Raw genomic sequence first — 57671 nt, forward strand, 5'->3', positions numbered from 1 at the left:
GAGGATTTTATTGATTTTTCCTATTTACCAACTCACACTGCCCATTGTTGGTTTTCTTTTCGGTCAATTTAAATTCTTTTGGACTTTTGAAAAAAAGTTTTTGAGCCGTCTGGGTTTAGGTTTTTTATTTAAAGAAAATAATTAAACATCAATTACAGCGGTTTCCTTCCTCTCTTTTTTTGAAGCATCCTCCTTTTGGATGAGATAGGTATAAATCCACATAATGGTAAACGTAGGGATAATATCTAAAGGAAGAATTTCTTCAAGAAAACTCACAATACCTGCAATTTTTCCGCTAGTACCTTTGTACATTTTTGTCATGATATAACCAGATATAGGAGCCCAAACTATATCTAAAAAGGGAATTGGAATTAGGCCAATGGTATCTAAAACAATACCGATTCCTAGTTTTTTATATTTTGTATTCATGCTTTTATTTGTTCAAAATTCTTGCCAAAAAATATTTATTTTGGTATAGAAAATTATAAGTTTGTTAAAAGTAACTATTCAAAATGAATTTTAAAGACTTCACAAAAAAAATTGAAGATTTACAGCAAATGAAATTAGGTGGTTTAGAAGCGCAATTTAGAATGGCTCCTCAACTTCGTTTACGATATAATAAAGACAAAATAATAGCAAATAATCCAAGGAGAGCCGCTGTTTTAGCGTTATTATATCCAAATATAAAAAATGAAACAACGCTACTTTTAACACAAAGAGCAATTTATAAGGGTACACATTCTGCACAAATTAGTTTTCCCGGTGGAAAAACGGAAAAAAGGGACCTTAATTTGCAAGAAACAGCTTTAAGAGAAACGTTTGAGGAAGTAGGCGTAGTGCCATCAACTATTGCCGTTATAAGAGAACTAACCGATGTGTACATTCCGCCTAGTAATTTTTTAGCAACTCCTTTTTTAGGGTTTGTTGATAAAAAACCTCAATTTATTTTAAACCATGAAGTAGCTACCATTATTGAAGTTTTAGTAAGTGATTTGTTGAATGAAAAGAATATTACTAGTGTGAATGTAAGCACGTCATACATGGAAAATTCGGAAGTTCCTTGTTTTAAAATTGATAATCACATTATTTGGGGGGCAACAGGTATGATGCTTTCCGAAATTAAAGAACTCTTAAAATAGTATGTTACTAAATTGTTTTGTAGTTTTGTTTGTTGTCAATTAAATTTAGTAAAAATGCCCTTATTTAAAAGGAACCCTTTTGGACATTACTTATTTATAAAAAAGTGGATTATTCGTTTTTTCGGAGTGGTATCTCATGGCAGGTATCGTAATTTTAATCAACTTCAGATCGAAGGATCACAAATATTAAGAGATTTACCAGATAGAAAAGTATTGTTCATTTCTAATCATCAAACTTATTTTGCGGATGTGGCTGCGATGTTTCATGTTTTTAATGCTGCTTTGAAAGGTAGAGATGATACTATTAAAAATATTGGCTATATATGGCAGCCCAAGTTGAATTTTTATTTTGTGGCTGCAGGAGAAACGATGCGTGCGGGTTTATTGCCAAAAATATTTGCCTATGCAGGGTCGGTTTCTATAGATCGAACTTGGAGAAGTGAAGGTAAAGATGTAAAGAGACAGGTGAAAAATACTGACATTTCGAATATTGGGAAAGCTATAGAAGATGGTTGGGTAATTACATTTCCGCAAGGAACCACAACACCATTTAAACCGATTCGAAGAGGAACGGCACATATTATAAAAACCTATAAGCCCATTGTTGTACCCATTGTTATTGATGGTTTTCGACGTTCTTTTGATAAAAAAGGTCTTCGGATTAAACGAAAAAATGTCTTACAGTCTATGGTAATTAAAGAACCTTTAGATATTGATTACGAAAATGATGAGATTGCTGATATTGTTACCAAAATCGAATATGCGATAGAACAACACCCTTCTTTCTTGAAAGTTTTGTCTGTTGAAGATTTAGAGGAATTACAGAAAGAGGAAGAAGAACTAAACAAACAAAGAACTTTTTGGAATTCTTAAAAATATACCGCCAAAGTATTGGTTAAAAAAGCATCCTATTTGGGATGCTTTTTTATTGATGTATGAATTGATTTATTTTCGGGTTTTTTTTCTAAATTTCAAAGCTAAAAATATCTCGTAAGCAAAACATGCCAAAATGATGACTAGTTTATTCGCTTTTATGCATAATGAAAAGAGAGAATAATGTTATTTCTTTTTGTAAACTCGCACCCAGTCCACAAACATATATTGCGGGAATTTAGTTGTTTTGTCAGGACGGCCAGCATAGGTGCCACCAACAGCAAGATTTAAAAGGATGTAAAACTCTTTATGAAATTCCGATAAGTGATCTGCTGTAATGGAGGTTGAAGCAAATTGTTTTCCGTCCACAAACCAAGTCATTTTTTCCGAGTCCCACTCCAACTCAAAAACATGAAAATTATCTGCAAATTTACCTTCTTTAAGTTTAAAGGGAACAGCTCCCATTTGTGCATGTTTATTATTAGAATCTGCGAAATGAATATTCGCTTCGATCATACCATCATCCTTAGAGCCATATAATTCTAAAATATCAATCTCTCCTGATTTTGGCCAAGGAGTATCACCACCAATTTCGTTTATATTAGCGCCAAGCATCCAAAAAGCAGGCCAAATACCTTTGCCTTCTGGAAGTTTTATGCGAGCTGATATTTTTCCGTATTTAAAAGATTGTTTATTTCCCGTATGCATTCTTGCAGAGGTATATTGATCCATGCCATGCACATCACTTTTATGCATTGCTTTAATGACCAAACAATTGTTTTCGATATACGCATTTTCATTGGAGCTCGTATAACGCTGCCATTCATCATTAAAATGTCCTGCCTTTAACACTTGAGCGGTCCAATTATTCTCATTGATTGCTTCAGCATCAAATTCATCAGACCAAGTTAATTCCCAACCGTCGCTTGGGTTATACTTTGTTTCTATTTTGGATAGGATATTTTCTTTTTTAGGTTCTGTGTTGTTTTTCACTTCTTTGTCTTTACAGGAGATTAAAATAATTGAACTTATCGATAGTATGATGAGTTTGTGTACTATTTTTTTCATGGTAATATTTTATTTTTGATATTAAATTTTCTTTAAAATTATATGGAATTCATTTTACTATTGAATCCAAACCGAAGTTAAACAAATTTATTTTTATTCCTTTATTATGGATCATAAAAAAGCCTCACAAGTTGTGAGGCTTTTTATTTAATAAGGTTGTAAAATAAAATGACTTATTGTTTTACTTTTTCTTTAAACTTATCGAATTTGTCAGTTTCTGGTTTTGGCCAGCTATTATTAGAGATGTCTACATCAGCAGTTTCCATATCTGGATCTACTTTAATACTTGTAATTTCTTGAGTAGAAGCGAACACTCTTTTTACAGAAGTATCATCTTTCATCCAAATTTGTGCAGGAAACGTTTGTTTTTCAGTGGTACCATCTGCATACGTTAATTCAACAATTAAAGGCATTACTAAACCTCCTGGTTTTTCAAACTCAACAGAATAAATATAACTTGGTACTTCCTTACCGTCAGCATATGTATCCATAGCTTTAGGATTAGCATCTTCTTTCTTATCAGTAATGTATACTAAATCACCTAAACCATCAAAATATTGTTTGTATTGCTCTTTTAACTTCGTTACTCTTTCATTAGGCTTATCCGTTAAATATAAAGGTTTTACTTCTTTAATACCGATATCTGTTACATCAGTTGTATAAAACCAACCTCTCCAGAACCAGTCTAAATCCATACCGGAAGCATCTTCCATAGATCTAAAGAAATCAGCAGGTGTTGGGTGTTTAAACATCCATCTTTGAGAATAGGTTCTAAATGCATGATCAAATAATTCTGGGCCCATAATTGTTTTTCTTAGCATATATAAACCAGCAGCTGGTTTAGAATAAGCATTTGGTCCAAATTGTTTTACGTAATCTCCTTGAGACATGATAGGAGAGATGTTAGATTGATCTCCACCCATATAACGTGTAATATTTTTTGCTGGATTTGATGCAAATAATTCTGGATCATATACTTCTTCTGCTAAAATTTCTACAAAAGAGTTTAAACCTTCATCCATCCAAGTCCATTGTCTTTCATCAGAATTTACAATCATAGGAAAAAAGTTGTGCCCAACTTCGTGAATGATTACACCTAGCATTCCTTTTTTAGTTCTATCAGAATACGTTCCATCAGGATTTGGTCTACCAAAGTTGAAACAAATCATAGGATACTCCATTCCTTGTCTTTCAGAATGTACAGAAACTGCTTTTGGATATGGGTAATCAAATGTTATTTTAGAGTACTCTACAAGTGTAGTAGCTACTGCCATTGTTGAGTGCTCTTCCCATAAAGGATTTCCTTCTTTTGGATATAAAGAAATTGCCATGACCGTTTTTCCGTTAATATTTGTAGCCATGGCATCCCAAATGTATTTTCTTGAGGATGCAAAAGCAAAATCACGAACTCTTTCTGCTTTAAATTTCCAAGTTTTTGTTTTTGTAGAACGCCCTTTTTCAGCTTTTTCAGCTTCTTCTTGCGTTACAATAATAACAGGCTTGTCAAAAGATTTTCTAGCTTGTTCTAAACGGTTCCGTTGTTTTTTTGATAAAACATCTTTTTCATTTTGCAAAGTACCAGTTGCTTCTACAATATGATCTGCAGGTACGGTTAAATTTACCTCATAGTCTCCGAATTCTAAAGCAAATTCACTACGTCCCCAGAACTGCATATTTTGCCAACCTTCTACATTATCATACACTGCCAATCTTGGAAAAAATTGAGCAATCGTATAGTTGTTATTTCCATCAGGAAAAGATTCTAATCCAGAACGACCACCATCTTTGTTGATGTCATTTATTTTGTAATTCCATTTAATTCTAAAGTTAAATGTTTCGCCTGGAGCAAGTGGTTTAGACAAGTTAATACGCATCATTGTACTGTTGATAAAATGCGATAAAGGCTTGCCATCTGTTTCTACAGCTTCTATATTAAAGCCAAATCCTTTAGACTCATTCATGTATGAGCTTTTAAAGCTATCTGGAGTAATGAAAGCAGCAGCAGCATTAGATGATATTAATGGCGTTTTTGAATCATCTGCTCTCATGTTTTGGTCTAACTGAACCCACAAATATTCTAAATAATCTTTAGAATTGTTGTGGTATGTAATTTTTTCATCACCATAAATTTTGTTGGTACTTTCTTCTAAACGAATGTCCATCACATAATCAACTTTTTGTTGCGTATATTGATGACCTGGTGCACCAGAAGCAGTGCGTTGATCGTTAGGTGTAGCCAAAACATCTTTCATTTGTCTGAATTTGTTTTGATCTGTGTGACCTTGTTGTGTTTTCTTTTTTTCTTTTGTTTCTTGGGCAAAACTCGCTGTTGCCACAAAAAATAAAGAAAATACTAATAAAGAAATTTTTCTCATTTGTTTTTAATTTGATTTAATTGATATAAAATTAGTTATAAGAATGTAAATGATTAAAGAATTTTAAAACTTTAACAAACCTTTATCATAAAAAAAGGCGATATCGATACATATTGCCTTTTTTACCTATTTTGAATAAAATTTAACCTTTTATTTTCTTTTTAAATTTATCAAATTTATTTGCTGTTTCTTGCGGAAAGCTATTATTTGAAGTATCTACATCTGCTGTTTCTAAATCTGGATCTATCATCATACTTTCTATTTCTTTTGATGAGGAAAATACTTTGGTAACCTCTTTATCATTGTATCTCCAAATTTGTGCAGGATATGTTTTCTTTTCTTTAGTGCCATCTTTATATTTAAATTCTACAATAATTGGCATCACTAAACCTCCTGGTTTGTTATAAGTAATTTCATAATGATATTTAGAGTTTTCATTTTTCTTGGCAAAACCTAATCCTTCAGAAGTGTCTTCAATAAATTCTACGGAATCTCCCACGGTCTTTGTTTGAAATTTCTTAACACCTTTTATACCAATGTCAGTAACATCTGTCGTGTAAAACCAACCTCTCCAAAACCAATCTAAATCTATCCCAGACGCGTCTTCCATCGTTCTAAAGAAATCTGCAGGAGTAGGGTGTTTAAACATCCATCTTTGCGAATAGGTTCTAAAAGCATGATCAAATAATTCATGACCCATAATAGTTTCTCTTAAAATCCATAAGGCAGTTGCTGGTTTACCATAAGCATTATTTCCAAAACTATGTACATTATCTCCTTTAGACATGATAGGTGCAATTTTAGATTGATCACCACTCATATAACCTACAATGTTTTTTGGTAAACCTCTTCTTAATGGATATCCTTCTTCATATTCCATCATAGCTAACATTTGTACGTATGAGTTTAAACCTTCATCCATCCAAGTCCATTGTCTTTCATCCGAGTTTACGATCATCGGAAAAAAGTTATGACCAACTTCGTGAATTGTAACTCCTATTGTTCTGTATTTTTGTCTATCAGAATATCCTCCATCGGGTAAATCTGGTCTTCCTGGATTAAAACATATTTGTGGATATTCCATACCCATTTGTCCATCTACAGAAATTGCTTTGTGATAAGGGTAATCAAACGTATATTTAGAATAGGTCTTTAAAGTTTGTACAACAGATCTCGTAGAATGATCTCCATACAAAGGGTTTGCCTCTTTAGAATATAAGGAATAAGCCATAACCGTTCTACCATTAATATCTACAGCCTGCGCATCCCAAATAAATTTTCTAGACGTTGCAAAAGCATAATCTCTTACGTTTTCTGCATAGAATTTCCATGTTTTTGTGCCTTTCGCTTTGGTTTTTTCAATTTTTTCAGCCTCTTTTTGAGTTCTAATAATAACAGGTTTGTCAAAAGTTTTTCTTGCTTTTTCTAGTCTGCTAAGCTCTTTTTTGGTAAGTACTTCGTTTTCATTTTGTAAAACTCCTGTGGCTCCTAACATATGGTCTTCCGGAACTGTTATGTTTACAGTAAAATCACCAAATTCTAAAGCAAATTCGCTTCGTCCCCAAAATTGATCATTTTGCCATCCTTCTACATTATCATACACACACAATCTTGGGTAAAATTGTGCTATTACATAATTATTATTTCCGTTTTCTGTAAAATGTTCATAACCAGATCTACCTCCTTGAGTTCTATGGTTGTTGATGTTATACCACCATTCTATACCAAAGGTAAACGTTTCTCCAGAGGCTAAAGGAATTGGTAAATCAATACGCATCATCGTTTGATTAATGGTATAAGCTAATTTACTTCCATCGGCGTTGGTTACACTCATAATATTAAAACCGCCATCGAAACGTTCTTCAGGGAAACTTCTTTCGAACCTACCTTTACTCATTTTTTCAGGAATTGAGTTGGTAGAGATATCTGGCGTTTTAGAATCTGCCGCTCGCATATTCTGGTCTAATTGTACCCATAAATAAGCTAATTCATCGGCTGAATTATTATGATATGTTATCGTTTCAGACCCTGTAATTTTAGTGTTATTATCATCTAAAGTGATGTCTATAACATAATCTACCTTTTGTTGCGTGTAATCTTTGCCAGGCGCACCCGAGGCAGTTCTTTCAGCATTTGGTGTTGGTAACTCTTGCTTTAATTGTTTAAACTTGTTTTGGTTGGTATGTCCTTCTTTTGCTATTTGAGCAAAAGAATTTGCAACAAAAACAAGTGAGAACAATAAAAATCCGATTTTTTTCATGAATGGTTAAATTTAATTATGAGTGATTATTGATATGCTAGTTTGGCAGAATTTTCATCTTTGGTTAATAAAACACTCTTGTGCTTTTTACCTACTTTAGATTTTATTAAATTCTGTTGTTTCGGAAAATGTTTGGTCAAGATATTATTTTGAATATTGATGTCATTGACGGCATCAATATTTTCTATTTCTAAGTAAAAATAAACAAGGTCACCATCGTATTCTTTGCCAATGTAATTAAATTTTTTCGGAATTTCGTTTACTTTAAAATCTAATTTTTCTCTTAAATATTTTTCAAAATAGATGTCGTTATTTTCTAGTTCTTTTTTTGTGGTGAGTTGTAAATCAATTGCGTAATCGCTATTTAAAGCCGTTTCTATATCATCCATAAAAACATTAATGATAATTTGAATTGATTTTGCTTCACTCTTGTAATTTATCTGTGTTAAGCTTAAATAATATTTATGAGCAGTAAAAGATAAAAGTGGAATGAATACCAGTAGTAAAAATGTTTTATTGAATTTCATATTATTGCTAAAATCAAATATGGAGCCAAATTACTCTTTTTTTATGATTTTCAGGTAAGGGATGCTTTCAGTTCTTAATATTTTTATGACTTCTAACAGTTTATCCTCTTTGTGTAGCGTTTCGATGTTTAAAGGATTACAGTATTCTAAAAAATGAAAATACCGATCAATGGGTATTTTTAATTCATCAAAAAAGAACTTTTCTCCCAATTCTGATAAAATTTTATAAGGAAACGCTTTCTTATATTCTAAATCTCTACGTAAAGCCCACAAACGTTCAGAACCTTTAAAAGGAATTACTGCAACGGCTCCGGCACCAATCATGGGCATAGCACCCGCCATGGTATTTACGATGGGCGGTCTTGCCTTGTCAATCGCATCTAACTCATAATCTTCTATGCTAAAGTCGATGTTAGAAAAATCCATGACTTTCCGTAACAATGAATCTTGTTTGTTTTTAGGGACATCTTTTGTGTCAATCCCCAATCTACCCATTAAATTGTGTCTTTTTAGCTCGAATTCTTTTAGGGTATATATCGCTAATTTTAAAACGACATCTATATTTCTTTGCTCTAAAATAGTATCTGTAACTACAATTTTTTTTGGAGCATATTGCACAGATGAAACGCTTAAGGTATCTCCTTTAGAAACAAATATTCTAAACAAGCCTTTTGAACTAGAAAAAGTACCCTGTTTTGTTTTAAAGTTAATGATGTTGGCGTTTTTAATTACGCCAATAGAATCTGTAACCCTTCCCGTAATTAATTTTCTTTTTTCTTGAGAAAAAAGAACGGTTGAAAAGGATAAAAGAAATATGAATATGATTAATTTTTTAAACATCTTTTTATTCTTTTTATACAAATTACAAATTTTTATTCTAAAAACTCAAAAAATGGAATTTAAACTTATGTTAAAATAAATATCTTTTAGATGCCTGTAAATAAATACTTGTATATTTTAATCTTTAGATAATTTAAAGTCAATTAATTAATAGGTTATTTGTTGTTAGTTAGAGCGCAATCGAGAATTATTCGATTATTGTAAACTTTTGTTAAATCAAAAAGGATTCCACATTTTAGCGGGTTTTAAAGAATTTAGATTTCATAAAAATGAATTATTTTTGAAGTATGAAAAAAATGATTATTGCAAGTACCTCAACAATTTATGGCAGCGAATATTTAGAATATTTATTGCCAACCTTAAAAGATTTTTTTAAGGATATAAAAACGATTCTTTTTATCCCGTATGCAAGACCTAGTGGAATTTCTTATGATGCTTATACACAAATGGTAAAAAACGCATTCGGCGCAATTCAGATGGATGTAAAAGGGATTCATCAATTTAAAAATTCGAAAGAGGCGATACAAAATGCGGAGGCTATTTTTACCGGAGGCGGAAACACTTTTGAGTTGGTAAATCAATTATATAAGAATGATGTTTTATCAACGTTAAAAAAAGTGATAGCGCAAGGAACACCTTATTTAGGAACCAGCGCAGGAAGTAATATTTGTGGCGTTAATATGATGAATACGAATGATATGCCAATTGTTTATCCGCCAAGTTTTACAACATTAGGCTGTATTCCTTTTAATATCAATGCGCATTATTTAGATCCTATTATAGGTTCTACACATAAAGGTGAAACCAGAGAAACAAGAATTAAAGAGTTTCATGTTTTTAATAACATTCCTGTTTTAGGATTGCGCGAAGGCTCTTGGTTAGAAGTTTTAGGGGATACAATTACTTTAAAAGGAAAATATACGGCAAGATTGTTTAAACAAAATCAAAAACCTGCTGAGTTAGCGAGTGGAGAACTTATTCGTTTTTAAGAAATTTACCCATAGAGGAGATTTTAGTTTGTTGAATATGCTTAGTTTTTAGCCACAGATTTGTTATATCTGTGGCTAAAAATAGTGTAAATCTTTATGAAATAATTTAATATGTTACGTAATCAACAATTTCTAAACCATAGCCAATCATACCAACTCTTTTGGTTTGTTGGGTATTAGTTACTAATTTTAATTTGCTGATATTTAAATCATGTAAAATTTGTGCTCCAATTCCAAAATCTCTTTGATCCATTCCTATTTCAGGAGCTTTTAACTCTCCTTTTTTCTGATTCTCCTTTAAGATAGACAATCTGCTTAAAAGATTTTTAGACTGATTTTGTTGATTGATAAATAAAATAGCACCTTTTCCTTCGTCATTAATCACCTGAAACATTTGGTCTAGTTTCTTGTCGGCATTGTTGGTAAGTGTTCCTAAAATATCATTATTTACTAATGTAGAATTAATACGAGTAAAAACACTTTCTTTATTGGTCCAAGAACCTTTTGTTAACGCAATATGAACTTGCTCGTTGGTTGTTTGTTGATAGGCTCTTAGTCTAAAAGTTCCAAAACGAGTTTCAATTTCAAAATCTTCTTTCTTTTCAATTAAAGAATCATGTTCCATTCTATAAGCAACCAAGTCTTCTATAGAAACAATTTTAATATTAAATTTATCTGCCACTTTTAAAAGTTGAGGTAAACGTGCCATCGTTCCATCTTCATTCATAATCTCAACAATAACACCAGCAGGCTGTAAACCCGCCAAACGGGCAAAATCTATGGCAGCCTCTGTGTGCCCAGTTCTACGTAAAACACCACCTTCTTTTCCTTTTAAAGGAAAAATATGTCCAGGTCTAGCTAAATCAAAAGGCTTAGTATCTTTATGGATGAGTGCTTGTATCGTTAAGGCTCTATCTGAGGCAGAAATACCCGTAGTTACTCCTTTTCCCCGTAAATCTACAGAAACGGTAAACCCAGTTTCCATAGGGTCTGTATTATTATTGACCATCATACCTAACTGCAATTCTTCACAACGTTTTTCCGTTAAAGGAGCGCAAATTAATCCACGACCATGTGTCGCCATAAAATTGATCATTTCTGGAGTTGTTTTCTCTGCTGCTGCTAAAAAATCACCTTCGTTTTCACGATTTTCATCATCTACCACAATAATTACTTTACCATTTCTAATATCATTAATGGCTTCTTCTATGGTGTTTAATTGTGTGGTTTTTTGCGGATTTAGTGTGGTCATAGGTTATCCCTTTTTTTGTAGTATTTTTTTAATAAATTGCTAATAGGTTGTAAAAAAGAATCAATATTAAATATTCCTTTGTCTTTTGTAGCTCTTCTAGTTAGTAAGATTGCTACGGGTATCATGAGAATTGCTGAAATCCAAGAACCTAAAAATGCAGAAATTGAGCTTTCTTCGGCTAAATTTTTACCAAAGGTATTTGTGAAAAAATAAATTACGTACACCGCAATTGCTAAAATCATAGGCATACCGAAGCCCCCTTTTCTAATAATGGAACCCAAAGGAGCGCCAATAAAAAATAAGATAATACAAGACAATGAAAATGCCATTCTATTGTAATATTCAGTATCGTAAAAATTTAAGACTTTTCTATGCCATTTAATAGAAGCTTTGCTGTTTTTAAGAGAGCTTACAACTCTACTTGTTTTTGTAATGGCGGCGTTTAAGATTGTGATTTTTTCTTGTAGTTCAAAATTATTTAGCGGAATACTGTCTAGTGTATTATTTTTTAATGAATCTGGATATTTATATAATTCTTTAGCCTGTGTACTGATAAATATATTTTTTGCTTTTAATTGCAAATCCTCATCATAGCTGCTTTTTAATTTAGGTATCGTGTCTTTAATTTCTTTTAAAGTAAACATCATCGGACTCCCTGTATTATTTATAGAATCTAGTTTTCCGTTATCGAGTGCATCGCCAATATCAATATTAAATTCGTACTCTTTAAAAGTGGCGCTAGAGGCTGCCATTTTTTTTCTTTTAAGTGTTGTTCTTGCAGATTTTACATGTTCTTCGTAATAATTGCCATCATATAAAATAAAGGTCATATATCTACTGCCTTCTTTACTTACAATTTTTCCGCTTTTTGCAGTAATAACTTTTTGATTTCCTCGATTTCCTTTTAAATCATAGATTAAAACTTTTTTTAAAAGATTCTCATCTTCGCCGTATTTTTCATCAAATTTAATCTGATATCCAGGAATGTCTGCATTAAAACTGCCAGGAACTAAAGCCATCGCAGGTTTTTTCTTTTTGATATTTAAGTATAGATTTTTTTGGTTTAATGTAGCGTATGGGAAAATATTATTTAAAAATAGGAAATTAAGACCACTTAAAGCGATTGCTAAAATTGCGATAGGTCTTACTAAACGTTGTAAAGAAATTCCGGCAGATTTTGCTGCAGCAAATTCATAATTTTCACCTAAATTACCTAAAGCCATAATAGATGATAACAAAACACCAATTGGTAGTGCTTGCGGAATGATCATTAAGGTCGTATAATATAAAAATTTTAAAATAAAAATAATACTAATTCCTTTGCCCGCAATGTTTTCGAATGCTTGCCATAAAGCTTGCATTACTAAAACAAAAAGTACGATTAGAAAAGTAGCTGTAAAAGGTACTAAGAAGCTCTTTAAAATGTATCTATCTAGAATTTTCATAAAAAGCAAAAGTAGCATCTTAAAAAATAAGATGCTACTAATTTTCTGTTAATTGAAATTATTAATCAATGGTGTAATTTTGACTTAAATATTTTTGCTTATCAAACTTAAAAAAGTTTTCTGATAATTCCTGATTACTTTTAAAAGCTGTAATAGTAAAACTAGTTTTAGATCCATTAGAGCCTGTTTGAATCAGTTTATAAATATGTTTTGTTTTTGAATCGATACCCAATTCTACTTTTACAATATCAGAATTGCTATCGATAGGGTTTAAAGTTACAAACTGAATTTTTCTACCATTCATGTTTTGTAATTTCCCCATTTCAAAATTATAACCTTCTTTATAAAAAGTTAATAATTTAGACGGATAAATAAAGCCATCATCACCTTCTAAATCTCCATCGGTAATAGAGATTTCTTTTTCATCAGTGTTAATAACATATAATTTTTTACCATCAAAAATAAATTTATTACCCAAATAGTTTAAACTGTATTTTTCTTCTTGCAAATTAATTTCACCTCTTATAGGTGGTTCGTCACCTTCTAAAATACCTGCGTCTTCGTTGCTTAAAGTTTGACTAAAACCTAAATACATGTTTTTATAGGCACTCATTTTTGTTGACACTTCATCTAGTAAAGATTTTGCCTCCTCAGAATTTTGAGAAAATGTAATACTGGTTAAAAATAAACTTAAAAATAAAAATGTTATTTTTTTCATGTTTGTTTGATTGTCTTTCTGTGTTTAATAGAAAGTTATTGTTGTTTTTCGTTTTCTAATAATTGCTCTAAGGCAATAAAATCTGCCACTAAAACTTGTCTTGCTTTACTACCTTCAAATCCGCCAACAATACCTGCTGCTTCTAATTGGTCAATTAATCTTCCGGCTCTATTATACCCTAATTTTAATTTTCTTTGTAATAAAGAGGCAGAACCCTGTTGCGCTATCACGATAATTTCTGCAGCTTCTTTAAACAATTTGTCTCTATCTGCAATATCAACATCAATACTTGTGCCATTTTCATCATCGATATATTCTGGCAATAAATAAGCATCTGCATAGGCTTTTTGAGAACCTATAAAATCCGTAATTTTTTCAACTTCAGGGGTGTCTACAAAAGCACACTGAATTCGTTTAATCTCATTTCCGTTGGTGTATAATAAATCTCCACGACCAATTAATTGATCGGCACCACCTGCGTCTAAAATAGTTCTAGAGTCTATTTTAGAAGTAACTCTAAAGGCAATTCTGGCAGGAAAATTCGCCTTAATAATTCCTGTAATTACATTAACAGAGGGTCTTTGTGTTGCTACTATTAAATGAATTCCTATGGCCCTTGCCAACTGCGCTAAACGAGCAATTGGCGTTTCTACTTCTTTACCTGCAGTCATAATTAGGTCGGCAAATTCATCAATCACCAAAACAATGTAAGGTAAAAATTGATGTCCATCATTCGGATTCAATTTGCGCTGCTTAAATTTTACATTATATTCTTTAATGTTACGAACCATGGCGTTTTTTAACAAATCATACCGATTATCCATTTCTATACACAAAGAGTTTAAAGTATGCACAACTTTGGTTGTATCGGTAATAATAGCTTCATCTTCACCAGGCAACTTTGCTAGATAATGACGTTCAATTTTATTGAATAAAGTTAATTCTACTTTCTTCGGATCGACCAAAATAAACTTCACTTCTGCAGGATGTTTTTTATACAAAAGTGATGTTAATACTGCATTTAAACCAACAGATTTTCCTTGACCAGTGGCACCCGCCATTAATAAGTGGGGCATTTTAGCCAAGTCTACTACAAATGTTTCGTTAGAAATTGTTTTTCCTAGTGCAATTGGCAATTCCATTTGAGATTCTTGAAACCTCTTGGAAGCAATCGCAGAATGCATAGAAACAATCGTAGATTTTTTATTAGGAACTTCAATACCAATAGTTCCTTTTCCAGGAATTGGTGCAATAATTCTGATGCCTAACGCAGATAAAGACAACGCAATATCATCTTCTAAATTTTTTATTTTTGAAATTCTAATTCCGGCTTCTGGTACAATTTCATATAAAGTAATTGTTGGGCCAACGGTTGCTTTTATTTCAGCAATACCAATTTTATAATTCTTTAAGGTTTCTACAATTCTGTTTTTATTGGCTTCTAACTCTTCAGGATCAATAGAAATACTTTCGTTGTATTGTTTTAATAAATTAAAGGTAGGAAAACGAAAGTTTGATAACTCTAACGTAGGATCGAATTCACCAAAATCTTTTAAGATTTTATCAGACAAGTTTTCTGTAGAATGTTCTTCTTCTCTAGCAATAGCTATATCAATGCCCACGTCATTTATGTCTGCTACCGTTTCTTCAATCTGTAATTCTGGAGTAGCTTTTCTTTCAACTTTTAAAGTAATTTCTTCTTTTTCTTTTGAAGAATCAGAATGTTTAGAAATTGTAGGTTTTAAATTTTCTACGGATAGTTCGAATTCAGATTTTTCTTTGGTGTCTTTCGAAATGTCTTTCGAAATAACCTCCTGCTTTTCCTTAATCGGTTTAATTTCTTGAGGAGTTTTTTCTTGAGGGGCATTTTTTATTTCGGCCAATTCTCTTGCTTGTCTAGCTTCACGCTCTATTTTTCTCTGCTTCATTTTTTCAATAAAAGCATCTAAAGTAACTTTATGACGAACGATTATGTATGCAATTAATAAGAATATCAAAACAATGGCAAGACCTGTTTTACCGATAAAAGTTTGTACATAGTTATTGACTTCAAAACCGATGACACCAGATAAAAGTGCATATTTTTGATTTAAAAACCCTAGAGAAACAGAAATCCATAACATAGAGAGTAATCCCCAATTCCAAGAAATAATAATTTTAGAAAACTTTCTTTTAAACAAAATATAAAATCCGGATAAAAAAAACTGAAACGCAACAGTAAAAGCAGCTAAACCAAAACCTTTGTAAATAAAAAAATGACTTAAACTCGCGCCTATTTTACCCAATAAATTTTTACTTTTAATCGTTTTATCCGCTAATTTATGTAAACCACTTTGGTCTTCTTTCCAGCTAAAGAAAAATGAAATAAAAGCAATGCATAAGAAAAGTGAAAACAATATTAAGAAGAAACCGAAAATGGTTTGTGCTTGTCTTGTTTTCAAAAAAGAAAAATCAATCGATTTTTTTTCTTTAGGAGCGGTTATTTTTTTTGGGGTTTGTTTCTTCGTAGCCATTAAAAATTAAAGTCTATTTTGTTTAGTGAATATACATTTTTACTTAAAATAACAAAGCTATTTTAGGAATGTATATAATACCAGCAATGATTAAAGAAATAATTGCGGCAAAACTTGGCGCACCTGCAGCAATATCTTTAATTAATCCTATTTTTTTATGATACTCTGGATGAATAAAATCGGCTACTTCTTCTACTGCAGAATTAGCGGCTTCAGCAACCAAAACCAAACCAATTACTAAAATCTGAATAGACCATTCTGTAGCAGAAATATCAAAATAAAACCCCATGATGCTAGCTATAAGTGCAAAAAAAAGTTGTGCCTTAATACTATCTTCAGTAGTCATTAAAATCCACATACCTCTCAAGGCAAACTTTAGACTTCGAATTCTACCTCGAATAAAACCATCTTTAGGATTTTTCATGTTAAATTACCTTTAAAGCTGCCTCGTAATTTGGTTCATCAGCAATTTCAGGAACTTGTTCGGTATACGTAACTTCACCATTTTCATTCAGTATAATAATAGCTCTTGAGTGCAGATGGGCTAGAGGTCCGTTTGTAATCTCTAGTTCATAATCTTTACCAAATTGTCCGGTAGCAAAATCTGATAGCATCACCACATTGTCCAGTCCTTCTGCAGCGCAAAAACGAGCTTGTGCAAAAGGTAAATCTTTAGAAATACACAAAACAACCGTGTTTTTTAATTCAGATGCATTTTTATTAAATTCTCTTACAGACATAGCACAAGTACCAGTGTCTACACTCGGAAAAATGTTTAAAATAACGTTTTTTCCTGCAAAATCAGATAAGCTTTTATGTGATAAATCTACTGCAGTTAATGAGAAATCTGGAGCTTTCGTTCCAACTTCCGGTAAGTTTCCAAGAGTGTTTATACTATTTCCTTTTAAAGTGATATTTGCCATTTTTACAAGTTTTTTAGGTCATCAAAAGTAATATTTTTTATTGAATTTTATGGGTTTAAAATGGTAGATTTCAAACGAACGTTGTTAGAATTATTAAAAAAAACACCATTAGACGATGTAGAGGGGTTTCTCTTGAAATTGTATCTTCGCAGCCTGAAAATCATTTAAATTTGAATATCTCTCAATACACTTCAGAATTTAAGTACAATTGGAAACTTGCAGCGCCAGTAATGTTAGGCATGTTAGGGCATACTTTTGTGAGTTTTGTTGATAATATTATGGTGGGGCAATTAGGAACTGCAGAATTAGCCGCGGTATCTTTAGGAAACAGTTTTATGTTTATTGCCATGTCTATTGGTATCGGTTTTTCTACCGCAATTACGCCTTTAATTGCAGAAGCAGATTCGTCTGATAATTTAAAACAAGCTAAATCTGCTTACAAACATGGTTTGTTTTTATGCACAACTTTGGGGATTCTATTATTCTTGTTAATTTTTTTTTCAAAGCCATTAATGTATTTAATGCAACAACCTAAAGAAGTAGTAGAACTGGCAATTCCGTATTTAGATTTGGTGGCTTTTTCATTGATTCCGTTGGTTATTTTTCAGGCGATAAAACAGTTTAGTGATGGCATGTCGATGACCAAATACCCCATGTATGCAACGTTGCTTGCAAACATTATTAATGTAGTTTTAAACTATATTTTAATTTTTGGTAAATTGGGGTTTCCTGAAATGGGAATTGTCGGAGCCGCATACGGAACCTTGGTCTCGCGCATTGTTATGGTAATTTATCTTTGGGTTTTATTGCGTTATAAAGAACGTTCGGCTAGAATTGTAAAAAACATAAAATTCTTTATGTTAGATAGTTTGATGATTAAAAAAATAATCAATCTGGGTTCTTTAACAGCGATGCAAATGTTTTTTGAAGTTGCTATTTTTACCGCAGCAATTTGGTTAAGCGGATTATTAGGTAAAAATCCGCAGGCAGCCAATCAAATTGCATTGAATTTATCTTCCATGACATTTATGGTGGCCATGGGTTTAAGTGTTGCTTCTATGATTAGAGTTGCGAATCAAAAGGGTTTGCAGAATTATAGAGAATTGCGTAGAATTGCTTTCTCTATTTTTTTATTAGGAATTTTACTTGCCGTTTTCTTTGCGGCTATCTTTTTTATCTTTCATAAAAGTTTGCCTAATATTTATATGGATTTAAACGATACTGAAAATTATGTTGATAATATGGAAGTAGTATCTATTGCTTCTAAGTTATTATTAGCGGCAGCATTTTTTCAAATTTCAGATAGTATTCAGGTTGTTGTTTTGGGTGCATTGCGTGGTTTGCAAGATGTTAAGATACCTACAATACTTACTTTTATTTCCTATTGGGTCATCGGATTTCCTGTTTCTTATTTTTTAGGAAAAGAAGAAATGTATGGCAGTTTTGGTATTTGGTTGGGTTTATTGGCAGGTTTAACTACAGCTTCCATATTGCTATTTATCAGGTTTAATAAATTAACCTTAAAATTGATAAAAGAAAAGCAGAAGTAAGGTTTCGAGGATGTTTTTAGTGTAGTTATTTAGAATCACTTTTCGTTTTAAATATAGCTAATATTCCTTAAAATCTTTAGCTGTTTTTAGATGTTTAGAAAATTTTAGTTATTTTGAATCAACTAAATGCTATTTTTATAGCTTGCAATCTTGATCTACTTATCCCGATGAAATTTATGTATAAAGAGATTTCAAAATAAAAATAAATAGCCTAAAAATATACTTTCTTAATTCCTTTAAGAGATTACTTTTTTAAACTATAAATTTATTCTATAAATGTAAAAAAAAGAGGCAATTAATAAGGAATTTATAATAATGTAAATGCGGATAAAAATTATTAGTAATAGTGATAAAAATTTCAGTTAAGTTCTTGAAATAGTGTAATTTTGCATCTTCAAATTTTGTAATTAATTTAATTCATATCTATTGAAAGAAGATTATCATAAATGGTATTCGCCAACATTAAATAAAGATATTGAAATGTTGGTTTTTGGGCATGCAGGGTATCCTTTAATTTTATTCCCAACAACAAGCGGGCGTTTTTACGAGTGTAAAGATTTTAAACTTATAGAATCTGCAAAATGGTTTTTAGAAGAAGGTTTGGTGCAAATTTATTGTCCGGATTCTATCAACGAAGCTAGTTGGTATGCTAAGAACCTGCATCCTGCAGATCGTGTAAAAAACCATATTTGGTATGATAAATTTATTTTAGAGGAAGTTGTAAATCCTATTTGTCATGATAGAGGCATTCAAAAAGTAGCGATTGCTGGTGTTAGTTTTGGAGGGTATCATGCGGCAAATTTTGCCTTTAAACATCCAGAAAGAGTAAGTCATATGTTTAGTTTAAGTGGTGCTTTTGATATCAAATCTTTTTTAGACGGATATTATGATGACAATGTTTTTTACAACAATCCAGTAGATTTTTTACCAGGAAGTAATCATTCTGAACTTTGGAATATGAAAATTATTTTAGGGACTAGTGATTGGGATATTTGTTTAGAATCTAACCAAACGTTGGCAAAAATATTATCAGACAAAAACATTCCTTTTTGGTTTGATGAACGTAAATGGGCAGAACACGATTGGCCTATTTGGAGACAAATGTTTCCGCATTATGTATCAACAATTTAAAAATAAATCAACTCACAATTTAAAAATATACAGATGAAAAAAATAGGTATTTTATTTGGACAAGAAAACACGTTTCCTCAAGCTTTTATTGATAGAGTAAATCAAAAAATTGAAGCGCAAGGTATTAAAGATATGATAGCAGAAGCTGTTTTAATTGATACCGTAGAGCAAGCAAAATCTGATGAATATGCGGTGATTATTGATAGAATTTCGCAAGATGTTCCTTTTTATAGAGCGTATTTAAAAAATGCTGCAATTACAGGAACTGCCGTAATTAACAATCCTTTTTGGTGGAGTGCTGATGAAAAATTTTTCAACAATGCATTGGCTGAAAAAGTTGGTGTACCAGTGCCTAAAACATTTATTTTGCCTTCTTCACAAAGACCTCCAGATACCGATGAGAATTCTTTTAGAAACATGAAATATCCTTTTAATTGGGATAAAATGTTTGATACTGTTGGTTTTCCTGCTTATATGAAACCTCACGATGGTGGAGGTTGGAAAAGTGTTTATAGAGTTGAAAACCCGGAGGATTTATGGCAAAAACATGGCGAAACTGAACATTTAATTATGATGTTACAAGAAGAAATAGACTTTAAAGAATACTTTAGATGTTATGTTTTAGGAACGGATAACGTGCACATTATGCAATATGAGCCGAGAAATCCACATCATTTGCGTTATGTTTTAGATGGCGATCCTGTAGATCAGAAAATATTAGATACGGTGCATGAGTATTGCATCCGTTTAAATAAAGCGTTGGGGTATGACTTTAATACGGTAGAATTTGCTGTAAAAGATGGTATTCCGTATGCTATTGATTTTTGTAATCCTGCACCAGATGCAGATATTAATTCTGTAGGTGCAGATAATTTTGAGTGGATTGTAGAAAATGCTGCAAACATGGCGATAGAAAAAGCAAAACAATACAAAAAAGGACAAATGAACCTTACTTGGGGAAGTTTTGTAACCGACCAAATAGCGCCAAAAACACCAGTTACAGAGAAAGCTCCTGCAAAGAAAGTGACTACAAAGAAAGCAGCTGGTAAGAAAGCCGATGCAAAGAAAGTTGTTGCTAAAAAAGCACCTGCTAAAAAAGTGGCAACGAAAAGAAAATCGAGTAAAAAGTAGATTTATGCCTTTTTAGAATGCAATCAAGGGCTTATTAATAGTTTATAGGTAGCGCGATAGCATTCATAGAAACACATAGAACTTTAACATTTTTCATTATGAAATTTACATTAGGCATAGAAGAAGAGTATCAGGTAATAGATCCGGTAACGAGAGAACTAACGTCTCACGATCAAAATATTGTCACGAATGCTGAAAAGTTTTTAAACGACCAGGTGAAGGCCGAAATGCATCAAGCGGTCGTAGAAGTTGGTACAAATATATGTGAAGATATTCAGGATGCCAGAAAACAAGTTTCACATCTTCGAAAATCAATTTCTAATATTGCTGGAGATTTAGGTTATAAAATTGGAGCAGCAGGAACCCATCCATTTTCTAAATGGGAAATGCAGATGATTACCCCAAATCCTCGCTATGATGAGATTGTAAATGAATTACAAGACATTGCAAGATCTAATTTAATCTTTGGTTTGCACGTTCATGTGGGCATGGAAGATAGAAATATGGCAATGCATTTGGTAAATTCTATGCGTTATTTTTTACCTCATTTATATGCGTTGTCTACAAATTCTCCTTTCTGGGAAGGTAGAAATACTGGGTTTAAATCTTTTAGGTCTAAAGTTTTTGATAAGTTTCCAAGAACAGGAATTCCCGGTATTTTTGAGAGCTATGCCCAATATGAAAATTATATAAATCTTTTGGTAAAAACAAGGTGTATCGATAATCCGAAGAAAATATGGTGGGACATTCGTATCCATCCTGTTTTTCCAACGTTAGAAGTTCGTATTTGTGATGTTCCATTAACGGTGGATGAAACTATTTGTATTGCTGCTTTAATTCAAGCTTTGGTGGCAAAGTTATACAAGTTAAGAACGCACAATTTAAACTTTATGAATTATCATAGAGCTTTAATTAATGAGAATAAATGGCGAGCAGGACGTTATGGAATTGAAGGGAAAATGATTGACTTTGGTCTGGAAAAAGAAGTTGAAACCAAGCTTTTAATGCATGAATTTGTAGATTTTGTAGATGATGTTTTAGATGATTTAGGCTCTAGAGAAGAGGTTGAATATATCTTTAAAATGTTAGAAAACGGAACAGGAGCAGACCGACAATTAAAGATTTTTGAAGAAACAAAAGATTTAACTAAAGTAGTAGATTATATTACAGAACAGACCATTTTAGGTGTTTAAGGATTTATATTGATGGATAAAAACAAAGTGAAAGTAGCAATTTTAGATATGAATAACAACAAGCCAAACCAAGGTTTGCGTTGTATCAGAGAAATTGTTGAAACGTTTCACGAAGAAGTAGATTTTGTAATTTTTGATATAAGGCACAAAAATGAAATTCCAGATACTTCGTTTGATATTTATATTTCTAGTGGTGGCCCAGGAAGTCCTTTAGAAGAAGGTGCTTGGAGAAAACCATATTTAGAGTTAATGGAAACCCTTTGGATTCATAACAAAAACTCAAACCTTAAAAAGTCAGTTTTTTTTATTTGTTACTCATTTCAAGTAATTTGTGATTATCTTAAATTAGGCGAAGTAAAAATAAGAAAAAGTACTTCTTTTGGCATTTTACGTATGCATAAGACTAAAAGCGGTCAAGATGACCCGCTATTAGAAGGCTTGCAAGATCCTTTTTATGCAGTAGATTCTAGAGATTGGCAATTGGTACAGCCGAGGTTAGAAGTTTTTAAAGAACATGGCTCTACCATTTTAAGTATAGAAAGAATTCGAACACACGTAGAATTAGAGCGTGCAATTATGGCGGTTCGTTTTTCTGACGAATTTGTAGGAACTCAATTTCATCCAGAAGCAGAACCTGTAAGTATGGAAGTTTATTTTTCTTTAGAAGAAAATAAAAAAGTAATTATCAATAGTTTTGGTGAAGAGGTATATGAACAAATGATGGATAGAATGGATGATCCTGAAAAATTAGCGAAGACGTACAGTACTATTTTGCCAAAATTTATCAGAAAGGCTATCAATAAAGTTAAACAACCTTTATTATCCTAAATTTTTATGATACAAAAAGACAGACAGTTTTATAATGAGCAGTTTACAGAAAAGAAATATAAAAATTTTCTGAATGATATTATCAACACGTATAATCATACACCACCTTTTAAAATTGCAGAAACACCTGTTTTTGTACCTACTGCCTTAAAAAATAAGTTGGTTGCTGCTTGTAAAGAAATCATGGAGGTGATTCATCAACCAAATTTTAAAGAACTTACGGAAGGTGCCTTTTTTACGCCCGATACAAAAACACCCAATGAAGATGAAAATGCAAAATTTATTCAATTAGATTTTGGAATTTGTAAAGATGAAAATGGAGATTTAGCTCCCAAATTAATCGAGTTACAAGGTTTTCCATCCCTATATTTTTTTCAAGATGTTGTCGGTAAAATGTATCGAAAACATTTTGGTGATGCCATACCAGAGAAGTATACACAGCATCTTAATGGGATGACCAACCAAGAATATTTAAATATATTAGAACAAGAAATTGTAGGAGATACAGATCCGAAACAGGTTGTTTTATTAGAAATAGAGCCAGAAAAACAAGCAACGGCAATCGATTTTTATGTTACTGAAAAGGTATTGGGGATTAAAGTTTTATGCATTTCTAAAGTAATTAAAAAGGCAAAAGAACTTTTTTATATAGATGATAAAGGAGAAGAAATTAAGATCTTAAAAATTTACAATCGTATTATTTTTGATGAATTACAGCAAAGATCAGATTTAAAAAGACAGTTTGATTTTTTAGATGAAGTTGATGTAACTTGGATTGGCCATCCGAATTGGTTTTACAGAATTAGTAAATACACCATGCCTCTGCTAAAAGGAGAATTTGTGCCAAAATCTTATTATTTAGATCAATTAGAAGCAATTCCAGAAGATTTAGAAAATTATGTTTTAAAACCTTTGTATTCATTTGCTGGCGCAGGAGTTCAGATTCACGTTACCCGTAAAATGATTGATGACATCGCAAACAAATCAAACTATTTGTTGCAAGAAAAAGTAGCATATGCATCTGTAGTAGAAACGATGGATAATCCTGCAAAATGTGAAGTTAGAATGATGTTATTGCACAATTCTAAAACGAATAAGACAGAAATTGTAAGCAATTTAATTCGTTTAAGTAAAGGTGAAATGGTTGGAGTAAAATACAATAAAGATAAAACTTGGGTAGGAGGAACGACTGGTTTTTTTGAGAGTTGATTTTTGAGAATTAAAATAGCGCGTTTATTGATGTTTATTCGGGCACAATCTGAGAACTTTTTCTTGCATTTTAGATGTCAATATATTGAAAGACAATCTTTTATTGAATAGGTTTCATGCGCAAAAATGTTCAACCTAAGACCTATTAAGTTTGTTTTTGTAGATGTTTTAAACTTTGAAAAGTACTAGGGTTATTACAGTAATACAAACTTTTATCCTTATCAACTTTGGGCTTGTGCTAACAAAAGGTTTGATGTTTAATTCTTTTTTGATGTTTCTCAAAAATATTTTTATACATCATCTTGGCTTATAAAGTACTTTGGTGATAAAAGGCTTCATTTTTGTGCTGCATCTCAAATGTAATTGGGATATTTTATTTTGGCATTTTTTAGAATACTAATTTAGATTTATGATGTTGTTCTTATTTTTTAAAGGTACAACTCGAGGATAATCGTAATTTCGTATTTTTATAAACCAAGAGAAGCGTAACAGGTTTTTCTAAATATACATAACTTGAAAGCAGTAACCATAAAACAGCTTAAAGATGAACTCTCGCACAAATCTTCCATTGAATTAAAAGAATTGTGCTTGCATTTGGCTAGATTTAAGAAAGAGAATAAAGAGTTACTTACGTATTTATTATTTGAGTCTCATGACGAGGAAAATTATATTCAAATTATAAAAGAGGAAGTAGATCTTCAGTTTGAAGAAATAAACACCAAAAGTTTTTTTTACATTAGAAAAAGTGTCCGAAAAATTTTAACATCCATCAAAAAATACATTCGATATTCTAAAAAGAAAGAAACAGAAGCTGAGTTACTATTGTATTTCTGTAAAAAGTTAAGGGATTTTAAACCTTCTATACATCGAAGTACACGGTTACAAAATATCTTTGAAACACAACTTAGAATGGCTAAAAAAGCGATGGATAAATTGCATGAAGATTTACAATATGATTTTCAACTTGAATTAGATAAATTATTATATAATGACTAAAGAAAGACCAATACTAAAAAATTTGATGAAGGATAATATGTCTGATTTTGAATTGTTTCAAAATAAAACCATCCGCCCAATTATAAAAATGCAACACAATTTATTAATCGCATTTTTAGAAAGCTACTTGCAGAAAAGAAAAATAGATTTTTTAAATGTTTCTGAAGAGAAAAAGAAATTGAAGATAAAAGCTATTTTAGAAAAAGATATTCAATTTAGAAATATAATTTTAGGTAGTATTTTAGGGCATTTTTCAATGGATGAATATTTTTTTTATAATTCAAGTACTTCAGAAATGAATAAAAGAATCATCAATATTATTATTCAAAGATTTCAAGATAGTTTATAAAAATAAGAAACCACTGCAACTGCAGTGGTTTCAATCAATCAACCAAAAAACTTCTTTTATTATAATTTCGAATGGTTACGAAAAAATTTCTAGAAGAATACTTTTATAATTTCATTCATCTCTAATTTCATTACAAATATAGCATTTAATTGTTTAACATTATGTTAAAATTATTAAACATTCTGTTAAAAATAATTATTTCTAATCTTTTAAGAGTGTTGTTTTGTTTCAGGATTACAACAAAATCTATTGCAAGCACAAGTCGCTTAGATGTTTTTCTATCGGTAATTATTACTGTAGATACCTTTACTTTTTTTATCCATTAAGATAACTGTGTCCTCTTTTAGAGAAGCGGTTCATATTCCTGCTTGAACCGTTTTTACTTCAAAGGCTCCATGATTATCATTGAAAACTTTTATAACAAGAGCAGCTTTAAATTCTCTCTAAAAAAAGCAACTTGTAAAATTTTAAAAAACAATGATTTTATTGTTTTTTTAAAAGAAGGTTTTTTTGATACTTTCCTTGAACAATATCAACAATAATTAAAATAGCAATTACAAAATAGAAAGTAGTTTTACTCATTGGTACTATTTCGTTTCCAAAAATCTTGATGTGAGCTAAATGACCGCCTTCTGTAATTAACATAATGCCAACAATAAAAAGAATAAATAACCCTAATACCTCATACATTCTGTTTTTTGCCAAAAAAGAAGATACGTTATCAGCAAGAAATAACATTAATAAACCACTGATTACAATGGCTATAGTCATAATTATAAAAGCAGTATTCGTGTTTTCAATTTCACTGGTAAGACCAATTGCCGCTAAAATAGAATCAAAAGAAAAAACTAAATTCATAATCACAATACTTACAATAGCTGCGTTTGCAGATTTTTTCCCCCTTGTTTCTACCATTTTAGAATTTTCTAAATCTTGAGTAGCAATCATATGCCAAATTTCTTTGATGGCTGTGTAAATAATAAATCCACCTCCAAAAAGAACAATAATACTATGACCGTTAAAAGCAAATTCAACAACTTCGTCTATTCCGCCAGTTAAAAACGAAAAAGGTTCTTTAAAATAATCAATAATCGAAACCAATAAGAATAATAAAACAATTCTTAATACAATGGCTACTAAAATGCCAACTTTACGAACTCTTTTTTGTTCAATTTCCGGTGCTTTTTTAGATTCTAAAGAAATGTATAATAAGTTGTCAAAACCAAGAACTGCTTGCAATAAAACTAACATTAAGAGCGTAAAGATGTTTTCTAACATTTTTTTTAATTTTTTTTAAAATTGACTCCAAAGGTATTTTTTCATTCTTTACAAAACAATTTTTATGGATTTAAGTTTGAAATCATTTTTTCTAGAAGGCCGCTTTCCACAAAACCCGTAAACTCACAAAAGCAATGAGAATAGCAGTTGTCTTTTTAAGCTGAATAGGGGTAAAGTACCGGTTGCTCATTCTACTGCCTATTTGGCCGCCAATAAGAACGGTAATTAATAAAATGGAAGTTAAATTCCAATCAATATAAAAATCAGGATTTGAATACTGACCCAATAAACCTGAGATTGAATTAACCAAAATAAAAAAACTTGCCGTAGCCGCTATTCTTTTAGGAGTATCCCAATTGGTCAAATGTAATATAGGTGATAAAAAAATACCACCTCCAATGCCCACCATTCCAGAAATAAAACCGATAAAACTACCATAAAGGCTATTTTTTAAAGGTTTTGATTTGCTAATTTTTACATCCGAAGTAATTATTTTTTTAGAGAGCCACATGCTAATGGCTGCAAATAATAAAGTAAAACCTAAAAGAATAAAAAATAACTGCTGATTAATTTTTAAATAACCACCTAAAAAAGCAAACGGAACACTAAAAAGAACAATAGGGATTATTTTTTTCCAACGGAGTTCTTTTTGTCTGTAAAATAAATATACATTCCCAATCACAACCACAATATTACATAATAATGCCGTAGCTCTAATTTGCGAAAAAGCTATTCCGGTAAAAGCTAAAATAGCCAAATAACTGGAGCCGCCTCCAAAACCTACAGAAGAGTATAGAATTGAAATCACAAAAAAAAGGAAAATTATAAGTCCGTAATCAGTAAATAAAGCTATCATATAAAGTTTTAAAGGATCTAAAATAATGAATACTGTATATTTTGGATAGAATAAAGGTGAATATTTGTATTTATAATGCTAAATTAATATATTTATGCAAAATTAATATACATGACTATAGATTTTTGTCCAAATTGTAATTCGAGCGAGTACATTAAGAGTGGTGTTGTCAATAATAGGCAGCGTTATAAATGTAAAAAATGCAATTATTTTTTTACAGTAAACAAGATGGGGAAAAAGATAGATGACTATTATGTAAACAAATCTTTACAATTATATTTAGAGGGATTGACTTACCGAGAGATCGAAAGAATTTTAGGGGTTTCTCATGTAAGCATTATGAATTGGGTAAAGAAATACAATATAAAAAGACCTTATAATTCAAAATACCATTCGACTTATAAAATTTTAAATGCAAAAGAATTAGGGATTTACTTTAGTAATTCTGAAAATTTAAAAGGGGCAGGAGTGGTTGTTACAGAATTGGGTGATAAGTTTATGCTCATTAAATGGGAACGTTTTAAAGATTAGTATATATAATTAACAATAAAATATATTAATTTTTATTTAACAAATTCTTTTTCAGAGTTTAGCAATGCACACAAAATCAATGTTTCACTAACTAAACTTTTAAATCAATGAGAAAACAAAAATTATTATTGCTAGGACTCATTTTAGTCTCCTTTCAATGGATTAATGCGCAAGGCTCTCCGGACTATACGGGCGGTCTTAAAGTCAAGTTCAACGAAGATGGCTCTAAATATCTCCGAATTATTTCTTGGGCTCAAGTTCAAGCTAATTATAACACTGATCAAACTTTTGATGGCAACGGCAATGAAAACAACGCCTTAAATTTTAATTTACGCCGTGCTCGTGTTTTAATGTTTGCACAAATTAATAAGGATTTTCTAATTTTAACCCATTTTGGTCTGAATAGTTTAACAGCAGCCAACATGACGCCGATAGGTACTGGAGAAAGATCTCAACTTTTCTTTCATGACGTTTGGTTACAGTATAGTTTAGGCAGTGACCACACAGTAGGTGCCGGATTACATTATTTTAATGGTATTTCTAGAGCAAACAATCAAAGCACACTAAACATGCTAACTTTAGATAATTATCGACAAGCTTGGTCTACCATTGGTTTGTCAGATCAGTTTGCACGTCACTTAGGGATATTTGCAAAAGGAAAGTTTGGTAAATTGCAGTACAGAGTTGCTATTAATGATGCTAATCAAGCATCTTTAGATGGTAGAACTGCCGTTGCCGGTGGATCGGCTGTTTATAATGGTCGTGCTACATTAGGCTCAAAGGCCGCAGGGAAAACTTTTGCAGGTTATTTTGATTACAACTTTTTAGACCAGGAATCTAATTTTTTACCTTATAAAGTTGGTTCTTACCTAGGCGGAAAGAAAGTTTTTAATGTAGGAGCAGGTTTTTTCTTACATCCAGAAGGAGCGGTAATAAATAATGGTACCGATATGGCCCCTAATTTTGTGGGTGAAGATGTATCGATGTTTGCTGTAGATGCTTTTTATGACGCGCCCATAGGAGATGACGGAAGTGCAATAACCGCTTATGGTGTTTTACAAAGTAATAATTATGGAAGAAACTACAGATTTAGTGCTTACGGAACAGGAAACATGATGTATGCACATGTTGGGTATGCATTTAAAGGAGATCTATTAAAAACAAGATATCAACCTTATGTTAGCTACGGAAATCATTCTTATGATGCTGTAAATGACTCAAGAAATACGCTCGCTTTAGGGATTAACGCATATATGAGTGGGCATAATTCAAAATTAACATTAGAATATAAAAACGAAAAGTTTGGAGATGTAAATACCAATATCATTGGACTTCAAGCAATGATTTACCTATAAAAACAAATAATTATGGACAATAAACAACAACATGCAACCGCTTATTGGAAAGAAAACATTAAGTATTTAGTTATCTTACTTTCAATCTGGTTTTTAGTATCTTTTGGCTGTGGAATTCTTTTTAGAGAAGCTTTAAATGAATTTAGATTAGGTGGTTTTAAACTGGGATTCTGGTTTGCTCAACAAGGATCCATTTATGCATTTGTAATTCTTATTATCGTATACATCAGATTGATGAACAAATTAGATAAAAAATACGGTTTCGACGAGTAACCATCAACTAAATTAAATTAAATAAAACTAAACTAAAAAATATAATATTATGAGTGTACAATTTTGGACATGGTTATTAGTAGGGCTTTCGTTCGCCTTATATTTTGGAATTGCAATTTGGGCAAGAGCAGGCTCAACGAAAGAATTTTATGTTGCCGGTGGTGGGGTTTCGCCACTAGCAAATGGTATGGCAACAGCTGCCGATTGGATGAGCGCAGCTTCTTTTATTAGTATGGCAGGGATTATCTCTTTTGCCGGCTATGATGGATCTGTTTACCTGATGGGTTGGACCGGTGGATATGTACTTTTGGCATTACTCTTAGCTCCTTATTTGCGTAAGTTCGGTAAGTTTACAGTACCAGATTTTATTGGGGATCGGTATTACTCTAACACCGCAAGAACAGTAGCCGTATTTTGTGCTTTAATTGTCTCTTTTACCTATGTTGCAGGTCAAATGAGAGGAGTAGGAATTGTCTTTTCTCAATTTTTACAAGTAGATATCAATTTAGGAGTTTTGATTGGTATGACGGTTGTTTTAATCTTTTCCTTATTAGGAGGGATGAAAGGAATCACCTATACACAAGTAGCGCAGTACTGTGTTTTAATTTTTGCTTTTATGGTGCCTGCGTTTTTCATTTCATTACAAATGACAGGAAATATCATTCCACAAATCGGAATGGGAGGTAAAGTTGAAGGAGGCGCTTTTTTATTGGATAAATTAGATGCACTGCATACTCAGTTAGGTTTTAATGAATACACAAGCGGAACAAAAAGTACTTGGGATGTTTTTGCGATTACATTAGCGTTAATGACAGGAACTGCTGGTTTACCGCATGTTATTGTGCGTTTCTTTACCGTACCTAAAGTAAAAGATGCACGTAAATCTGCAGGATATGCATTATTCTTAATTGCTATTTTATATACAACGGCTCCAGCAATCTCGGTGTTTTCTAGAACCAATTTAATTGAAACCGTGAGTGAAAAAGAATATTCAGAAATTCCTCAATGGTTTAAAAACTGGGAAGATACAGGCCTAATTTCTTGGACGGATAAAAATGGAGATGGTAAAATTCAATATGTTGCAGGAAATGCATTAGATGGCAAGAAACCCGTATTTACCGAAGAGAGAGGTACCTATGGAGAGCGTATGATTTCAAATGCAAGTGTATCTCAAAAAAACGAATTATATGTCGATAGAGATATAATGGTCTTGGCAAATCCGGAGATTGCAAACCTTCCAAATTGGGTTATTGGATTGGTTGCGGCAGGTGGACTTGCAGCAGCTTTGTCTACAGCAGCAGGGTTGCTATTAGTAATTTCAACTTCGGTTTCTCACGATTTAATTAAAAAGCAATGGATGCCAGACATTTCAGATAAAGGAGAATTAAGAGCAGCAAGAATAGCAATCTTTGTCGCTATTTTAATAGCAGGATATTTTGGTATTAATCCACCAGGTTTTGTCGCTGCCGTAGTTGCATTAGCATTTGGTTTGGCAGCAGCTTCATTTTTTCCTGCAATTATTTTAGGAATTTTTGACAAGCGAATGAATAGTAAAGGTGCTGTTTCTGGTATGATTGTCGGTATTGCATTGATGTTATTTTACATGATGAAATTTAAATTAGACATGTTTGGTGGCGGTACAAGTGAAGATTGGTGGTTTGGTACATCACCAGAAGGTTTTGGTACCATAGCAATGTGTGTAAATATTGTAATTTCTTTTGTAGTTTCAAGAGTAACCGCAGCACCACCGCAAGATGTTCAAGATATGGTAGAAAGTATTAGAATACCTTCTGGAGCTGGTGAAGCATCAGATCATTAAAAAAAAATAGTTCAATTTCTATTTTAATATATCGTTTTTAATTAATTATAAATCAGCATTACAATTCGTAATGCTGATTTTTTTCATTATTTTTAAAATCTAAAATATTTTCATGAAAAAAAGACACGAACAAAAGTTAATTGTCTTATCCTTTGCGTTGATTTTGATTTTTAACATACCTCTTATTCTTATCTTTAATTTTGAAGGAGCCGTTTTTGGTTTTCCAACTTTTTATTTTTCAATATTTTCTATTTGGTTGATCTCCATTGTTATTTCATATATCGTATTAAAACGTCATTATGAATAATTTTGCCCTAATTATTATCATTATTATCTATTTAGCAGTCTTGTTTTATATTGCTTTTTTAAGTGAAAAAAAACGACAAAGCAAATGGGTAAATAATCCTTACATCTATACGTTATCTTTAGCTGTTTTTTGTTCTGCATGGACCTATTATGGAAGTGTTGGTATTGCAGCTAATTCAGGGTTAGATTTTTTACCTATTTATTTAGGACCTGTTATTGCAGCTCCTTTGTGGATTATTGTACTTCGGAAAATTATTAGAATATCGAAGCAACATAAAATTTCATCGATTGCCGATTTTATTTCTTTGCGATATGGAAACAATCGATTTCTTGGTGCCCTAGTAACAGTTATTTGCCTTTTTGGAACCTTGCCTTACATTTCTTTACAATTAAAAGCAGTTTCTGAAACTTTTGAAATCATGTCTGATGAAACGAGTTATGTTTCTACCTCTATAATTGATGATTCTACGTTTTATGTAGCATTATTGTTGGCTATATTTGCAGCTTTTTTTGGAACACAAAATACAGATGCATCTGAGAAACATAAAGGTATTATTGCCACAGTTGCGTTTGAATCGATTTTAAAATTAGTTTTCTTTTTAATTATTGGAGTTTATATTACTTATTATTTATTTGATGGCACCGAAGCTATTTACAATGAAATTTCAATCGCAGAAAATTTTAAAGAATTAACGACACTGAATGGAATTGAAGATGGTTTTAATTGGTTTTTTTTGACAGCCTTGTCTTTTATGTCAGTTTTTTTACTACCACGTCAGTTTCAAGTTTCGGTATTAGAAAACAATAGAGAAAAGCACTTAAAGCAAGCAATCTGGTTGTTTCCCTTGTATTTATTGCTTTTCAATATTTTTGTAATTTTTATAGCTTGGGCAGGTAAAATTACTTTCGGAACTTCTCAAAATGCAGAGTATTACTCTTTATTACTTCCTTTAAAAAACGGAAATTCATTTTTAGCAACGCTTGTTTTTTTAGGAGGATTCTCTGCTGTCATATCTATGGTAGTCGTTTCTACGTTAGCGTTATCGACCATGGTGAGTAATAACTTAATTATTCCCTATGGTTTTTTAGAAAAGTTTATTAAAAATCAACCAGAGAAAAACTCTAAATACATCAAAAACATTCGTCGTATTTCTATTTTTACAATTATTATATCGGCTTATTTCTTTTATGTTTCATTTTCTAGAGAACTTTCTTTGTATTCTATTGGTTTAATTTCATTTGTTATTATTTCGCAATTAGCACCTTCTTTTTTTATTGGATTGTTTTGGAACCGTGGCTCTTCAAAAGCCTCAATTGTAGGAATAATCATAGGCTTCGGTCTTACTTTTTATACGTTAGTTTTACCATTTACTTTGCAAGCCTATACAGGGTCAGATAGTTTTACGCAATTTGGTTTATTCGGTATTCAGAGTTTAAAGCCATACGCTTTGTTCGGAATCGATTTTTTAAGTCCGCCGGCGCATGCTTTTTTCTGGAGTATGACTTTTAATGTGATGAGCTACTTAGTATTTTCTTTAGTGTCTAAAGGAAATTATAGAGAGCGTAATTATGCAGAAATGTTTGTAGATAGTAAGAGTTTTACATCACTTCAAGACAATGTGTTTGTTTGGAAAGGAGAGGCTTATGTAACAGATATTAAAAGTGTATTAGTTCGTTTTTTAGGTGAAAAACGTACCAACAGAGCGCTAAAAATATTTTTCACGAAATATAAACTACCGTTAGATACTCAATTAGGCGATGCCCGATTAATTAATTTTTCTGAAAAATTACTAACCGGAAGTATTGGTTCTGCATCTGCTAAAATATTAATTGCCAGTGTTGTAAAAGAAGAACAAATTAGTTTGGTAGAGGTTTTAAAAATTTTAGAGGAATCAAAAGAAAATATTGTTAGTAACAAAGTGTTGTTAGAAAAGTCTCAAGAATTATCTCAATTATCATCAAAATTAAAAAATGCAAATAAAGAATTAATCGATAAGGATAAACAAAAAGATGAATTTTTAGATACCGTTGCTCACGAACTAAAAACGCCTATTACCGGAATTCGAGCAGCGACAGAATTATTGATGGATGAAGGTGATGACATGCCTCAAGAAATTAAAGCACAATTTTTAAAAAATATTCTTCAAGATTCAGAACGTTTAGGGCGATTAATTCACAATATTTTAGACTTTGAAAAAATAGAAACAGGAAGATTGAATTTAGATTTACACTATAATGATATCCAAAAAACGATTAGAAAGGCTGTGGGAAGTATTTCACAAATTGCAGCCAAAAAAGAAGTTAAAATTATCATTAAAAATAGCCATTCTTTTAAAACAAATTACGATGAAGATAGGATACTGCAAGTATTTATCAATTTAATATCCAACGCAATTAAGTTTTGTCCACCAAAAAAAGGAAAAATAGAAATAGATTATAAGTTAGGAAATGAAGTTGTTGAAATTTCTGTAACCGACAATGGTAAAGGAATTCCTGCGGAAGACCATGATTATATTTTTGATAAGTTTTATCAATCAAAACATCAAAATATTATAAAACCTCAAGGTAGTGGTTTGGGATTAGCCATCACCAAACAAATAGTAGAAAAGCATCATGGTAAAATTTGGGCAAAAAAAGATATAAAATATGGTGCAATACTTGTTTTTACCATACCTTTTAAGTAAATTGTGCCTTTAAAGTATGAGGAGAAAAATTTTAATTGTAGATGACGAGCCAAATATTGTAATGTCATTAGAATATATCTTTAAAAAACAAGATTTTGACGTGTTTATAGCACGAGACGGAAGTGAAGCTTTAGAAATATTAAGACATCATACTCCTGATATAATTTTGTTAGATATTATGATGCCAAAGGTAGATGGATATCAAACCTTACAATATATAAAAAATACAAACAGTTTAAAAGATACAAAAGTAGTATTTTTAACTGCAAAAAATAAGGCTTCAGATATTGAAAAAGGATTAAAACTAGGAGCCGACAAATATTTAACAAAACCTTTTTCAGTAAAAAAAATAGTTTCAGAAATATTGGAACTTTTAGCTTAAAGATCGTCTTTACCGCTATTAAATATTGATTTTGTGTGCAAACAAACAATTTTTAATTAAAGTTTAAAGACATGAAATTGCAACTAAATTCTTTTACATCAGATATTTTTATAAGTATCTATGTAGTTATTACTTTATACTTTAGGTTTAAGTTTGAAAGTACTAAAAACCTAGATCCTATTGTATCTATAGTGTTAGGGCTTTCTTTTGTGGCCATTATTTGGTCGCTGATAAAACTTAAAATTCTAAACCCAAATTGGTTTGGCTTATTTAATTCTAAAAAAGCAAAATCATGATGTATCAAAAATTTTATCAAGAAAGTATTCAGCAACCAGAAAAATTTTGGAAAGAACAAGCCAATCAACTAGAGTGGTTTAAAGCACCCAATACTATTTTATCTAAAGATAAATTTAATCATCATCAATGGTTTGAAGATGGGCAACTTAACTTAAGTTATTTGTGTATTGATAAGCATATTAATGATGGTTTTGGTGATCAAAATGCCGTTATTTATGACTCGCCAGTAACAAACATTAAAGAGCATATTACCTTTCATCAATTGCATCACGAAGTATCTAAACTTGCGGGTGGATTGCAAGATTTGGGCCTAAAAAAAGGAGATACTTGTATAATTTATATGCCCATGATTCCGCAAGCATTATATGCTATGTTAGCTTGTGTAAGAATTGGAGTTATTCATTCTGTAGTTTTTGGTGGTTTTGCACCTCATGAATTAGCAATCAGAATTGATGATTGTAAACCAAAAGCAATTATTACTGCATCCAACGGAGTTGAAATTCAAAAAATTATTCCGTATAAACCTTTTGTAGATAAAGCTATTGATTTATCAACAAATAAGCCGAATCATGTAATTGTTTTTGATAGAAAATTAGGTGTAGAAATTCCCAAAAAAGAGTATGACGTTGATTATACTTCTTTGGTGGAAAAATCGAGTTCTATCGAACCAATTTCATTAAAATCAACAGATCCTTCTTATATTTTATATACATCGGGAACCACAGGAACACCCAAAGGAATTATAAGAGATACCGGTGGCTATGCAACTGCGTTAAAATTTTCAATGAAATATATTTATGGTGTAGATGAAGGCGATGCATTTTGGGCAGCAAGCGATGTGGGCTGGGTTGTTGGTCATAGTTATATTGTGTATGCGCCCTTATTAAATAGAAATACAACCATACTTTTTGAAGGAAAGCCCATAAAAACTCCAGATGCTTCTACTTTTTGGCGCGTAATTAGCGAGCACAATGTGAAAGTAATGTTTACCGCTCCTACTGCAATTAGAGCCATCAAAAAAGAAGATCCTAACGGAAATATGCTAAAGAAGTTTGATTTATCTTGCTTAAAATATCAATTTTTAGCGGGTGAAAGATGTGACGTAGCAACTTTAACTTGGACAGAAGAAAAATTAAATGTACCAGTTATAGACCATTGGTGGCAAACCGAAAGTGGTTGGCCGATGGTAGCAAATATGGTCGGTGTAGCCCTGCAAGAAGTAAAACCAGGATCGGCAAGTTTTCCTGTTTGTGGTTATGATATTCAAATATTAAATGAAGAAGGAAAAGAGGTTGAAGATGCTGTAGAAGGTTTTGTAGCCGTAAAATTACCTTTGCCTCCCGGAACATTAACTAATCTTTGGGGAAATCCAGAACGTTTTCAATCTGGATATTTAAACCGCTTTCCTGGATATTATTTTTCTGGTGATGGTGGTTATAAAGATGAAGATGGGTACGTTTTTATTACAGGTAGAGTAGACGATATTATAAATGTGGCAGGTCATCGATTGTCTACCGCAGAAATGGAAGAAATTGTAGCTTCACACAAAGCTGTTGCAGAATGTGCCGTTTTTGGTGTGCATTGTGATTTAAAAGGTCAGAAACCTTTAGGATTGGTTGTGCTTAAATCGGGCGATGAGTTTGAAGAAGAAACCATTCGAAAAGAAATAATACAAGATGTAAGACACGAAATTGGTGCTGTTGCATCTTTTAGAGATGTGCTTGTAGTGAAACGATTACCAAAAACTCGAAGCGGAAAAATTCTTCGTAAATTGTTGCGAGATATTGCAGATGAACAACAACACAACATTCCATCTACGATAGATGATGTTGCCATCATAAGCGAAATAAAATCAGTTTATCAAACCCACCATATCGGACTCTATAAATAAAAATATAAATTAAAGAATTAATTATGAGTAATTATCATATAAAACATTTAGAAGAATATTATCAAGTATATCGTAAATCGGTCAGAAATCCAGAAAGTTTTTGGGAAGAAATAGCGGAAGAACATTTTCTTTGGCGTAAAAAATGGAACAAAGTTTTAGAGTGGGATTTCTCTAAACCAGAAGTAAAATGGTTTGAGGGTGCAAAACTAAATATTACAGAAAATTGTATTGATAGACATTTAGCAACCAGAGGAGATAAAACCGCCATTCTTTTTGAACCCAATAATCCTGAGGAAGGTGCAGAACACATCACTTATAATCAACTGCACGATCGTGTAAACCAATTTGCAAATGTTTTAAAAGAACAAGGTGTACAAAAAGGAGATCGCGTGTGTATTTATGTGCCTATGATTCCAGAATTGGCAATCGCAACGCTGGCTTGCGCAAGAATAGGGGCTATACATTCGGTTGTCTTTGCAGGTTTTTCATCCATGGCATTAGCAACCCGAATTAATGATTGTGATTGTAAAATGGTCATTACTTCAGATGGTTCTTATAGAGGTTCAAAAACAATCGATTTAAAAGGTATTGTTGATGAGGCTTTAGAAATTTGTCAGGGGGTAAAAACGGTTTTGGTTGCCAAACGAATTCATTCTGATATCAACATGAAAGAAGGGCGTGATCAATGGTTACAACCTTTATTAGATAAGGCTTCAACAGAATGTAAAGCAGAAGTTATGGATGCAGAAGATCCGTTATTTATTTTATATACATCGGGTTCTACAGGCAAACCAAAAGGGATGGTGCATACCACAGCAGGTTACATGGTGTATACGGCATATACGTTTAAAAATGCATTTCAATATAAAGAAAATGATGTGTATTGGTGTACTGCGGATATTGGTTGGATTACCGGACATTCATACATCGTTTACGGTCCGTTAGCAAATGGTGCCACAACTGTTTTATTTGAAGGTGTGCCAAGTTATCCAGATTTCGGACGCTTTTGGGATATTGTAGAAAAGCACAAAGTAAATCAGTTTTATACCGCACCAACGGCTATTAGAGCTCTAGCAAAGCAAGGTGCAGAATTTGTAGAGAAATATGACTTGTCTTCACTAAAAGTGTTGGGAAGTGTAGGCGAACCTATTAACGAAGAAGCATGGCACTGGTATAATGATAATATCGGAAAAGGTAAAAGTCCGATTATAGATTCTTGGTGGCAAACCGAAACTGGCGGAATTATGATTACGCCAATACCGTATGTAACTCCAACAAAACCGACATATGCAACGTTGCCTTTTATCGGAATTCAACCTTGTTTGATGGATGAACACGGAGAAGAATTAAAAGGAAATCAAGTTGAAGGTAGATTGTGTATAAAATTTCCATGGCCAAGTATTGCAAGAACCATTTGGGGAAACCATCAACGCTATAAAGAAACCTATTTTGCGGCTTATGAGAACAAGTATTTTACTGGTGATGGCGCTTTGCGCGATGAGGTTGGGTATTATAGAATTACAGGTAGAGTAGATGATGTTATTATTGTTTCTGGTCATAACTTAGGAACTGCACCGATTGAAGATGCAATTAACGAACATCCTGCAGTTGCAGAAAGTGCTATTGTTGGTTTTCCTCATGATATAAAAGGAAGTGCCTTGTATGGTTATGTTACTTTAAAAGAAACGGGCGAAAGTAGAGTGCATGAAAATCTTCGTAAAGAGATTAATCAAATGATTTCAGATAAAATCGGGCCGATTGCTAAATTAAATAAAATTCAATTTACAGAAGGTTTGCCTAAAACGCGATCAGGAAAAATTATGAGACGTATTTTACGTAAAATCGCATCGAATGAAATGGATAACTTAGGGGATGTTTCTACACTTTTAAATCCTGAAGTGGTACAAACGATTATTGAAGAGAGATTGTAATTTTCTTATAGAATATCATCATAAAAGCGTCTTGTAATAAGGCGCTTTTATTATAATAATCCTATTCTGTCGTTACTTCGAAGTAAATAATTTAAAGTTAATGAAGGATTTTTTTTCTTTAAGATTCCTATTAATTTAACGAATAATAAAGCAGTAATAAAAGCGTCACCAGAAGCCGTGTGCCTATCGTGTTGAGGGATGTTAAATTTTTTTGATAATTGGTCTAAACCAAAATGTTTTTTAGAAGTGTCTAGTTTGGTTTTTTGAAATAAATGCCCTGTATCGAGCACTTTGTTTTTTAGTTTGGGTAACTTTAAACGTTTTAACGCTTGGTTAATCATGGTAACATCAAACGCTGCATGATGCGCGACTAAAATACTATTTCCGATATGCTCTAAAAATTGAATGATAGCTTCTTCTTCGGTTACTTTTTTAATAGCCCCTTCTTTTAGCAATCCATGAATTTTTACCGTTTCTGCTTTAAACAAATCTTGTGAAAGGTAGCTTTCCAGACTGTCTGTAACTTTTAGTGTATTTCCAATAACGGCAATAGATCCAATAGATAAAATTCTATCTTTTTTGGTGTCTAAGCCCGTTGTTTCGGTATCAAAAACTACAAATCGTAAGTGTTCTAAAGTATCACTTTTTTTTTCTTTAAAGCTTGCTATATATGCTTTCCAAAACGGAGGATATATTTTTTTTTTAAACCAGTTCATGCTATAAAAATTGAGACAGCTTAAATCTAGTTTGAATTAAATCTTGCACCTCTTTTACGGCTTTAAAGCAATTTTTTAATGCTAAACGATCGGCTTTGCTTAATGTTTGTAAATCTATAAAACGACCGGAGTCTTTATGCAGCAAACCTTGCTGAGTTCTAAAGTATAATAGATTTTTAAAGGCCTCTGAACAAGCAGCATACACATCTCTATTTTGAGGTTCTAACTCCATCAGTTTTTTATAACGCACAATCGTGTTGTTATGAGCTTTTACATTTTTTGATAAGATTAAGAGACGTGCAGCATCCACTAAAGGCATCATTGCGCGTGCCTTTACATCAAATTGATCTTTATGATCGCCATCTCGTTCCACTAAAAATTGTCTGAAAAAACTTAAAGGTGGCGGATTTTTTAAGGCATTAAGACCTAAAAAGTTTAAAAATATATCATGAGATGCTATCGATTCGAAAATACTTTCCGCCAAAATAGTTACTAAATTTTTATCACCATAAACATATTCAAAATCAAAGAAAATTGTGCAGAGCATTAAGTTATCTTGATCGGGTGTTGTAATCCATTTTTTAAATTGTTGTTCCCATTCTGAAACCGATAAACACCATGCAGGATTGCTCGCCATCATATTTGCAGGACATAACTCAAAACCAATACTATTTAATTTTTGATTGATTTTTTTAGAAAGTGATAAAAAATATTCTTTAGTTTTTTTGTATTCTGAGTCTTTTACATTGTTAAAAACTAGTGCATTATCTTGGTCGGTAAGTAATAGTTGTTCTTCGCGTCCTTGACTACCAATCGCTAACCAAGCAAAAGAAGTAGGAGGTACAGTTGGCATTTCTTTGATAGAAATATCAATAATTTTTTGGGTAATACTTTCATTAATTGCAGAAAGTATTTTAGTAGCAAACATAATGGGTATTTGCTGTTTTATATACCGCTCTAAAAGTTGTTCTGCACGTTTACGAATGTGTTGTAATTGTTCTGGTGTTTTGGCTCGCCGCACTTCTTTTACCAAGGCAGATGGACTATTTCCACGAACAACGACAATATCATGTTCCGATAAAATACCTATTAATTTTGAATCTTTAGAGCCATCTTCGGTGATGCACAAATGGGTAATACGATATTTTAACATCGCAATTTGAGCTTCTGCAATCGTTATGTTTTCCGGGTAGGTTATTACAGGAGACGACATTATTTTCGTTACGGGTTCTTCAATAGAACTGCTACCTGTTGCAATTTTTATACGTAAATCTTTATCCGTAATAATACCTAAAGGTTTCTTGTTTTTAGTGATGATGATAGAACCAACTCGTTTATTGGTCATTATAAGGGCAGCCGATTTAATACTAGTTTCTGGTGCACATTGTATTGGGTTTTTAGAATAGGCTGCAGATTGTTCTTCAAAAAAATCTTGAAGATGTTCTTTGGATTGATTTTTTTTTTCAGGATCTGTTGCAGTATATCGAATATTAGAAGCAAAACTAGACATCAAAAATGTACTTGCTTCTGAATTGGTTGTAATATATTCTTCAAATAATTCTGAAGATATGCTATATACAATGCTTTCTTCTATCGCTTTTGCACTTAATTTGTAATTTCCTTGGCGCATTAAGGCTCGTAATCCAAAAATATCGCCTTCATCACACTCATCAACTAAAATATTTTTTTCCTCAATAAATAATCCAACGGCACCGTCTTTTACGACATAAAATTGATTTTTTATGGTTTGCCCAGTGGTAAATATATCCGTATTTTTTTCGAAATAGTGAACCTCTACTTCACTAGATATTGCAAATAATTGTGCCTGAGATAGCATATTAAAAGGAGGAAAGTCCTTTAAAAAATCAGAGATACGTTTTGCAATAAGATTCATAGCGAGGTATTACAAAAAACGGTTGGTGGTTTCATCGAGTATTTGTTGATTTTATTACATAATTAAAACTATAAAGGAATATTTCCATGCTTTCGTTTCGGTCTTTCTACTTCTTTATTTTCTAACATAGAAAAGGCTTTAATTAATTTTCGTCTTGTGTCTTGCGGTAAAATTACTTCATCAATAAAACCACGTTGGGCAGCACTATAAGGATTTGCAAAAAGTTTGGCATATTCGGCTTCTTTTTCTTTCCATTTTTCTTCAGAATTTTCTGCGGATGTAATTTCGCGTTTAAAAATAATTTCAGCGGCTCCTTTTGCACCCATAACCGCTATTTCTGCACTTGGCCATGCAAAATTCATATCTGCTCCAATATGTTTTGAGTTCATTACATCATAAGCACCACCATAGGCCTTACGGGTAATTACAGTAATTCTTGGCACTGTAGCTTCACTAAAAGCATACAGTAATTTTGCTCCATGCACTATAATGCCATTCCATTCTTGATCGGTTCCTGGTAAAAAGCCTGGAACGTCTTCTAAAACTAACAACGGAATATTAAAAGCATCACAAAAACGCACAAAACGAGCTGCTTTTTTAGAGCTATTTACATCTAAAACACCTGCCAAAAATAGCGGTTGATTTGCAACGATACCAATACTTCTTCCTCCTAATCTAGCAAAACCAACAATAATATTTTCTGCATAATCTTTATGAATTTCATAAAAGGAATTTTCATCTATAATTCCCGATATCACATCATGCATGTCATAAGGTTTATTGGCGTTTTCAGGAACAATATTCACCAAGTTTTCTCTAATTTCATCCTGTAATTCAAAAGGTAACAACTTAGGTGTTTCTGTATTGTTTTGAGGCAAATAACTTAAAAGACTCTTAATATCTTCTAAACAAGCTACATCATTAGAAGACGTTTTATGTGCTACTCCAGATTTTGTAGAATGTGTACTTGCGCCTCCTAATTCTTCACTAGTTACTTCTTCATTTGTAACTGTTTTTACCACATTTGGTCCGGTAACGAACATATAACTTGTGTTTTCTACCATCATGGTAAAATCAGTCATGGCAGGTGAATACACGGCACCACCGGCGCAGGGACCCATAATTGCTGATAATTGCGGAATTACACCAGATGCTTGAACATTTTTGTAAAAAATATCGGCATACCCAGCAAGTGAACGCACTCCTTCTTGAATTCTTGCACCACCCGAGTCATTTAAGCCAATAATTGGTGCACCAACTTTAAGTGCTAAATCCATCACTTTACAAATTTTTTCAGCATGTGTTTCTGACAAAGAGCCTCCAAAAACAGTAAAATCTTGTGCAAAAACATAAGTCAACCTTCCATTTACGGTTCCATAACCTGTTACCACGCCATCACCATAAAAAATTTGGTTTTCCATGTTAAAGTCTTTCGTTCTGTGGATTACTAATGCACCAATTTCTTCAAAAGAGCCTTCATCTAATAAGTACAAAACACGTTCTCTTGCGGTTAATTTTTTATTTTGATGTTGTTTATTTATTCTAGCTTGTCCGCCACCTAAATGGGCTTCTGCAAGTTTTTGGTTGAGATTTTTTATTTTGGATTCCATGATGTTTTTTTGTTGATAGGTTTGTTGTTGATTCGTTATGTAATTGTTTTAAAGAAAACTACAAACTTATTTCGAAGGCAATCGTACTAATTTTTGATCTTTTATATATTGTTTTACTGCAATAAGTGCAGCAATTTTAGCTTCTTCTTCCTGCTTCGTTTTTAAAGCTTCAGGAGAATAATATTTCTTAACAAAATGCGTATCGAAGTTTCCAGAACGGAAAGCATCGTGCTCACAAACAAAACTTCCGAAGGGCAAAGTGGTCTGAATACCTTCTATATGATAATTTTTTATAGCGGTAATCATTAGTTCAATAGCTTCCTCTCGAGTTTTTCCGTAGGTTATTAATTTAGATAACATCGGATCGTAATAAATAGGTACATCCATTCCTTGCTCAAAACCATTATCAACCCGAATATTTTTTCCTTCAGGAATTTTGTAAACTTCTAAATTTCCGACACTAGGTAAAAAGTCATTTAAAGGATCTTCTGCATAAACACGCAATTCTAAAGCATGTCCATTAATTTTTAAATTCTCTTGTGTGATGGTAAGTTCTTCACCACGCGCAACACGAATTTGCAATTCGACCAAATCTGTTCTAGTAATCCATTCTGATACCGGGTGTTCTACTTGCAAACGTGTATTCATTTCTAAAAAATAGAAATTATGAGCATCATCTAACAGGAATTCAACAGTTCCGGCGCCCATATAATCACAAGACTTTGCTACTTTAATAGCGGCCTCGCCCATTATTTTTCGTAATTCTGGGGTTAAAATAGCCGAAGGTGCTTCTTCAATTACTTTTTGATGACGGCGTTGAATACTGCATTCGCGTTCAAAAAGATGTACGACATTACCATGTGCATCGGCCATAATTTGAATTTCGATATGTCGAGGTGAAGTCACATATTTTTCAATAAAAACAGACCCATCACCAAAAGCTGAGATCGCTTCACTAATTGCTCGGTTCATTTGAGATTCAAATTCGGCTTCTTTTTCTACCACTCGCATTCCTTTTCCGCCACCACCAGCAGAAGCTTTTATAAGAATCGGAAAGCCAATTTCTTGTGCTATTTTTTTAGCTTCTGGTATGTCGGTAATAGCTTCCTCTGTTCCAGGAACCATGGGGATATTATACCCTTTTACAGCTTCTTTTGCTGCCAATTTGCTGCCCATAATTTTAATCGCTTTCGATTTAGGACCAATAAAAATGATGTTATTATTTTCACAAGCTTCAGCAAAATGGGCGTTTTCAGATAAAAAACCATAACCAGGATGTATGGCATCTACCTTTAGTTTTTTGGCAACCTCAATAATTTTATCGCCTAATAAATAAGATTTGTTAGAAGGAGCTTCACCGATTAATACAGCTTCGTCTGCAAACCGAACATGGGGCGCATTTCTATCTGCCGTAGAGAATACTGCTACGGTTTTTATGCCCATTTTTTTTGCTGTTCGCATTACACGAATCGCAATTTCACCTCTGTTTGCTACTAAAATTTTTTTCATATTACTTGTTTCTTTAAGCTAAAATGTATGGTTTTTTTCATGCAGATTGGCATCATAAAAGGTACTATACGTACTTATTCAAATTCAATTAAGAGTTGGTTTTTGTTTACCGTTTCACCATTTATAACTGAAATAGATTTTATAATACCATCTCTTGGTGATGTTAAGGTGTTTTCCATTTTCATAGCTTCTAAAATAATCAGCGCATCAAATTCTTTTATTTCTTGACCAACTTTTATATTGATGTCTATGATTAATCCAGGCATTGGAGCTTTAATTTCACTTACTTTTTTAGTTGCACCAATTTCAAACCCCATTTCTTTAATTAAAGCATCTAGCTCATTAAAAATAAGTACATTATACGTATTGTTATCTACTTTTACTGCATAGGTTTTTTGATCAAAACTAGCCTCGGTAATCTCTGCTTGGTAAGAACGATTGTTTTGTAAGATATGAAATTCTGAGGCTGAAATTTCTAACGCATCGAGATCTAAAGCAGATTTTTTATCAATCTCAAAATCGAAAGTGTTGTTTACTTTTACTGGGTATGAATTCTTCACTTTTTAATAATTTATTTTTCATCGTAAATATAATTATTCTAAAGCTTTCTTTTTAAGTAATTTGCATAAACATCGCTAATTTAATATAGTTTTTTTCTCTATCAAAAAAAAAAGCTACCTATTTAGTATAGGTTTATTTCCTGTTTTTGCTAAAATGTCATGTTGTATGCTATGGCATATTAATTGACTATTTTTGAAAAAATATTTCACTTCAATTTATGCAACATCAAAAAAAATCATTTACCGATACTAACAAGCCAAAGGTTTCTATTTTAAAAGCGTTTAAAACGATTATATGGCCAAAACGAAAGCTAGTTTTTATCGGTTTGATATTAATTGTTTTAAGTAGATTGTCTGGTTTGGTTTTGCCATGGAAAAGTAAAACTTTGTTAGATGATGTAATTCCGAATAAAGATTTTAATCAATTATATAGTTTATTATTGATTGTTGGGTTGGCAATTTTGGTGCAATCAATTACATCTTTTTTATTAACCAGAATTTTAAGTGTACAAGCACAATTTTTGATATCAGAATTAAGAGCTCAAGTACAAAAGAAAGTATTGTCTTTGCCGATTAGTTTTTTTGATAACACCAAATCTGGAGCTTTGGTTTCTAGAATTATGAATGATGTTGAAGGGGTTCGGAATTTAATAGGAACGGGTTTGGTTCAGCTTGTTGGTGGGACGATTACAGCTGTAATTTCTATGGTTTTATTAATCGGAATTAGTCCTTCTATGACCTTTTTTGTTTTAGTTCCTGTTGCCGTTTTTGGAGTTTTGGCGTTAAAAGCATTTAAATATATTCGCCCGATATTTAGAAATAGAGGAGTTATCAATGCAGAGGTGAACGGAAGGTTGGTGGAAACATTGTCGGGAGTTCGAGTTATTAAAGCTTTTAATGCAGAAGCCCAAGAAAATGAGGTTTTTGAAAAAGGGGTAGAAAAATTATTTCAGAATGTAAAAAAGAGTTTAACGGCAACCGCACTTATGACAAGTTCCTCTACTTTTTTATTAGGAGTTGCTTCTACGGCCATAATGGGAATTGGAGGTTATAAAATAATGACTGGAGAGCTGACTGTTGGAGATTTTCTTTCGTTTACTTTATTGCTCGGTTTTATGATTGCGCCCATTGTTCAAATGAGTAATATTGGTAGTCAATTAACAGAGGCGTTAGCGGGTTTAGACCGCACCGAAGAGTTAATGAACATGTCTGCCGAAGAAGATAACGAAAACAGAACCATTGTTTTAAAGGATGTAAAGGGAGAAATTATTTTTGATGATGTTTCTTTTGCTTATAAAGAAGGCAAAGAGGTCTTAAATAACATTAATTTTCAAGTTGCTGCAGGTTCTGTAACAGCATTGGTTGGTAGTTCTGGCTCAGGAAAATCTACCATAGCAGGTTTGTCCGCAACCTTTTTGAATCCGAAATCTGGCACCATTACTATTGACAATCAAGATATGTCTAAAGTGAAATTGTCTAGTTATCGTAAACATTTAGGGGTTGTTTTACAAGATGAGTTTTTGTTTGAAGGAACGATCAAAGAAAATATTTTATTCCCAAGACCTAATGCAACTGAAAAGGAATTACAAAATGCTGTGAAGGCGGCATATGTAAATGAATTTACAGATCGTTTTGAGGATGGCTTAGATACTTTAATTGGAGAAAGAGGTGTAAAGCTTTCTGGAGGTCAACGCCAACGTTTGGCAATTGCGAGAGCAATTTTGGCGGATCCAAAAATTATTATTTTAGATGAAGCAACCTCTAGTTTAGATACGGAAAGTGAGTCTTTAATTCAGAAAAGTTTATCAGAATTGGTAAAAGATAGAACTACCATTGTGATTGCGCACAGATTGAGTACCATAAAACAAGCAGATCAAATTTTAGTCATCGAAGCCGGAAGTATTGCAGAAAGAGGAACACACGACGAGCTAATTGAAGCAAAAGGCAGGTATTTTGATTTATATACTTATCAATCAAAAATTTAATAGTTGTATTTTGTTGTTTTATCACTGTAATTTTAAATGATAAATACTATTTGTTTTCATCATCAAAAAAAAAGTGTTAGAAGTTTTAAAAAATAAAAACATGAAAAAAATACTTTTATTGTTCATTCTAGGGTGTGTAGCTTCTTGCAAAAATGGAGTTAAAAACGAGAGTTTTCCCCTAAAATTAGGAAAGGTATTTGAAAAGCATGGGGGTATAGACCTTTGGAGAAAAGCACAAATATTGTCATTTAATAAAGGTGAAGAGGTGCATACTGCTGATTTGCATTCGCGTAAAATAGTCATTAATTCTCCAAAATATTCATTGGGTTTCGATGGGGAAGAAATTTGGTTAGATGTAGAGAATTCTGATTCCTTTAAAGGGAATAAAGATTTTTATTACAATTTGTATTTCTATTTTTATGCAATGCCTTTTGTGTTGGCAGACGATGGCATTATCTATGAAAAAGTAGCTGATTTAGTTTTTGAAGGAACAAAGTATCCAGGATATAAAATTTCTTATCAAGCCAATATAGGGACTTCACCTGATGATAATTATATTTTGTATTACCATCCAAAAAATTATCAAATGGAATGGCTCGCTTATACAGTTACTTTTAATTCGAAAGAATCTAATCATGATTACCATATGATAAAATATACTACATGGCAGAGCACAAATGGATTGCTCTTACCCAAAGAAATTACTTGGTATAAAATGGATGAAAAAGGATTTCCTACAGAGCCAGAAAAACCTGCAACGGAATTTACGTTGCCATTCATCAGTGAGGCCAAATTATCAGATTCTTTTTTTGAAAAACCAATTGGGCAATAAGCACAAATCTCGGTTAATAAAATAATCTATTCAACCATTTTAGAAACAGGCTTTTTTTCTAAATCATAAACAGCAGTAGAAATGTCTATGTGAAACCATTCTTTAAACATTTTGTAATTTCTTCTTTTTGGCCATTCTTTTTTAATAGAATACCATTCCTCTAATTCCATCTTAAAATAAAGATCAAATTTCTTTTTTAAATGAGCATGTATGTCTGAAATATCCTTATTTATTAAATAAATATTAACTTCCTCTAGTGTAGATTCGTCAATTGGATTGTTGGGATAAAGACTATTGACTCAGTCTATAAAAGGTTGCAAGGGTTTTAAAGAAATTGCATAGCTGTTTATGTAATTCTCTTCAAAATCATCTTCATGACTTTCTATGTCAGATGCTTCCTGTAGCATTTTAGCCATATAAATATTTTCTGGTTGAGTTAGGACCCTTAAAACTGGATAGCCTTTTTTTTCATCAAACTCATAGTCAACTATAAAATTTGTAAACTCTTTAAAATTTGAAACTTTATAATCCATCATCTTTTTTAATAAATGATAGTTGAAATTATCATTTTTAAGTAATGATGTCATATTCTCAAGCTCTGATGAAGAATCAACAATAGAGGCCATGTTTCCAAAATTCCAAGCGTTTATGGCAAATTCAAAAATATCTTGATATTTAAAAAACTTGTCGTTATCAAAATATTTTGTAAAAGGTTCCATAAATTGTTCTAAAAGGCTAGAATATTTAACCCCCGTATTTTGGATGATTTTCTTTTCTCCAAATAAATTTAAAACTTTATTTTTTTTCATTTTTTTGTAATTTTAAAAGGATGTTAATTTTATCATAAACGGAAACATAATATTCATGAAATCTCGAAAGTAAAACATTTTCATATTTTTTAGTGTTTTTAAGAATATCTAAATTGAATAATTTAATTGCTTCTACTTCTTCAGTTTGAACAGTTAATTCTGATAAAGGAACTTTTAACTCTGTGATAAAAACATGATGATGTTCGTTATCTTGAATTCCGTTTTTATGAGAAACCTGATGAATTCTTGTTCCGATTTTAATGAAATCTTCTTCTTGTATTTCTAAGCCAATTTCCTCAAAAACCTCTCGTTTTGCAGATGTTAAAATTGCTTCTCCCGCCGCGATGTGTCCTGCCACAGAAATATCCCATAAGCCCGGAAACACCTTTTTAGACATTGCTCTTTTTTGAAGCAGTATTTTTTCATCCGAAGTAAAGAACCAAATATGCACTGTTGCATGGAACCAACCATTTTTATGCGCTTCAGATTTTAAAGCAGTTTTTCCTGTTGGTTTTCCTTCTGGAGTTAATATGTCAATTAATTCGTCCATTATTTTTCAAAAATTATACCTCACAGGTTTTTAAAACCGATGAGGTCTTTTAGATTAATGTAAACAAGCTAAAATACAATCCGTTAATTTTTTAAAATCTTCTTTTGTGTTATACACATGACAAGAAAGCCGAATGTAATTTCCACGAAAAGAAATAAAAATAGTAGATTCTTTTAATTTCGATTTCAGGAATCCAATATCTAATCCTTTTGGTAATTCAACACCAAATAAATGATGCGTTCTAAAATTAGCATCCTCAATAAAACAACCATTTTCTTTTAAAATCAAAACCGCTTCAGAAGTAATTTCTTTGCAATAATTTTGAATTGCTTTTGGTGTCCATTCTAGGACTTGTTCAATGCCTGCAATTTGCATTTTTACATGAATAAAACTAGCATGTTCACCTACAGAATATCTATTTGCTAAAGGTTTATAATGGGGTTCATAAGAAGTTAAACCCGCCATTTTTTCGCTATTCAAACGATTAGACCAGTTTTCTTCTAACGGATTTCCATGATCAAAATATTTTCCAAAGTAACCATAAGCACATCCATAAGGTCCAAAAAGCCATTTGTAACCTGCACAAATTAAAGCATCTGGTTGAATCTCTTTTACAGAAAAAGGTAAAGCTCCAATAGATTGGCTACCATCAATAATTAACAAAGCATCGAATTTGTTGGTTTTTTTTCTAATGGATTTTACATCAAATAAAGTTCCATTTGCCCAATGAATATTTCCAAGAGCAACTACTTTTGTTTTATCAGAAATGGATTCTAAAATAGCTTCATTCCATTTTTTACCACGATTTTCTTTTGTTTTAGGCATGGAAACAATATTCAGTTTTGCCTCAAATTTACGAGCCAATTTTTCCCAAACATAGTAGTTACTTGGAAACTGTTCTTCTACCAACAAAATTTCATCATCTTTTTGTAAAATAATATTATTGGCAACAGTAGCTAATCCATAAGAAGCAGAAGGAATGTTTGCTATTCTATGATAATCATCGGCATCAATTAAATTAGCAAATAGTTTTTTGAGTGCTATTACTGGTTCAAAATAACTGTCTTCAAAAATTTTATAAGGATTACTTTTTTCTAAAACACCTTCAATTCCAGCTTTTTCAACGGCCTTAAAGCTTGGAGATTGACTAGCAATATTTAAGTAAGTTATTTCTTCTGGAATACTAAATAGATGACTTTGGTTTAGTAGTTTCATTATTTATTGATTTACAAAATGTTAGTTCGAGTGATTTTTATTGAAATGTTCATGTACATAAAAATTGTATCGAGAACTTTTAGGCTTTTGTATTAAGAAGTTCTCGATCCAAATTTTTCGTCCTATAAAATTCATTCGAACTGACAGGATGATCATGTCTTATTCAAAATAAGAAAAAGTGTCTCCTTCTTTCATCTTTAACAAGGTTTCATAAATCATTTTAATAACATTTTCAACATCATCTCTGTGCACCATTTCTACGGTAGTATGCATATAACGCAACGGCAAAGAAATTAATGCGGAAGCTACGCCGCCATTGCTATAAGCAAAAGCATCTGTATCTGTTCCGGTTGCTCTAGATAGGGCAGAACGCTGAAAAGGAATATTATTAATTTGCGCTGTTTCTATAATTAAATCGCGTAATTTTTGTTGCACGGCTGGTGCATAAGCAACCACAGGACCTTTTCCAAGTTCTAAAAAACCTGCTTTTTTTACTTCGATCATTGGGGTCGTGGTGTCATGAGTTACGTCGGTAACAATGGCGACATTGGGCTTAATAGTTTGGGTAATCATTTCCGCACCACGTAGGCCAATTTCCTCTTGTACTGAGTTTGTAATGTACAATCCAAAAGGCAATTCTTTCTTATTTTCTTTGAGTAAACGCGCTACTTCAGCAATCATAAAACCTCCCATTCTATTGTCTAAAGCTCTACAGACAAATTTATCGCCATTTAAAATATGAAACTCATCGGGATAGGTAATTACGCAACCTACATGAATGTCTAAAGCTTCAACTTCTTCTTTTGTGGCGCAACCTGTATCAATAAAAATATTATCAGGTTTTGGCGCTTCTTCTTTTGCTTTGTCTCTGGTATGAATTGCTGGCCATCCAAAAACACCTTTTACAATGCCGCTTTTGGTGTGAATATTCACAATTTTACTGGGAGCAATTTGATGATCTGAACCTCCGTTTCTAATCACATAAATTAAACCATTATCCGAAATATAATTAACATACCAAGAAATTTCATCGGCATGCCCTTCAATAACCACTTTGTATTTTGCATCTGGATTGATTACACCAACTGCAGAGCCATAGGTATCTGTGATAAAAGTATCTACATAGGGTTTTAAATACTCCATCCAAATTTTTTGCCCTTCCCATTCATAGCCAGTGGGTGCAGCATTATTTAGGTACTTTTCTAAAAATGTTAACGATTCTTTATTTAAAATTGTTTTTTTTGACATGAAATATTTAGTTTATGTATTTATACTTTTTATGTTTTGTAAAAATAAAGCGTTTTTTCTACTATTTTTAAAAATTAATCATAAAAAGTGTAACATTTTTTATGAAAAATCTACATATTGCTGAATATTAAACTAATCACTTAAAGCCATGAAATATTTAAAATTGACTTTTGCCACGCTCGTACTATTTGTGTTTTTTAGTTGTAATTTTCAAACTTCCCATAGTCCGAATGCACTACATCCGGATTTTAAAATTGGTAAAGACGGTTTAGAAAACCTATTAAAAGAGAAATTTAATTTCCAAAAAATGTCAGTAGGAACTCATATGAGTTCGAAAATGGGAGTGAAAGAACATGGTTTAAATTTAACATTTCAAAAAGAAGATTTGATGTCAGTTTCGGATAGTTTGCTAAAAACATATTCAACAGCTATAAAAAAATCTGTCATAAAGAATCTATTGCATTTAGAAGATTATGATTATTTAAATATTACTTTTGAAAATCAGTTTAGTGAGGGTGAATTTACAAAATCTACAGCCACTAAAATAAGAGAACAACTAAAACAAAAAAAATGAAGCTAGTTATTAAAAACTTAACCAAGACCTATAAAAATGGCGTAAAAGCAATTGATAATTTGAGTATCGAAATTGGTACAGGAATGTTTGGTTTATTGGGGCCTAATGGTGCAGGGAAATCATCATTAATGAGAACTATTGCCACTTTACAAAGTCCGGATGCTGGTTCTATTTTTTTTGGTGATATTGATGTTTTAAATGATAACATGTCTTTGCGAAGAGTGTTGGGTTATTTACCTCAATCTTTTGGGGTTTATCCAAAAATGTCTGCTGAAGATTTGTTAGATTATTTTGCAACCTTAAAAGGCGTTGCTAATAAAACAGAAAGAAATGCCATTGTGAAAGAAGTTTTAGAAATCACTAATTTATATGAGGTAAGACGCAAATATGTTGCTGGGTATTCTGGCGGAATGAAACAGCGTTTTGGTATTGCACAATTGCTTTTAAATAATCCAAAATTAATTATTGTTGATGAACCCACTGCTGGTTTAGATCCTGCTGAAAGACATCGTTTTTTAAATGTTTTAAGAGAAGTGGGTACCAATTGTACCGTAATTTTCTCTACGCATATTGTAGAAGATGTAAAAGAATTGTGTAATGAAATGGCTATTTTAAATGGTGGTAAAATTTTGAAACATACAACACCGCAAAACGCTACAAAAGAATTAGAAGGTAAAATTTGGACTAAAATTATTCAAAGAGAAGATTTGGAACAAGAAGAAAAAATGTATGAAATTTTATCATCAAACTACAATCAAGACAATACTTTAAATATTAGAGTGCATGCTTCTGTAAAACCTTCGGAAGAATTTGTTGCTGCAACACCACAATTAGATGATGTTTATTTTATCGCTTTAAAACAAGATGAACCAGAATTGGTTTAGAATTAAAATTAAAAGTTGAAAGTTCAAAGGTTGAAATATAAATTTCAATTCTCAATAAATTTTTAGCTTCTACTATTTTACCTACACTATTTAATACTATTTTATGTTTTTAACTATTTTTAAACAAGAATTAAAATACTGGTTTCACAAACCTGTTTTTTACATTTATATTGCCATATTTTTATTGATTTCATTTTTTTTAGCGGCAACATCTGCGGGTATTTGGGACGGAATTATTGGCACAACAGGTTCTTCTAGAATTGTAAATTCGCCTATTGGCGTTGTTGGTTTGTTTAATAGCTTAACTATTTTGGTGTTTTTCTTATTTCCATCAATAATTGGTGTCTCAATTTACAGAGATTTTAAAAGTGAAATGCACACCATTTTATATTCCTATCCTTTTACAAAAACCAATTATTTATTTGCTAAATTTTTTAGTGGTGTTGCTGTAGTTTCTATGGTTGTTTTAGTGATCGCTGTGGGAATGATCATCGGTTTTAGATTTCCAGGAACCAATTCAGAAATTGTAGGTGATTTTAATATCATGACTTACCTACAAACCTATTTCGTTTATATTTTACCAAACGTCTTATTTTTTGGAGCCGTTGTTTTTGCCGTAGTTACATTTTCAAGAAATATAGCTGCAGGTTTTATTACGGTGATTATTTTATTTTTTGCGCAAGGAGCTGTTGCCACTATTTTTTCAGACCCAGAGCAAGCAAAGTTGTTGGCAATATTAGATCCTTTTGGTTCTTCAGCATCTTCATATTACACGAAATATTGGACGGTTTCTGAACAAAACGAATTGCAAATACCTATTAAAGAGCTTATTATTTACAACAGGTTGGTATGGCTGGCTATTTCCTCATTAATTTTTGGCTTGGTATATAAATATTTTAAATTCGGTCAGAATGCGATTTCTATTTCTTTTAGAAAATCGAAAGGAGAACGAGTTACCAAAAGGAATTTTAGCGGAATTACTAGAATTACCTTACCAAAAGTAACACATAATTACTCTTTTTTACAGAATTTAAAAACGATGTGGAAATTATCGAACATCGATTTTAAATTTATTTTTAAGAGCTTACCTTTTATCAGTATTCTAGTAGTCGGTATCTTACTTTTAGTAGGAGCCTTATTTACGGTTGGTGAAATTTCGGGAACTAAAACACTTCCTGTAACATGGTTAATGCTGCTTGGTGGAAATGTTTTTAGTAGTTTGATCATTAATTTATGTACTTTTTTATACGCAGGAATTTTAGTAGAAAGGGCTAACACTGCTAAAATGAATTATTTAATAGATAGTACACCCATACCAAATTGGACTTTACTGTTCTCTAAACTAATTGCTTTGTTAAAAATGCAAATTATTTTATTAACAGTTATTATGGTTGCTGGTATGTCGTTTCAGGCATATAACGGATATTACGATTTTGAAATCGGTCATTATTTAAAAGAATTGTATGGTTTAAAATTCTTGAACTATTTAATTTGGGCATTTTTGGCAATTTTTATTCAAACCTTGGTTAAAAATCAATATTTAGGATTTTTTATTTTATTGCTAATAACCATCGTAACACCATTATTATCATTTATAGGTATCGAATTAGATGTTTTTAAATACAACCAAGGATCAGGTTATAGCTATACCGATATGAATGGCTACGGTTCTGCTTTGTCAAGGTATTTGTGGTATAAAATCTACTGGGTTTTAGGAGGAACGGTGTTGTTAATTTTAAGTATTGTAATGTGGGTTAGAGGTTTGCCAAATTCTTTTGCAGAGCGAATTTCTATAGCAAAACAGCGTTTTACAAAACCTAAAATAGTTAGTTTAGGCGTTATTCTTGCAGCCTTTTTAACTTTAGGAGTTACTATTTATTTAGAAACAAAATCTGATAATGAGTTTTCGTCTTCTAAACAAGCCGAATTAAATGCGGTGAAATGGGAAAAAAACTATAAAAAATACGAAACCTATAAACAACCAAGAATTGTTGCTGTAAATGCAGATGTGCATCTTTATCCGAAGAAAAAAACCTACAAAGCGAGCGCAATTTACACAATGGTCAATAAAACAGACGAAGCTATTGATAGTATTTTCTTAAATCATAATTCACTAGAAAATACCTTTGAGTTTAATAAATCAAATACAATAGTTTTAGAAGATACTATACTTAATTTTGATATTTATAAGTTTGATAAAAAAATTCTGCCAGGAGATACTTTGCAACTTACTATTCATGTAAAAAGTGATGAAAATACTACATTTCAGCGTAAATCTCCCATTATAGAAAACGGCACATTTATTAGAAACTCGTCTATGTTTCCTAATTTAGGATATGTAGCTAGAGGAGAATTAACAGATAATAAGACGCGTAAAAAATACGACTTACCTCCAAATAATTTACGTCCACATCCATCAGATTCTACTGCTTTAGGAAACACTTATATTTCAAAAGATTCAGATTGGATTGATTTTGAAGCGACCGTATCTACCTCTAAAGACCAAATTGCAATTGCACCTGGATATTTGCAAAAAGAATGGATGGAAGATGATCGTAAATATTTCCATTATAAAATGGATAGTAAAATTTTAAACTTTTACGCCTTCAATTCTGCCAGATATGAAGTTAAAAAAGAACTATGGAATGGTATTAGTTTAGAAATTTACTACCATAAACCTCATCACTATAATTTAGATAGAATGATGAAAGGTATGAAAGCTTCTTTGACTTATAGTGCAAAGAATTTTAGCCCTTATCAGCATCGACAATTAAGAATTGTAGAGTTTCCAAGTGGCAGTTTTGCACAGGCTTTTGCCAATACAATTCCGTTTGCTGGAGATGCCGGTTTTATAGCAGATGTAGATGATGAAAATGATGAAGGCGTAGATTATCCTTTTGCAATTACGGTGCATGAAGTGGCACATCAATGGTGGGCGCATCAAGTAATTGGCGCAGATGTTTTGGGTGCAACCATGTTATCTGAAAGTATGTCTGAATATGTTGCTTTAAAAGTGTTAGAGCATCAAAATGGAAAAGCAAAAATGCGTACTTTTCTAAAGAAAGCTTTAGATGGTTATTTGATGCAGCGAACGTTTGAATCTAAAAGAGAAAAACCCCTGATGTTCAATGATGGGCAAGGGTACATTCATTATCAAAAAGGATCTTTAGTGATGTATGCCATAAGCGATTATATTGGCGAAGAAAAGTTAAATGGTGCTTTTAAAAAATACGTGGAAAAAGTACAGTTCCAAGAACCACCGTATACAACATCCATAGAAATGGTGGATTATATAAAAGAAGTTACGCCAGATTCTTTGCAGTATGTGATTAAAGACATGTTTGAAACCATTACCTTGTATAAAAATAGAATTGTAGAAGCTAAAAGCACCAAATTAGAGAACGGAAAATACCAAGTAGATATTGAGTTTGAAGTTTCTAAATATAGAAATGACGAAAAAGGTAAAAAGTATTACGGTGAAAAAGTAGGTGATACCTTATCTTATAAAACAGATAAGATGAAAAACCCAATTTTATCTGTTCCTTTAGCGGACTATATTGATATTGGTATTTTCGGTGTAGAGGAAGTTGATGGTGAAAAAAAGGAAATAGAATTATTTTTGAAGAAATATAAAATAACTGAAATCCACAATAAAATTACCCTTATTGTTGATCAAAAACCAATAGAAGTAGGGGTAGATCCTTATAATAAATTAATTGATACACAATCTGAAGATAATAGAAGAAAGTTATAATTGAAGTTAAAATGGGAGTAAAAGAATTACTTCCATTAAAAAGTAAATTTTAATTTCTGATGGTAATTTTAGCGATGCCAGAAGAATTTAAGTCAATTTATTGGATAGAAGTAGATTAAAATAAATAGTAGCATTTTTGTAGATGTTAAAAGGAATTAAAAATTACTAGCTTGAAAAAATCTTTTATTAAAAAGCGATTTCATAAATTACTGCTAGAAAATGAGCAGAATAGGGTAGTCTCTAATGATGAGGTTTTTACGGTAGCAATACTTATACCTGTTGAGCTTTCTAAAATCATACATATTCAGGAGGAAGCAGAAAAAATATTAGATATCGGCAATATGAGAACTTATCGGTATCGACCTTTTAGTAAAAATCAGGTTCGTTCCTATAAATACTATACAGAAAAAGATTTTAATTGGAAAGGAGAACCTAAAAAAGGCCCTTTTAAAGATTTTATAGAGGAACCTTTTGATTTGTTAATCGGGTATTTTAATAAAAATAATTTGTATTTAGAAAATGCGGTTTTAAGGTCAAAGGCTAAATTTAAAGTGGGTTTTGCAAAAGTAAATCAGGGTTTATATGATTTAGAAATTGCAGAATCTCCGAATAAAGTAGA

51 protein-coding genes and 1 pseudogene (2 of these 52 only partly in view) are annotated in these 57671 nt (G+C 31.9%); 28 read left to right on the forward strand and 24 right to left on the reverse strand.

Translation table 11 applies throughout. From position 1 onward, the window contains the following. Window positions 1-145, forward strand: partial view of a DUF6787 family protein gene (locus K8354_RS03875; RefSeq protein ID WP_223445513.1) — the end only. It extends 167 nt beyond the left edge of the window; 145 of the gene's 312 nt are visible here — the last part of the coding sequence; its start codon lies off the left edge, out of view; the stop codon is at window positions 143-145. Here the strand turns inward: K8354_RS03875 and K8354_RS03880 are convergent. After that, a complete protein-coding gene (locus K8354_RS03880; RefSeq protein WP_223445514.1) occupies window positions 142-429 on the reverse strand; it encodes a hypothetical protein in 288 nt (95 codons plus the stop codon). The genes K8354_RS03875 and K8354_RS03880 overlap by 4 nt on opposite strands. A gap of 83 nt (window positions 430-512) precedes the next feature. Here K8354_RS03880 and K8354_RS03885 point away from each other — a divergent pair, with 83 nt between their 5' ends. Together K8354_RS03885 and K8354_RS03890 are read left to right on the forward strand one after the other, a co-directional pair. Beyond that, window positions 513-1139 carry an NUDIX hydrolase gene (locus K8354_RS03885; RefSeq protein ID WP_223445515.1) on the forward strand — a complete coding sequence of 209 codons (627 nt, stop codon included), beginning with the start codon at window positions 513-515 and terminating at the stop codon, window positions 1137-1139. A 54-nt stretch (window positions 1140-1193) separates the two neighbouring features. Beyond that, window positions 1194-2012 carry a lysophospholipid acyltransferase family protein gene (locus K8354_RS03890; RefSeq protein WP_223445516.1) on the forward strand — a complete coding sequence of 273 codons (819 nt, stop codon included), beginning with the start codon at window positions 1194-1196 and terminating at the stop codon, window positions 2010-2012. Window positions 2013-2198: 186 nt separating this feature from the next. Here the strand turns inward: K8354_RS03890 and K8354_RS03895 are convergent, their stop codons facing one another. The 5 genes from K8354_RS03895 to K8354_RS03915 form a co-directional block, all read right to left on the reverse strand. Continuing rightward, window positions 2199-3080, reverse strand: coding sequence for a glycoside hydrolase family 16 protein (locus K8354_RS03895; protein ID WP_223445518.1), 882 nt, complete (start codon window positions 3078-3080; stop codon window positions 2199-2201). A 173-nt stretch (window positions 3081-3253) separates the two neighbouring features. Beyond that, the gene (locus K8354_RS03900; protein ID WP_223445520.1) at window positions 3254-5455 is read right to left on the reverse strand and encodes a M1 family metallopeptidase; all 2202 of its coding nucleotides are present in this window, start codon (window positions 5453-5455) and stop codon (window positions 3254-3256) included. Window positions 5456-5597: 142 nt separating this feature from the next. Beyond that, entirely contained in the window at window positions 5598-7715 is a 2118-nt protein-coding gene (locus tag K8354_RS03905) for a M1 family metallopeptidase (protein ID WP_223445522.1), read from the reverse strand. 26 nt (window positions 7716-7741) lie between these two features. Next, entirely contained in the window at window positions 7742-8242 is a 501-nt protein-coding gene (locus tag K8354_RS03910; protein WP_223445524.1) for a DUF6702 family protein, read from the reverse strand. Window positions 8243-8272: 30 nt separating this feature from the next. Beyond that, on the reverse strand, window positions 8273-9082 hold the full coding sequence (locus K8354_RS03915; RefSeq protein ID WP_223445526.1) for a carboxypeptidase-like regulatory domain-containing protein: 810 nt from the start codon (window positions 9080-9082) through the stop codon (window positions 8273-8275). Window positions 9083-9369: 287 nt separating this feature from the next. Between K8354_RS03915 and pepE the strand changes: the two genes are divergently transcribed. After that, window positions 9370-10071 carry a dipeptidase PepE gene (gene pepE, locus K8354_RS03920; RefSeq protein ID WP_223445528.1) on the forward strand — a complete coding sequence of 234 codons (702 nt, stop codon included), beginning with the start codon at window positions 9370-9372 and terminating at the stop codon, window positions 10069-10071. Between the two features lie 106 nt (window positions 10072-10177). Here the strand turns inward: pepE and ribB are convergent, their stop codons facing one another. The 6 genes from ribB to tpx form a co-directional block, all read right to left on the reverse strand. Next, window positions 10178-11323, reverse strand: a complete 1146-nt coding sequence (ribB, locus tag K8354_RS03925) for a 3,4-dihydroxy-2-butanone-4-phosphate synthase (RefSeq protein ID WP_223445530.1) — start codon at window positions 11321-11323, stop codon at window positions 10178-10180. Further along, on the reverse strand, window positions 11320-12768 hold the full coding sequence (locus K8354_RS03930) for an LptF/LptG family permease (protein ID WP_223445532.1): 1449 nt from the start codon (window positions 12766-12768) through the stop codon (window positions 11320-11322). Before K8354_RS03930 ends, ribB begins: the two co-directional genes overlap by 4 nt. Before the next feature lie 61 nt (window positions 12769-12829). Next, window positions 12830-13486, reverse strand: coding sequence for an outer membrane lipoprotein periplasmic chaperone LolA1 (lolA1, locus tag K8354_RS03935; RefSeq protein ID WP_223445534.1), 657 nt, complete (start codon window positions 13484-13486; stop codon window positions 12830-12832). A 35-nt stretch (window positions 13487-13521) separates the two neighbouring features. Then, window positions 13522-15999: an FtsK/SpoIIIE family DNA translocase gene (locus K8354_RS03940; RefSeq protein ID WP_223445536.1), complete on the reverse strand. Its 2478-nt coding sequence runs from the start codon at window positions 15997-15999 to the stop codon at window positions 13522-13524. Between the two features lie 43 nt (window positions 16000-16042). After that, window positions 16043-16423 (reverse strand): diacylglycerol kinase family protein, encoded by a 381-nt coding sequence (locus K8354_RS03945; RefSeq protein ID WP_223445538.1) that lies wholly within the window; start codon window positions 16421-16423, stop codon window positions 16043-16045. A gap of 1 nt (window position 16424) precedes the next feature. Beyond that, a complete protein-coding gene (gene tpx, locus K8354_RS03950; RefSeq protein WP_223445540.1) occupies window positions 16425-16922 on the reverse strand; it encodes a thiol peroxidase in 498 nt (165 codons plus the stop codon). A 170-nt stretch (window positions 16923-17092) separates the two neighbouring features. On the opposite strand from tpx, the gene K8354_RS03955 reads away from it, so the two are divergent. From K8354_RS03955 to K8354_RS03990, 8 genes are all read left to right on the forward strand, one after another. Further along, a complete protein-coding gene (locus tag K8354_RS03955) occupies window positions 17093-18472 on the forward strand; it encodes an MATE family efflux transporter (RefSeq protein ID WP_223445542.1) in 1380 nt (459 codons plus the stop codon). 426 nt (window positions 18473-18898) lie between these two features. Continuing rightward, on the forward strand, window positions 18899-19603 hold the full coding sequence (locus K8354_RS03960) for an esterase family protein (RefSeq protein WP_223445544.1): 705 nt from the start codon (window positions 18899-18901) through the stop codon (window positions 19601-19603). Between the two features lie 33 nt (window positions 19604-19636). Then, window positions 19637-20734, forward strand: a complete 1098-nt coding sequence (locus K8354_RS03965) for an ATP-grasp domain-containing protein (protein WP_223445546.1) — start codon at window positions 19637-19639, stop codon at window positions 20732-20734. A gap of 98 nt (window positions 20735-20832) precedes the next feature. After that, the gene (locus tag K8354_RS03970; protein ID WP_223445548.1) at window positions 20833-21927 is read left to right on the forward strand and encodes a carboxylate-amine ligase; all 1095 of its coding nucleotides are present in this window, start codon (window positions 20833-20835) and stop codon (window positions 21925-21927) included. Window positions 21928-21939: 12 nt separating this feature from the next. Then, window positions 21940-22755 (forward strand): type 1 glutamine amidotransferase, encoded by an 816-nt coding sequence (locus K8354_RS03975; protein WP_223445550.1) that lies wholly within the window; start codon window positions 21940-21942, stop codon window positions 22753-22755. A 6-nt stretch (window positions 22756-22761) separates the two neighbouring features. Next, window positions 22762-23964 carry a hypothetical protein gene (locus K8354_RS03980; RefSeq protein ID WP_223445552.1) on the forward strand — a complete coding sequence of 401 codons (1203 nt, stop codon included), beginning with the start codon at window positions 22762-22764 and terminating at the stop codon, window positions 23962-23964. 513 nt (window positions 23965-24477) lie between these two features. After that, the gene (locus tag K8354_RS03985; RefSeq protein WP_223445554.1) at window positions 24478-24960 is read left to right on the forward strand and encodes a hypothetical protein; all 483 of its coding nucleotides are present in this window, start codon (window positions 24478-24480) and stop codon (window positions 24958-24960) included. Continuing rightward, window positions 24953-25309 carry a glyoxalase gene (locus tag K8354_RS03990; protein WP_223445556.1) on the forward strand — a complete coding sequence of 119 codons (357 nt, stop codon included), beginning with the start codon at window positions 24953-24955 and terminating at the stop codon, window positions 25307-25309. The genes K8354_RS03985 and K8354_RS03990 overlap by 8 nt, the downstream gene beginning before the upstream one ends. Before the next feature lie 483 nt (window positions 25310-25792). Here K8354_RS03990 and K8354_RS03995 read toward each other — a convergent pair whose 3' ends face one another. Beyond that, window positions 25793-26587, reverse strand: coding sequence for a TerC family protein (locus K8354_RS03995; RefSeq protein WP_223445558.1), 795 nt, complete (start codon window positions 26585-26587; stop codon window positions 25793-25795). A 91-nt stretch (window positions 26588-26678) separates the two neighbouring features. Then, the gene (locus K8354_RS04000; protein WP_223445560.1) at window positions 26679-27443 is read right to left on the reverse strand and encodes a sulfite exporter TauE/SafE family protein; all 765 of its coding nucleotides are present in this window, start codon (window positions 27441-27443) and stop codon (window positions 26679-26681) included. 111 nt (window positions 27444-27554) lie between these two features. Between K8354_RS04000 and K8354_RS18895 the strand changes: the two are divergent. The 10 genes and pseudogenes from K8354_RS18895 to acs all read left to right on the forward strand — a co-directional run. Further along, window positions 27555-27650 (forward strand): annotated as a pseudogene (locus K8354_RS18895) (transposase-like zinc-binding domain-containing protein); the annotation flags it as partial. A gap of 21 nt (window positions 27651-27671) precedes the next feature. Beyond that, the gene (locus K8354_RS04005) at window positions 27672-27974 is read left to right on the forward strand and encodes a terminase gpP N-terminus-related DNA-binding protein (RefSeq protein ID WP_223445562.1); all 303 of its coding nucleotides are present in this window, start codon (window positions 27672-27674) and stop codon (window positions 27972-27974) included. A 107-nt stretch (window positions 27975-28081) separates the two neighbouring features. Next, window positions 28082-29329: a hypothetical protein gene (locus K8354_RS04010; protein WP_223445564.1), complete on the forward strand. Its 1248-nt coding sequence runs from the start codon at window positions 28082-28084 to the stop codon at window positions 29327-29329. A 12-nt stretch (window positions 29330-29341) separates the two neighbouring features. Continuing rightward, window positions 29342-29602: a DUF4212 domain-containing protein gene (locus K8354_RS04015; protein ID WP_223445566.1), complete on the forward strand. Its 261-nt coding sequence runs from the start codon at window positions 29342-29344 to the stop codon at window positions 29600-29602. A gap of 49 nt (window positions 29603-29651) precedes the next feature. Then, window positions 29652-31421 (forward strand): sodium:solute symporter family protein, encoded by a 1770-nt coding sequence (locus K8354_RS04020; RefSeq protein WP_223445568.1) that lies wholly within the window; start codon window positions 29652-29654, stop codon window positions 31419-31421. 299 nt (window positions 31422-31720) lie between these two features. After that, complete coding sequence (locus K8354_RS04030) at window positions 31721-34411, forward strand: ATP-binding protein (RefSeq protein WP_223445572.1); 2691 nt, start codon at window positions 31721-31723, stop codon at window positions 34409-34411. A 16-nt stretch (window positions 34412-34427) separates the two neighbouring features. Further along, window positions 34428-34793 (forward strand): response regulator transcription factor, encoded by a 366-nt coding sequence (locus K8354_RS04035; protein WP_223445574.1) that lies wholly within the window; start codon window positions 34428-34430, stop codon window positions 34791-34793. Between the two features lie 71 nt (window positions 34794-34864). Further along, on the forward strand, window positions 34865-35089 hold the full coding sequence (locus K8354_RS04040) for a hypothetical protein (protein ID WP_223445576.1): 225 nt from the start codon (window positions 34865-34867) through the stop codon (window positions 35087-35089). Beyond that, window positions 35086-36981 (forward strand): acetate--CoA ligase, encoded by a 1896-nt coding sequence (locus K8354_RS04045; protein ID WP_223445578.1) that lies wholly within the window; start codon window positions 35086-35088, stop codon window positions 36979-36981. Before K8354_RS04040 ends, K8354_RS04045 begins: the two co-directional genes overlap by 4 nt. Window positions 36982-37004: 23 nt before the next feature. Next, window positions 37005-38912 carry an acetate--CoA ligase gene (gene acs, locus K8354_RS04050; protein ID WP_223445580.1) on the forward strand — a complete coding sequence of 636 codons (1908 nt, stop codon included), beginning with the start codon at window positions 37005-37007 and terminating at the stop codon, window positions 38910-38912. 50 nt (window positions 38913-38962) lie between these two features. Here the strand turns inward: acs and K8354_RS04055 are convergent, their stop codons facing one another. From K8354_RS04055 to K8354_RS04075, 5 genes are all read right to left on the reverse strand, one after another. Continuing rightward, window positions 38963-39628 carry a 3'-5' exonuclease gene (locus K8354_RS04055; RefSeq protein WP_223445582.1) on the reverse strand — a complete coding sequence of 222 codons (666 nt, stop codon included), beginning with the start codon at window positions 39626-39628 and terminating at the stop codon, window positions 38963-38965. 1 nt (window position 39629) lies between these two features. After that, window positions 39630-41522, reverse strand: a complete 1893-nt coding sequence (locus K8354_RS04060) for a DUF294 nucleotidyltransferase-like domain-containing protein (RefSeq protein WP_223445584.1) — start codon at window positions 41520-41522, stop codon at window positions 39630-39632. Window positions 41523-41590: 68 nt separating this feature from the next. Beyond that, window positions 41591-43132 (reverse strand): acyl-CoA carboxylase subunit beta, encoded by a 1542-nt coding sequence (locus tag K8354_RS04065; protein ID WP_223445586.1) that lies wholly within the window; start codon window positions 43130-43132, stop codon window positions 41591-41593. 66 nt (window positions 43133-43198) lie between these two features. Next, window positions 43199-44641 (reverse strand): acetyl-CoA carboxylase biotin carboxylase subunit, encoded by a 1443-nt coding sequence (accC, locus tag K8354_RS04070; RefSeq protein ID WP_223445588.1) that lies wholly within the window; start codon window positions 44639-44641, stop codon window positions 43199-43201. 74 nt (window positions 44642-44715) lie between these two features. Continuing rightward, a complete protein-coding gene (locus K8354_RS04075) occupies window positions 44716-45201 on the reverse strand; it encodes an acyl-CoA carboxylase biotin carboxyl carrier protein subunit (RefSeq protein WP_223445590.1) in 486 nt (161 codons plus the stop codon). A 218-nt stretch (window positions 45202-45419) separates the two neighbouring features. Here K8354_RS04075 and K8354_RS04080 point away from each other — a divergent pair, with 218 nt between their 5' ends. Next, window positions 45420-47186 carry an ABC transporter ATP-binding protein gene (locus K8354_RS04080; protein ID WP_223445592.1) on the forward strand — a complete coding sequence of 589 codons (1767 nt, stop codon included), beginning with the start codon at window positions 45420-45422 and terminating at the stop codon, window positions 47184-47186. Window positions 47187-47286: 100 nt separating this feature from the next. Continuing rightward, the gene (locus K8354_RS04085; protein WP_223445594.1) at window positions 47287-48018 is read left to right on the forward strand and encodes a DUF6503 family protein; all 732 of its coding nucleotides are present in this window, start codon (window positions 47287-47289) and stop codon (window positions 48016-48018) included. Window positions 48019-48044: 26 nt separating this feature from the next. Here K8354_RS04085 and K8354_RS04090 read toward each other — a convergent pair whose 3' ends face one another. From K8354_RS04090 to K8354_RS04110, 5 genes are all read right to left on the reverse strand, one after another. After that, entirely contained in the window at window positions 48045-48188 is a 144-nt protein-coding gene (locus K8354_RS04090) for a hypothetical protein (protein WP_223445595.1), read from the reverse strand. 129 nt (window positions 48189-48317) lie between these two features. Continuing rightward, on the reverse strand, window positions 48318-48827 hold the full coding sequence (locus K8354_RS04095) for a hypothetical protein (RefSeq protein WP_223445596.1): 510 nt from the start codon (window positions 48825-48827) through the stop codon (window positions 48318-48320). After that, on the reverse strand, window positions 48814-49377 hold the full coding sequence (locus tag K8354_RS04100) for an NUDIX hydrolase (protein ID WP_223445597.1): 564 nt from the start codon (window positions 49375-49377) through the stop codon (window positions 48814-48816). Before K8354_RS04100 ends, K8354_RS04095 begins: the two co-directional genes overlap by 14 nt. A gap of 54 nt (window positions 49378-49431) precedes the next feature. Continuing rightward, complete coding sequence (locus K8354_RS04105) at window positions 49432-50592, reverse strand: aminotransferase class V-fold PLP-dependent enzyme (protein WP_223445598.1); 1161 nt, start codon at window positions 50590-50592, stop codon at window positions 49432-49434. Between the two features lie 159 nt (window positions 50593-50751). Then, window positions 50752-51840, reverse strand: a complete 1089-nt coding sequence (locus K8354_RS04110) for a M42 family metallopeptidase (protein ID WP_223445599.1) — start codon at window positions 51838-51840, stop codon at window positions 50752-50754. A 148-nt stretch (window positions 51841-51988) separates the two neighbouring features. Here K8354_RS04110 and K8354_RS04115 point away from each other — a divergent pair, with 148 nt between their 5' ends. The 4 genes from K8354_RS04115 to K8354_RS04130 all read left to right on the forward strand — a co-directional run. Continuing rightward, window positions 51989-52414 (forward strand): hypothetical protein, encoded by a 426-nt coding sequence (locus K8354_RS04115; protein ID WP_223445600.1) that lies wholly within the window; start codon window positions 51989-51991, stop codon window positions 52412-52414. Continuing rightward, on the forward strand, window positions 52411-53298 hold the full coding sequence (locus tag K8354_RS04120) for an ABC transporter ATP-binding protein (RefSeq protein ID WP_223445601.1): 888 nt from the start codon (window positions 52411-52413) through the stop codon (window positions 53296-53298). Before K8354_RS04115 ends, K8354_RS04120 begins: the two co-directional genes overlap by 4 nt. A gap of 103 nt (window positions 53299-53401) precedes the next feature. Then, window positions 53402-57052, forward strand: coding sequence for an ABC transporter permease/M1 family aminopeptidase (locus K8354_RS04125; RefSeq protein WP_223445602.1), 3651 nt, complete (start codon window positions 53402-53404; stop codon window positions 57050-57052). 170 nt (window positions 57053-57222) lie between these two features. Beyond that, on the forward strand, window positions 57223-57671 hold the 5' portion of the coding sequence (locus tag K8354_RS04130) for a DUF6913 domain-containing protein (protein ID WP_223445603.1). Its footprint extends 58 nt past the window's final position; only the first 449 of its 507 coding nucleotides appear in the window; the start codon lies at window positions 57223-57225; its stop codon lies beyond the right edge, outside the window.

Origin of the sequence: Polaribacter litorisediminis (assembly GCF_019968605.1) — a bacterium.
GTDB lineage: Bacteria > Bacteroidota > Bacteroidia > Flavobacteriales > Flavobacteriaceae > Polaribacter > Polaribacter litorisediminis.

Bases quoted from the DNA above. Each gene is read 5' to 3' on its own strand.
- K8354_RS03880 (WP_223445514.1), bottom strand. From the start codon at position 429: ATGAATACAAAATATAAAAAACTAGGAATCGGTATTGTTTTAGATACC.
- K8354_RS03885 (WP_223445515.1), top strand. From the start codon at position 513: ATGAATTTTAAAGACTTCACAAAAAAAATTGAAGATTTACAGCAAATG.
- K8354_RS03890 (WP_223445516.1), top strand. From the start codon at position 1,194: ATGCCCTTATTTAAAAGGAACCCTTTTGGACATTACTTATTTATAAAA.
- K8354_RS03895 (WP_223445518.1), bottom strand. From the start codon at position 3,080: ATGAAAAAAATAGTACACAAACTCATCATACTATCGATAAGTTCAATT.
- K8354_RS03900 (WP_223445520.1), bottom strand. From the start codon at position 5,455: ATGAGAAAAATTTCTTTATTAGTATTTTCTTTATTTTTTGTGGCAACA.
- K8354_RS03905 (WP_223445522.1), bottom strand. From the start codon at position 7,715: ATGAAAAAAATCGGATTTTTATTGTTCTCACTTGTTTTTGTTGCAAAT.
- K8354_RS03910 (WP_223445524.1), bottom strand. From the start codon at position 8,242: ATGAAATTCAATAAAACATTTTTACTACTGGTATTCATTCCACTTTTA.
- K8354_RS03915 (WP_223445526.1), bottom strand. From the start codon at position 9,082: ATGTTTAAAAAATTAATCATATTCATATTTCTTTTATCCTTTTCAACC.
- pepE (WP_223445528.1), top strand. From the start codon at position 9,370: ATGAAAAAAATGATTATTGCAAGTACCTCAACAATTTATGGCAGCGAA.
- ribB (WP_223445530.1), bottom strand. From the start codon at position 11,323: ATGACCACACTAAATCCGCAAAAAACCACACAATTAAACACCATAGAA.
- K8354_RS03930 (WP_223445532.1), bottom strand. From the start codon at position 12,768: ATGAAAATTCTAGATAGATACATTTTAAAGAGCTTCTTAGTACCTTTT.
- lolA1 (WP_223445534.1), bottom strand. From the start codon at position 13,486: ATGAAAAAAATAACATTTTTATTTTTAAGTTTATTTTTAACCAGTATT.
- K8354_RS03940 (WP_223445536.1), bottom strand. From the start codon at position 15,999: ATGGCTACGAAGAAACAAACCCCAAAAAAAATAACCGCTCCTAAAGAA.
- K8354_RS03945 (WP_223445538.1), bottom strand. From the start codon at position 16,423: ATGAAAAATCCTAAAGATGGTTTTATTCGAGGTAGAATTCGAAGTCTA.
- tpx (WP_223445540.1), bottom strand. From the start codon at position 16,922: ATGGCAAATATCACTTTAAAAGGAAATAGTATAAACACTCTTGGAAAC.
- K8354_RS03965 (WP_223445546.1), top strand. From the start codon at position 19,637: ATGAAAAAAATAGGTATTTTATTTGGACAAGAAAACACGTTTCCTCAA.
- K8354_RS03970 (WP_223445548.1), top strand. From the start codon at position 20,833: ATGAAATTTACATTAGGCATAGAAGAAGAGTATCAGGTAATAGATCCG.
- K8354_RS03975 (WP_223445550.1), top strand. From the start codon at position 21,940: ATGGATAAAAACAAAGTGAAAGTAGCAATTTTAGATATGAATAACAAC.
- K8354_RS03980 (WP_223445552.1), top strand. From the start codon at position 22,762: ATGATACAAAAAGACAGACAGTTTTATAATGAGCAGTTTACAGAAAAG.
- K8354_RS03990 (WP_223445556.1), top strand. From the start codon at position 24,953: ATGACTAAAGAAAGACCAATACTAAAAAATTTGATGAAGGATAATATG.
- K8354_RS03995 (WP_223445558.1), bottom strand. From the start codon at position 26,587: ATGTTAGAAAACATCTTTACGCTCTTAATGTTAGTTTTATTGCAAGCA.
- K8354_RS04000 (WP_223445560.1), bottom strand. From the start codon at position 27,443: ATGATAGCTTTATTTACTGATTACGGACTTATAATTTTCCTTTTTTTT.
- K8354_RS04005 (WP_223445562.1), top strand. From the start codon at position 27,672: ATGGGGAAAAAGATAGATGACTATTATGTAAACAAATCTTTACAATTA.
- K8354_RS04010 (WP_223445564.1), top strand. From the start codon at position 28,082: ATGAGAAAACAAAAATTATTATTGCTAGGACTCATTTTAGTCTCCTTT.
- K8354_RS04015 (WP_223445566.1), top strand. From the start codon at position 29,342: ATGGACAATAAACAACAACATGCAACCGCTTATTGGAAAGAAAACATT.
- K8354_RS04020 (WP_223445568.1), top strand. From the start codon at position 29,652: ATGAGTGTACAATTTTGGACATGGTTATTAGTAGGGCTTTCGTTCGCC.
- K8354_RS04030 (WP_223445572.1), top strand. From the start codon at position 31,721: ATGAATAATTTTGCCCTAATTATTATCATTATTATCTATTTAGCAGTC.
- K8354_RS04035 (WP_223445574.1), top strand. From the start codon at position 34,428: ATGAGGAGAAAAATTTTAATTGTAGATGACGAGCCAAATATTGTAATG.
- K8354_RS04040 (WP_223445576.1), top strand. From the start codon at position 34,865: ATGAAATTGCAACTAAATTCTTTTACATCAGATATTTTTATAAGTATC.
- K8354_RS04045 (WP_223445578.1), top strand. From the start codon at position 35,086: ATGATGTATCAAAAATTTTATCAAGAAAGTATTCAGCAACCAGAAAAA.
- acs (WP_223445580.1), top strand. From the start codon at position 37,005: ATGAGTAATTATCATATAAAACATTTAGAAGAATATTATCAAGTATAT.
- K8354_RS04055 (WP_223445582.1), bottom strand. From the start codon at position 39,628: ATGAACTGGTTTAAAAAAAAAATATATCCTCCGTTTTGGAAAGCATAT.
- K8354_RS04060 (WP_223445584.1), bottom strand. From the start codon at position 41,522: ATGAATCTTATTGCAAAACGTATCTCTGATTTTTTAAAGGACTTTCCT.
- K8354_RS04065 (WP_223445586.1), bottom strand. From the start codon at position 43,132: ATGGAATCCAAAATAAAAAATCTCAACCAAAAACTTGCAGAAGCCCAT.
- accC (WP_223445588.1), bottom strand. From the start codon at position 44,641: ATGAAAAAAATTTTAGTAGCAAACAGAGGTGAAATTGCGATTCGTGTA.
- K8354_RS04080 (WP_223445592.1), top strand. From the start codon at position 45,420: ATGCAACATCAAAAAAAATCATTTACCGATACTAACAAGCCAAAGGTT.
- K8354_RS04085 (WP_223445594.1), top strand. From the start codon at position 47,287: ATGAAAAAAATACTTTTATTGTTCATTCTAGGGTGTGTAGCTTCTTGC.
- K8354_RS04090 (WP_223445595.1), bottom strand. From the start codon at position 48,188: ATGGAATTAGAGGAATGGTATTCTATTAAAAAAGAATGGCCAAAAAGA.
- K8354_RS04095 (WP_223445596.1), bottom strand. From the start codon at position 48,827: ATGAAAAAAAATAAAGTTTTAAATTTATTTGGAGAAAAGAAAATCATC.
- K8354_RS04100 (WP_223445597.1), bottom strand. From the start codon at position 49,377: ATGGACGAATTAATTGACATATTAACTCCAGAAGGAAAACCAACAGGA.
- K8354_RS04105 (WP_223445598.1), bottom strand. From the start codon at position 50,592: ATGAAACTACTAAACCAAAGTCATCTATTTAGTATTCCAGAAGAAATA.
- K8354_RS04110 (WP_223445599.1), bottom strand. From the start codon at position 51,840: ATGTCAAAAAAAACAATTTTAAATAAAGAATCGTTAACATTTTTAGAA.
- K8354_RS04115 (WP_223445600.1), top strand. From the start codon at position 51,989: ATGAAATATTTAAAATTGACTTTTGCCACGCTCGTACTATTTGTGTTT.
- K8354_RS04120 (WP_223445601.1), top strand. From the start codon at position 52,411: ATGAAGCTAGTTATTAAAAACTTAACCAAGACCTATAAAAATGGCGTA.
- K8354_RS04125 (WP_223445602.1), top strand. From the start codon at position 53,402: ATGTTTTTAACTATTTTTAAACAAGAATTAAAATACTGGTTTCACAAA.